The sequence below is a fragment of the Pseudoxanthomonas sp. CCNWLW251 genome (assembly GCF_037402255.1).
In the GTDB taxonomy this organism is placed as follows: domain Bacteria; phylum Pseudomonadota; class Gammaproteobacteria; order Xanthomonadales; family Xanthomonadaceae; genus Pseudoxanthomonas_A.
Genome location: NZ_JBBEGA010000002.1, coordinates 562,185 through 615,989 on the forward strand (window position 1 = coordinate 562,185; position 53,805 = coordinate 615,989).

At 66.6% G+C, this 53,805-nt stretch carries 60 protein-coding genes (2 of these 60 running past the window's edge); 29 read left to right on the plus strand and 31 right to left on the minus strand.

What is annotated here, in order from left to right; translation table 11 throughout:
• Positions 1–1,399, minus strand: the 5' portion of a protein-coding gene (locus tag WBN46_RS09625; RefSeq protein WP_337731303.1) for a hypothetical protein. 284 nt of this gene lie to the left of the window's left edge; 1,399 of the gene's 1,683 nt are visible here — the first part of the coding sequence; it begins with the start codon at positions 1,397–1,399; its stop codon lies beyond the left edge, outside the window.
• 77 nt (positions 1,400–1,476) lie between these two features.
• On the opposite strand from WBN46_RS09625, the gene hemA reads away from it, so the two are divergent.
• From hemA to WBN46_RS09665, 8 genes are all read left to right on the plus strand, one after another.
• Positions 1,477–2,769: a glutamyl-tRNA reductase gene (gene hemA / locus WBN46_RS09630; RefSeq protein ID WP_337731304.1), complete on the plus strand. Its 1,293-nt coding sequence runs from the start codon at positions 1,477–1,479 to the stop codon at positions 2,767–2,769.
• Positions 2,741–3,826 (plus strand): peptide chain release factor 1, encoded by a 1,086-nt coding sequence (gene prfA / locus WBN46_RS09635; RefSeq protein ID WP_337731305.1) that lies wholly within the window; start codon positions 2,741–2,743, stop codon positions 3,824–3,826. Before hemA ends, prfA begins: the two co-directional genes overlap by 29 nt.
• Positions 3,823–4,269 (plus strand): GNAT family N-acetyltransferase, encoded by a 447-nt coding sequence (locus tag WBN46_RS09640; RefSeq protein WP_337731306.1) that lies wholly within the window; start codon positions 3,823–3,825, stop codon positions 4,267–4,269. Before prfA ends, WBN46_RS09640 begins: the two co-directional genes overlap by 4 nt.
• A gap of 206 nt (positions 4,270–4,475) precedes the next feature.
• Complete coding sequence (locus WBN46_RS09645; protein WP_337731307.1) at positions 4,476–6,200, plus strand: tetratricopeptide repeat protein; 1,725 nt, start codon at positions 4,476–4,478, stop codon at positions 6,198–6,200.
• A 25-nt stretch (positions 6,201–6,225) separates the two neighbouring features.
• Complete coding sequence (gene moaB / locus WBN46_RS09650) at positions 6,226–6,744, plus strand: molybdenum cofactor biosynthesis protein B (RefSeq protein ID WP_337731308.1); 519 nt, start codon at positions 6,226–6,228, stop codon at positions 6,742–6,744.
• A 16-nt stretch (positions 6,745–6,760) separates the two neighbouring features.
• Entirely contained in the window at positions 6,761–7,096 is a 336-nt protein-coding gene (locus WBN46_RS09655; RefSeq protein ID WP_142125884.1) for a helix-turn-helix domain-containing protein, read from the plus strand.
• Between the two features lie 28 nt (positions 7,097–7,124).
• The gene (gene ppk2 / locus WBN46_RS09660; protein WP_337731309.1) at positions 7,125–7,904 is read left to right on the plus strand and encodes a polyphosphate kinase 2; all 780 of its coding nucleotides are present in this window, start codon (positions 7,125–7,127) and stop codon (positions 7,902–7,904) included.
• Between the two features lie 3 nt (positions 7,905–7,907).
• Positions 7,908–8,312, plus strand: coding sequence for a hypothetical protein (locus tag WBN46_RS09665; protein ID WP_337731310.1), 405 nt, complete (start codon positions 7,908–7,910; stop codon positions 8,310–8,312).
• 219 nt (positions 8,313–8,531) lie between these two features.
• Here WBN46_RS09665 and WBN46_RS09670 read toward each other — a convergent pair whose 3' ends face one another.
• Genes WBN46_RS09670 through WBN46_RS09680 form a run of 3 tightly spaced genes read right to left on the minus strand, consistent with a single transcriptional unit; the run spans position 8,532 to position 10,644 of the window.
• Entirely contained in the window at positions 8,532–8,798 is a 267-nt protein-coding gene (locus tag WBN46_RS09670; RefSeq protein ID WP_337731311.1) for an acylphosphatase, read from the minus strand.
• Positions 8,798–9,370: a TlpA disulfide reductase family protein gene (locus tag WBN46_RS09675; RefSeq protein WP_337731312.1), complete on the minus strand. Its 573-nt coding sequence runs from the start codon at positions 9,368–9,370 to the stop codon at positions 8,798–8,800. The genes WBN46_RS09670 and WBN46_RS09675 overlap by 1 nt, the downstream gene beginning before the upstream one ends.
• The gene (locus WBN46_RS09680) at positions 9,367–10,644 is read right to left on the minus strand and encodes a YihY family inner membrane protein (protein WP_337731313.1); all 1,278 of its coding nucleotides are present in this window, start codon (positions 10,642–10,644) and stop codon (positions 9,367–9,369) included. The genes WBN46_RS09675 and WBN46_RS09680 overlap by 4 nt, the downstream gene beginning before the upstream one ends.
• A 77-nt stretch (positions 10,645–10,721) precedes the next feature.
• On the opposite strand from WBN46_RS09680, the gene wrbA reads away from it, so the two are divergent.
• The 4 genes from wrbA to WBN46_RS09700 are packed head-to-tail and all read left to right on the plus strand — an operon-like array spanning position 10,722 to position 12,860.
• Entirely contained in the window at positions 10,722–11,318 is a 597-nt protein-coding gene (wrbA, locus tag WBN46_RS09685) for an NAD(P)H:quinone oxidoreductase (protein ID WP_337731909.1), read from the plus strand.
• The gene (locus WBN46_RS09690; protein WP_337731314.1) at positions 11,318–11,650 is read left to right on the plus strand and encodes a DUF2069 domain-containing protein; all 333 of its coding nucleotides are present in this window, start codon (positions 11,318–11,320) and stop codon (positions 11,648–11,650) included. The genes wrbA and WBN46_RS09690 overlap by 1 nt, the downstream gene beginning before the upstream one ends.
• Complete coding sequence (locus tag WBN46_RS09695) at positions 11,650–12,354, plus strand: hypothetical protein (RefSeq protein ID WP_337731315.1); 705 nt, start codon at positions 11,650–11,652, stop codon at positions 12,352–12,354. The genes WBN46_RS09690 and WBN46_RS09695 overlap by 1 nt, the downstream gene beginning before the upstream one ends.
• A gap of 20 nt (positions 12,355–12,374) precedes the next feature.
• Positions 12,375–12,860 (plus strand): asparaginase domain-containing protein, encoded by a 486-nt coding sequence (locus WBN46_RS09700; protein ID WP_192201835.1) that lies wholly within the window; start codon positions 12,375–12,377, stop codon positions 12,858–12,860.
• Positions 12,861–13,001: 141 nt separating this feature from the next.
• On the opposite strand, the gene WBN46_RS09705 is transcribed toward WBN46_RS09700, so the two are convergent.
• Positions 13,002–13,346 carry a GNAT family N-acetyltransferase gene (locus WBN46_RS09705; protein WP_337731316.1) on the minus strand — a complete coding sequence of 115 codons (345 nt, stop codon included), beginning with the start codon at positions 13,344–13,346 and terminating at the stop codon, positions 13,002–13,004.
• 427 nt (positions 13,347–13,773) lie between these two features.
• On the opposite strand from WBN46_RS09705, the gene WBN46_RS09710 reads away from it, so the two are divergent.
• Positions 13,774–14,040: a hypothetical protein gene (locus WBN46_RS09710; RefSeq protein ID WP_337731317.1), complete on the plus strand. Its 267-nt coding sequence runs from the start codon at positions 13,774–13,776 to the stop codon at positions 14,038–14,040.
• A 241-nt stretch (positions 14,041–14,281) separates the two neighbouring features.
• On the opposite strand, the gene WBN46_RS09715 is transcribed toward WBN46_RS09710, so the two are convergent.
• The 5 genes from WBN46_RS09715 to WBN46_RS09735 all read right to left on the minus strand — a co-directional run bounded on the left by WBN46_RS09715 (position 14,282) and on the right by WBN46_RS09735 (position 16,925).
• On the minus strand, positions 14,282–15,109 hold the full coding sequence (locus tag WBN46_RS09715) for a hypothetical protein (RefSeq protein ID WP_337731318.1): 828 nt from the start codon (positions 15,107–15,109) through the stop codon (positions 14,282–14,284).
• Positions 15,110–15,491: 382 nt separating this feature from the next.
• A complete protein-coding gene (locus WBN46_RS09720) occupies positions 15,492–15,674 on the minus strand; it encodes a hypothetical protein (RefSeq protein WP_337731319.1) in 183 nt (60 codons plus the stop codon).
• Positions 15,668–15,901, minus strand: a complete 234-nt coding sequence (locus tag WBN46_RS09725; RefSeq protein WP_337731320.1) for a hypothetical protein — start codon at positions 15,899–15,901, stop codon at positions 15,668–15,670. Before WBN46_RS09725 ends, WBN46_RS09720 begins: the two co-directional genes overlap by 7 nt.
• 95 nt (positions 15,902–15,996) lie before the next feature.
• Entirely contained in the window at positions 15,997–16,218 is a 222-nt protein-coding gene (locus WBN46_RS09730) for a DUF4287 domain-containing protein (protein WP_337731321.1), read from the minus strand.
• 272 nt (positions 16,219–16,490) lie between these two features.
• On the minus strand, positions 16,491–16,925 hold the full coding sequence (locus tag WBN46_RS09735) for a hypothetical protein (protein WP_337731322.1): 435 nt from the start codon (positions 16,923–16,925) through the stop codon (positions 16,491–16,493).
• A gap of 110 nt (positions 16,926–17,035) precedes the next feature.
• Between WBN46_RS09735 and legP the strand changes: the two genes are divergently transcribed.
• Both legP and WBN46_RS09745 read left to right on the plus strand, forming a co-directional pair.
• The gene (gene legP, locus WBN46_RS09740) at positions 17,036–18,340 is read left to right on the plus strand and encodes a Dot/Icm T4SS effector Zinc-dependent metalloprotease LegP (RefSeq protein WP_337731323.1); all 1,305 of its coding nucleotides are present in this window, start codon (positions 17,036–17,038) and stop codon (positions 18,338–18,340) included.
• An 11-nt stretch (positions 18,341–18,351) separates the two neighbouring features.
• Positions 18,352–19,371: an MvdC/MvdD family ATP grasp protein gene (locus WBN46_RS09745; protein ID WP_337731324.1), complete on the plus strand. Its 1,020-nt coding sequence runs from the start codon at positions 18,352–18,354 to the stop codon at positions 19,369–19,371.
• Here the strand turns inward: WBN46_RS09745 and WBN46_RS09750 are convergent.
• The 8 genes from WBN46_RS09750 to sufT all read right to left on the minus strand — a co-directional run bounded on the left by WBN46_RS09750 (position 19,298) and on the right by sufT (position 27,850).
• Entirely contained in the window at positions 19,298–19,624 is a 327-nt protein-coding gene (locus WBN46_RS09750; RefSeq protein ID WP_337731325.1) for a hypothetical protein, read from the minus strand. The genes WBN46_RS09745 and WBN46_RS09750 overlap by 74 nt on opposite strands.
• Before the next feature lie 115 nt (positions 19,625–19,739).
• The gene (locus WBN46_RS09755; protein ID WP_337731326.1) at positions 19,740–20,303 is read right to left on the minus strand and encodes a hypothetical protein; all 564 of its coding nucleotides are present in this window, start codon (positions 20,301–20,303) and stop codon (positions 19,740–19,742) included.
• Between the two features lie 51 nt (positions 20,304–20,354).
• On the minus strand, positions 20,355–21,791 hold the full coding sequence (locus tag WBN46_RS09760) for a peptidoglycan-binding domain-containing protein (RefSeq protein ID WP_337731327.1): 1,437 nt from the start codon (positions 21,789–21,791) through the stop codon (positions 20,355–20,357).
• Positions 21,788–22,648 (minus strand): hypothetical protein, encoded by an 861-nt coding sequence (locus tag WBN46_RS09765; protein ID WP_337731328.1) that lies wholly within the window; start codon positions 22,646–22,648, stop codon positions 21,788–21,790. Before WBN46_RS09765 ends, WBN46_RS09760 begins: the two co-directional genes overlap by 4 nt.
• On the minus strand, positions 22,645–23,514 hold the full coding sequence (locus tag WBN46_RS09770; RefSeq protein WP_337731329.1) for a hypothetical protein: 870 nt from the start codon (positions 23,512–23,514) through the stop codon (positions 22,645–22,647). The genes WBN46_RS09765 and WBN46_RS09770 overlap by 4 nt, the downstream gene beginning before the upstream one ends.
• Positions 23,515–23,978: 464 nt before the next feature.
• Positions 23,979–25,769 carry a S8 family serine peptidase gene (locus WBN46_RS09775; RefSeq protein WP_337731330.1) on the minus strand — a complete coding sequence of 597 codons (1,791 nt, stop codon included), beginning with the start codon at positions 25,767–25,769 and terminating at the stop codon, positions 23,979–23,981.
• 374 nt (positions 25,770–26,143) lie between these two features.
• Positions 26,144–27,241: a branched-chain amino acid aminotransferase gene (locus tag WBN46_RS09780; RefSeq protein WP_337731910.1), complete on the minus strand. Its 1,098-nt coding sequence runs from the start codon at positions 27,239–27,241 to the stop codon at positions 26,144–26,146.
• 57 nt (positions 27,242–27,298) lie between these two features.
• Entirely contained in the window at positions 27,299–27,850 is a 552-nt protein-coding gene (gene sufT / locus WBN46_RS09785) for a putative Fe-S cluster assembly protein SufT (RefSeq protein ID WP_192202406.1), read from the minus strand.
• 110 nt (positions 27,851–27,960) lie between these two features.
• On the opposite strand from sufT, the gene WBN46_RS09790 reads away from it, so the two are divergent.
• Complete coding sequence (locus WBN46_RS09790; protein ID WP_337731331.1) at positions 27,961–28,371, plus strand: hypothetical protein; 411 nt, start codon at positions 27,961–27,963, stop codon at positions 28,369–28,371.
• Positions 28,372–28,381: 10 nt separating this feature from the next.
• Here WBN46_RS09790 and WBN46_RS09795 read toward each other — a convergent pair whose 3' ends face one another.
• Positions 28,382–30,565 (minus strand): alkaline phosphatase D family protein, encoded by a 2,184-nt coding sequence (locus WBN46_RS09795; RefSeq protein WP_337731332.1) that lies wholly within the window; start codon positions 30,563–30,565, stop codon positions 28,382–28,384.
• A 208-nt stretch (positions 30,566–30,773) separates the two neighbouring features.
• On the opposite strand from WBN46_RS09795, the gene WBN46_RS09800 reads away from it, so the two are divergent.
• Positions 30,774–33,149 carry a TonB-dependent receptor gene (locus tag WBN46_RS09800; protein ID WP_337731333.1) on the plus strand — a complete coding sequence of 792 codons (2,376 nt, stop codon included), beginning with the start codon at positions 30,774–30,776 and terminating at the stop codon, positions 33,147–33,149.
• A 75-nt stretch (positions 33,150–33,224) separates the two neighbouring features.
• On the opposite strand, the gene WBN46_RS09805 is transcribed toward WBN46_RS09800, so the two are convergent.
• Positions 33,225–34,613 (minus strand): NAD(P)(+) transhydrogenase (Re/Si-specific) subunit beta, encoded by a 1,389-nt coding sequence (locus WBN46_RS09805; RefSeq protein WP_337731334.1) that lies wholly within the window; start codon positions 34,611–34,613, stop codon positions 33,225–33,227.
• Positions 34,610–34,909 (minus strand): NAD(P) transhydrogenase subunit alpha, encoded by a 300-nt coding sequence (locus WBN46_RS09810; RefSeq protein ID WP_142125856.1) that lies wholly within the window; start codon positions 34,907–34,909, stop codon positions 34,610–34,612. The genes WBN46_RS09805 and WBN46_RS09810 overlap by 4 nt, the downstream gene beginning before the upstream one ends.
• A gap of 165 nt (positions 34,910–35,074) precedes the next feature.
• Here WBN46_RS09810 and WBN46_RS09815 point away from each other — a divergent pair, with 165 nt between their 5' ends.
• Genes WBN46_RS09815 through WBN46_RS09830 form a run of 4 tightly spaced genes read left to right on the plus strand, consistent with a single transcriptional unit; the run spans position 35,075 to position 36,847 of the window.
• Positions 35,075–35,410: a hypothetical protein gene (locus tag WBN46_RS09815; protein ID WP_337731335.1), complete on the plus strand. Its 336-nt coding sequence runs from the start codon at positions 35,075–35,077 to the stop codon at positions 35,408–35,410.
• 23 nt (positions 35,411–35,433) lie between these two features.
• Positions 35,434–36,003 carry an RNA polymerase sigma factor gene (locus WBN46_RS09820; RefSeq protein ID WP_192201868.1) on the plus strand — a complete coding sequence of 190 codons (570 nt, stop codon included), beginning with the start codon at positions 35,434–35,436 and terminating at the stop codon, positions 36,001–36,003.
• Positions 36,000–36,407 carry a hypothetical protein gene (locus WBN46_RS09825; RefSeq protein ID WP_337731336.1) on the plus strand — a complete coding sequence of 136 codons (408 nt, stop codon included), beginning with the start codon at positions 36,000–36,002 and terminating at the stop codon, positions 36,405–36,407. The genes WBN46_RS09820 and WBN46_RS09825 overlap by 4 nt, the downstream gene beginning before the upstream one ends.
• Positions 36,404–36,847, plus strand: coding sequence for a DUF3106 domain-containing protein (locus WBN46_RS09830; protein WP_337731337.1), 444 nt, complete (start codon positions 36,404–36,406; stop codon positions 36,845–36,847). The genes WBN46_RS09825 and WBN46_RS09830 overlap by 4 nt, the downstream gene beginning before the upstream one ends.
• Before the next feature lie 9 nt (positions 36,848–36,856).
• Here WBN46_RS09830 and WBN46_RS09835 read toward each other — a convergent pair whose 3' ends face one another.
• Positions 36,857–37,963 (minus strand): NAD(P) transhydrogenase subunit alpha, encoded by a 1,107-nt coding sequence (locus WBN46_RS09835; protein ID WP_337731338.1) that lies wholly within the window; start codon positions 37,961–37,963, stop codon positions 36,857–36,859.
• 92 nt (positions 37,964–38,055) lie between these two features.
• Positions 38,056–40,368, minus strand: coding sequence for a DUF1631 domain-containing protein (locus tag WBN46_RS09840; RefSeq protein WP_337731339.1), 2,313 nt, complete (start codon positions 40,366–40,368; stop codon positions 38,056–38,058).
• Between the two features lie 154 nt (positions 40,369–40,522).
• Between WBN46_RS09840 and WBN46_RS09845 the strand changes: the two genes are divergently transcribed.
• Genes WBN46_RS09845 through WBN46_RS09855 form a run of 3 tightly spaced genes read left to right on the plus strand, consistent with a single transcriptional unit; the run spans position 40,523 to position 42,623 of the window.
• Positions 40,523–41,104, plus strand: a complete 582-nt coding sequence (locus WBN46_RS09845; protein WP_337731340.1) for a nitroreductase — start codon at positions 40,523–40,525, stop codon at positions 41,102–41,104.
• A 10-nt stretch (positions 41,105–41,114) separates the two neighbouring features.
• Positions 41,115–42,005, plus strand: coding sequence for a 5'-3' exonuclease H3TH domain-containing protein (locus WBN46_RS09850; protein WP_337731341.1), 891 nt, complete (start codon positions 41,115–41,117; stop codon positions 42,003–42,005).
• Between the two features lie 51 nt (positions 42,006–42,056).
• The gene (locus tag WBN46_RS09855) at positions 42,057–42,623 is read left to right on the plus strand and encodes an NUDIX hydrolase (RefSeq protein WP_337731342.1); all 567 of its coding nucleotides are present in this window, start codon (positions 42,057–42,059) and stop codon (positions 42,621–42,623) included.
• Between the two features lie 6 nt (positions 42,624–42,629).
• Here the strand turns inward: WBN46_RS09855 and WBN46_RS09860 are convergent, their stop codons facing one another.
• The 4 genes from WBN46_RS09860 to prmC all read right to left on the minus strand — a co-directional run bounded on the left by WBN46_RS09860 (position 42,630) and on the right by prmC (position 45,969).
• Positions 42,630–43,028, minus strand: coding sequence for a DUF4019 domain-containing protein (locus tag WBN46_RS09860; protein WP_337731343.1), 399 nt, complete (start codon positions 43,026–43,028; stop codon positions 42,630–42,632).
• Between the two features lie 158 nt (positions 43,029–43,186).
• Positions 43,187–44,080 carry a dienelactone hydrolase family protein gene (locus WBN46_RS09865; protein ID WP_337731344.1) on the minus strand — a complete coding sequence of 298 codons (894 nt, stop codon included), beginning with the start codon at positions 44,078–44,080 and terminating at the stop codon, positions 43,187–43,189.
• Between the two features lie 43 nt (positions 44,081–44,123).
• Positions 44,124–45,065 (minus strand): prolyl aminopeptidase, encoded by a 942-nt coding sequence (gene pip / locus WBN46_RS09870; RefSeq protein ID WP_337731345.1) that lies wholly within the window; start codon positions 45,063–45,065, stop codon positions 44,124–44,126.
• A gap of 31 nt (positions 45,066–45,096) precedes the next feature.
• Positions 45,097–45,969, minus strand: a complete 873-nt coding sequence (gene prmC, locus WBN46_RS09875; RefSeq protein ID WP_337731346.1) for a peptide chain release factor N(5)-glutamine methyltransferase — start codon at positions 45,967–45,969, stop codon at positions 45,097–45,099.
• Between the two features lie 396 nt (positions 45,970–46,365).
• Here prmC and ahpC point away from each other — a divergent pair, with 396 nt between their 5' ends.
• From ahpC to WBN46_RS09900, 5 genes are all read left to right on the plus strand, one after another.
• Complete coding sequence (ahpC, locus tag WBN46_RS09880) at positions 46,366–46,929, plus strand: alkyl hydroperoxide reductase subunit C (RefSeq protein ID WP_337731347.1); 564 nt, start codon at positions 46,366–46,368, stop codon at positions 46,927–46,929.
• Positions 46,930–47,153: 224 nt separating this feature from the next.
• The gene (gene ahpF, locus WBN46_RS09885; protein ID WP_337731348.1) at positions 47,154–48,740 is read left to right on the plus strand and encodes an alkyl hydroperoxide reductase subunit F; all 1,587 of its coding nucleotides are present in this window, start codon (positions 47,154–47,156) and stop codon (positions 48,738–48,740) included.
• A 61-nt stretch (positions 48,741–48,801) separates the two neighbouring features.
• Positions 48,802–49,764, plus strand: coding sequence for a DNA-binding transcriptional regulator OxyR (oxyR, locus tag WBN46_RS09890; protein ID WP_337731349.1), 963 nt, complete (start codon positions 48,802–48,804; stop codon positions 49,762–49,764).
• A gap of 122 nt (positions 49,765–49,886) precedes the next feature.
• Entirely contained in the window at positions 49,887–50,327 is a 441-nt protein-coding gene (gene rnk / locus WBN46_RS09895; protein ID WP_192201909.1) for a nucleoside diphosphate kinase regulator, read from the plus strand.
• Positions 50,328–50,440: 113 nt separating this feature from the next.
• On the plus strand, positions 50,441–51,406 hold the full coding sequence (locus WBN46_RS09900) for a transaldolase (protein ID WP_337731350.1): 966 nt from the start codon (positions 50,441–50,443) through the stop codon (positions 51,404–51,406).
• A gap of 208 nt (positions 51,407–51,614) precedes the next feature.
• Here the strand turns inward: WBN46_RS09900 and WBN46_RS09905 are convergent, their stop codons facing one another.
• The 4 genes from WBN46_RS09905 to WBN46_RS09920 all read right to left on the minus strand — a co-directional run.
• A complete protein-coding gene (locus WBN46_RS09905; protein WP_337731351.1) occupies positions 51,615–52,289 on the minus strand; it encodes a hypothetical protein in 675 nt (224 codons plus the stop codon).
• Positions 52,290–52,385: 96 nt separating this feature from the next.
• On the minus strand, positions 52,386–53,036 hold the full coding sequence (gene msrA / locus WBN46_RS09910; RefSeq protein ID WP_337731352.1) for a peptide-methionine (S)-S-oxide reductase MsrA: 651 nt from the start codon (positions 53,034–53,036) through the stop codon (positions 52,386–52,388).
• A 32-nt stretch (positions 53,037–53,068) separates the two neighbouring features.
• A complete protein-coding gene (locus WBN46_RS09915) occupies positions 53,069–53,338 on the minus strand; it encodes a DUF2007 domain-containing protein (RefSeq protein ID WP_337731353.1) in 270 nt (89 codons plus the stop codon).
• 38 nt (positions 53,339–53,376) lie between these two features.
• On the minus strand, positions 53,377–53,805 hold the 3' portion of the coding sequence (locus WBN46_RS09920) for a glutathione S-transferase family protein (protein ID WP_337731354.1). Its footprint extends 240 nt past the window's final position; 429 of the gene's 669 nt are visible here — the last part of the coding sequence; the start codon falls outside the window, past its right edge — the gene reads right to left on this strand; the stop codon is at positions 53,377–53,379.

Here is a 53,805-nt window from a genome sequence, read left to right on the forward strand (position 1 = left end):
CCTCCTGGTAGCGCGTGGTGCGGTCGGCCAGGGTGTAGCCCAGCGCGTTGAGCGCGGCCACATTGTCCGGCTCGATCACCAGGATGCGGCGGAAGTCGGCCTCGGCGTGGTCGATGCGATCGCGCCGCTCCCAGGCCAGCCCGCGCGAATACAGCAGCGCAAGGTCATCGGGATACGCCGCCAGACCGCGGGCGAAGACCTCCATCTGGCCTTCGTCCTGCTTGTCTTTCTGGCGCAATTCGGCCTCCATGAGATAGGCATCGCGGCGAGTGCCGTCTTCGACGCTGGCATCGCCCTGCAGCTTGCGGGCCTCCGCGAAGGCTTCATCCTTGCGCTCGAGTTCGAACAGGGTATTGATGGCGCGCAGGCGCGCCTCGGCGCGCTGCTCGCCCGCGGGCACGCTGCGGTACCACTCCAGAGCTTCATCCTGACGCTTGAGGAACTCCGCCATCTGCCCCAGCAGCAACCGGCGATCCGGACTGTACTGGGTCGGTTGCCCCGCACCCGACGCCGCCTGCTTCAGTTCCTCATACAGCTCGCCCAGAGACGCCGTATCGTCCGCCTTGGCCAGCAACTGCGCCCGCAAGCCATAGGTCAGCGTGTCCTGCGGGCCCTGGCCCAGCGCGCGCGAGGCCGCCGCCGGGTCGCCCAACCTGTCGTATTCCTCGGCCAGCTTCAGTCGCAGCGCCGCGTCGCTTGAAGCCTTCGGAAGCAGACCGTCCAGCACCGCGCGGGCCTCCTGCTTGCGATCCGCCTGCAGCAACTGGCTGGCCTGCAGCAGGGCAACCAGCGGCTCGCCGGAGAAGCGCTTGACCACATCGCCGACCATCCGTTCGGCCAGCACGGGCTCGTCCATCTGCTGGGCCAGCCCGGTAAACGCCAGCCAAGCCTGCAACGTGTCGGGCATGGCGCCATCGTCGAGCAGATCGCGCAGCAGCCGCGCCGGCAGTTCAGGATCCTTCCCGCCACTGGCCAGTGCCGTGAGCGCGTAACGCCAACCCAGTTCGTCGGGCTCCTTCATCAGCCCGGCCAATTCGCGACGTGCAACCCGCCTCTGCCCCTGGCGCAGTGCCAGCGTGGCCTCCGCACCGCGCAGCGCGAGCGTGCGGGGCGAACGCGCGCGCCACAGCTTGATCGCTTCGGCCGCACGGGCATCGTCCTTGGCCAGCAGCGCAATGCGGGTGGCGCGTTCGGCAAGCCCGGCGTCGTCCTGCTCCCGCGCGGCGTCCAGATACCAGCGCGCGGCGTCCGGCAACTGGCCCGCCTGCAGGGCGAATTCGCCCGCCATCACCGTGGTCAGCGCGTCGTCCTGCCGATGGCCGGGCGGGATCGACGATGCGGCCACCGCGGAGGGTATGGCGGCCGCCATCGCCAGCGCGGCAAACAAGGTGCGAATCATTTCGGGCATGAACGTCACGTCGGCCGTAAAATGGCGGCCCTGATATGAGCCAGCAGCTTACTGCAAGCGCCTGAACGATGACGTTGTGGGTCCTCGGATTGAACCACCAGACCGCGCCGGTCGACCTGCGCGAACGGGTGGCGTTCGACGCCGGCACGGTGCCGCACGCGTTGTCGTCGCTGCGTGCGCTGCCCGACGTGGTCGAAGCCGCCCTGCTGTCGACCTGCAACCGCACCGAGCTGTACGCGGTGGCGGAAGACGGCGACGTGCTGGCGAGCTGGCTGGCCACCCATGCCGAAGGACTCGAGGGTTACCTCTACCGCCACCGGGACGCGGATGCCGTCCGCCATCTGTTCCGGGTCGCGACGGGCCTGGATTCGATGGTGCTGGGCGAGCCGCAGATCCTCGGCCAGGTGAAGGATGCCTGGGCCACAGCGCGCGAACATGGTGCGCTGGGCAATCGCCTGGACCGCCTGTTCCAGCAGACCTTCGCCGTGGCAAAGCGGGCACGCACCGACACCCGCGTGGGGGCCAATCCGGTATCCGTCGCCTCCACGGCAGTACGTCTGGCACAGAACTCCTTCGCGCGCCTCAGCGAATCCACCGTGCTGCTGGTCGGTGCCGGTGAAACCATCGAACTGGCCGCCAAGCACCTCAGCGAAGGTCGCGTGCGCCGCCTGCTGGTCGCCAACCGCACCTTGGCGCACGCGCAGGAACTGGCGACCCGCCACGGTGGCTATGCGCTGCCGTTGGCCGAACTGGAGCGGCACCTGGCCGAAGCCGATGTGGTGTTTTCCGCCACCGCCGCACGCGAACCCGTCGTATTGCATGCCCAGGTCGCGGCCGCGCTGGCCAAGCGCAAGCACAAGCCGATGCTGCTGTTCGACCTGGCCGTGCCACGCGACATCGAAGCATCGGTAGCCGAGCTGCGCGACGCCTATCTGTACACCGTCGACGACCTCGAGCGCGCGGTCGAGGACAACCGCCGCAGCCGGCGTGAAGCCGCCGACGCCGCCGAAGCCATCATCGACGTGCAGGTCGGCCGCTTCATGGAAAGCCTGCTGGCCGGTTCCCGGCAGGAACCGCTCAAGCGCCTGCGCGCGCTGGGCGAGTCCACCCGCGAGGACGTGCTGGCGAAGGCACGCCAGCAACTGGCCAACGGCCGCGACGCCGACCAGGTGCTCGAATTCCTCGCCCACACGCTGACCAACCGCCTGCTGCACCCGCCGACCGCGGCGTTGCGCGACGCGGCCATGAGCGGCGACGCCGAACTGGCGCGCGCCGCCGATCGCCTGTTCCCCGCGCAACCGCCCTACTCCCACCTGAAGAAAGACAAAGACGATGACGCCGACGCTGCGCCGCAAGCTTGAAGCGTTGGCTGAGCGCCGCGAAGAACTCGAACGCCTGCTCGCCGATCCGGACGTGATCGGCGACGGAGACCGCTTCCGCAATTTCTCGCGCGAATTCGCCCAACTGGAACCCGTGGCCAGTGCGATGGCGGAAGAAAAGCGTGCGCAGTCCGACCTGGCCGCCGCGCAGGCGATGCGCGACGATCCGGAACTGGCGGAACTGGCCGACGAGGAAATCACCGCCGCACAGACGCGCCTGGCGCAACTGGACGAAGCCCTGATGCTGCTGCTCGTCCCGAAGGACAACCGCGACGAGGGCAACCTCTTTCTCGAGGTACGCGCCGGCACCGGTGGCGACGAGGCCGCGATCTTCGCCGGCGACCTGTTCCGCATGTACGCCCGCTACGCCGAGCGCCAGGGCTGGAAGGTGGAAATCGAGTCCGACAGCCCCGGCGAGCACGGCGGCTACAAGGAAGTGGTGGCGCGCGTGGTGGGTCGCGGCGCCTATTCCAGGCTCAAGTTCGAATCCGGGACCCATCGCGTGCAACGCGTGCCGGAAACCGAATCACAGGGCCGCATCCACACGTCCGCCGCAACGGTGGCGATCATCCCGGACGTGGACGAGGTGGACGAGATCGTCATCAATCCGGCCGACCTGAAGGTGGACACCTTCCGTTCGTCCGGCGCGGGCGGCCAGCACGTCAACAAGACCGAGTCGGCGATCCGCATCACCCATGTCCCCAGCGGCGTGGTGGTGGAATGCCAGACCGAGCGCAGCCAGCATGCCAACCGCGACAAGGCCATGAAGCGGCTGAAGGCGCAGTTGCTGGATGCGGAACGCAGCAAGCAGCAGGCGGCGCAGGCCGAATCGCGCAAGCTGCAGGTCGGCAGCGGCGACCGCAGCCAGCGCATCCGTACCTACAACTTCCCGCAGGGCCGCATCACCGACCACCGCGTCGAAGGCCTGACGCTCTATGACCTGCCCAACATCCTGCAAGGCAACCTGGACGAACTGGTCGACCGCCTCGGCCGCGAGCACCTGGCCGACGAACTGGCGCGACTGACGGAGGCAGCATGACGACGGTGGTCCGCCGGACGGGACTGACGCACCTGGACGTCGTCGCCCGCCTGTTCGACCAGTACCGCGGCTTCTACGGCCAGCCCTCGGACCCGGCATTGGCACGGGATTTCATCCGCGAGCGGATGGAGCGCGACGAGTCCGTCATCCTGCTCGCCTGGGTAGACGACGCGGCCGTCGGCTTCACCCAGTTGTATCCGGCCTTTTCTTCCGTCAGCGCGTCGCGGGTATGGATTCTCAACGACCTGCTCGTACTGCCGGAAGCGCGTCGCATGGGCGTCGCGCGCGCATTGCTGTCGTCCGCAGCCGAGTTCGCGCGCGCCGACGGGGCATTGCGGCTGGAACTGGAAACCGACCACGACAACGCGAGCGCACAGGCGTTGTACCGGGCCATGGGCTGGGTGCCCTACGACGGCACGCTGCGTTTCCGCCTGCCGCTCTAGCCTGCGCAACGTGGAAGCCGGCTTCCCCGATGCGGAAGCGACACACGTCGCGACATGGGTGCCCCTTCGCGACGGGCGTCACTCCCACATGCATCGCACGTGGCGCAAGGCTTGTCGCGCGCTGTCGATGATCGCTAGGCTGCCGCCCATGATCGTCGCCACGCGTCCCGCCAGCGCCACCTGCACCCTCGAGCCAGGCGGTCGCGGTGACCGTTGACGGTCCACGCGACGAGCGCGCGCGATTGCGGCTGCATGTACGGCAGGCGCCGCAGGACTTCATCGCCTGGGTCATGCTTTCGGATGCGGAGCTCGACCACGGTGATGCCGAGGCGGGACGGCGCGCCGCCGAGCACGCGCTGGACCTGCGCCCCCGCCATCCCGAAGCCCTCGCGCGACTCGGCCGCAGCCACTGGCTGTCGGGTCGGCACGCGCAGGCGGCACAGGCATTGAGCGAGGCCGCCGCGCAGGCGCCCCAGCACCCGGGCATCGCGTTGTGGCTCGGCCACGCCCTCGAGGATGCCGGTGAAGCCGAGGCCGCCGCGCAAGCCTACGAGCATGCCTACCGGCTGTTGCCGGGCGAGCCCATGTTCGCCGCCCACCTGTTGAACTGGCGCCGCAAGCTCTGCGACTGGCGTGACCTCGACGCGCTGTCGGCGCAGGTGCGGGGCGCGGTGCGCGAGGGTCGCGGCGTGGTGGAGCCGTTCGCCTTCCTCAGCGAAGACGCCAGCGCGCAGGAGCAACTGGCCTGCGCTCGGCAGCGCGCGCAGGCGCTGGCGTCGGTCGTCCGTCCGCTTCCGCCCGCACCGCACGCGCCGGCAGACGCGCCGCTGCGCCTGGGCTTCCTCTCCAACGGTTTCGGCGCGCATCCCACCGGCCTGCTGACGGTGGCGTTCTTCGAAGCCCTGCAGGCGCATGCAGCGGTATCCACGTACCTGTTCGCCCTCACGCCCGACGATGGCAGCCCCATCCGCCAACGGCTGGCGACGGCCACGCACTTGCACGATGTCGCGGGCCTCCCGCACGCACGTGTCGCGCAGGCCATCCGCGACCAGCGCATCGACGTGCTCTACGACCTGCGCGGCTGGGGTGGCGGCGGCACGCCGGAAGTGCTGGCCATGCGGCCCGCATCCGTGCAGGTCAATTGGCTGGCCTATCCCGGCACCTCCGGTGCGCCGTGGATCGACTACGTGCTGGCGGATCGCTTCGCCTTGCCCGGGACGTTGGTGCCGGCGTACAGCGAAGCCGTCGCCTACCTGCCCGGCGCCTTCCAACCGTCCGACACGCGTCGCACGATCGACACGCCGCCCCTGCGCGAGGCCTGTGGCCTCCCCGGTACCGGCGTGGTCTACGCCTGCTTCAACAACAGCTACAAGGTGAACCCACGCAGCCTGGCCAGGATGCTCGACATACTGGCGAACGTCGACGGCAGCGTGCTGTGGCTGCTGTCCGGCCCCGGCCGGGCCGACGACCGCCTGCGCGCGGCGGCGCAGGCGCGCGGCGTGGATCCGGCGCGCCTGGTGTTCATGCGCAAGCTGCCGCATGCGGAGTACCTGGCGCGCTACCGGCATGCGGACCTGTTCCTCGACACGCATCCCTACAACGCGCATACCACCGCGTCCGACGCGCTGTGGTCAGGCTGCCCGGTGCTGACCTGCCCGGGCGCGACGTTTGCCTCCCGCGTCGCAGGCAGCCTCAATCATCATCTCGGCCTGGACGAGATGAACATGACCGACGACAAGGCCTTCGTCGCGACCGGGATCCGGCTGGGACGCGATGCCGCGGCACGCGCGGCCCTGCGCGAGCGCCTGCGGGCCGCGATCGCGCACGCACCGCTGTTCGACATGCCGCGGTTCGCGGAAGGCTTCGCCGACGTCGCCTGGCGCATGGCTGACCGGCACCGCAAGGGGCTGCCGCCCGCACCACTCGACTGACCCGCGATTGCGCTACCCTTCGGGCATGAGCCATGCCGACGCCTTGATCCCGTTGCACCTGTGCGTGTTGACCGTCTCCGACAGCCGCACACTCGCCGAGGATCGCTCCGGCGACTACCTCGCCGATGCGCTCGCGCAGGAAGGACACCACCTGCATGACCGCGCGCTGCTGCCTGACGACCGTTACCGCCTGCGTGCGCAGGTCTCGCAGTGGATCGCCGATCCCGCAGTAGATGGCATCCTGGTGACCGGCGGCACCGGCTTCACGGGTCGCGACTCCACGCCCGAGGCGCTGCTGCCGCTGCTTGACAAGGAAATGCCGGGCTTCGGCGAACTGTTCCGGCACGTCAGCATCGAGGAGATCGGCACCTCGTCGCTGCAATCGCGCGCGTTCGCCGGGCTGGCGAACCAGACCTTCCTGTTCTGCCTGCCGGGCTCCACCTCGGCCTGCCGCACGGCGTGGGAGAAGATCATCCGCGCCCAACTCGACGCACGCACACGGCCCTGCAACCTGGCCACGCTGCGTCCCCGCCTGAAGGAATGAGCAAGGAGAGCCCGCCATGTCGCTCGATGCCACCCTCCGCCTGCTGACCAAGGCCAGCGGCCTGACCGCCGCCGATCTCGCCGCCGCCATTCCGCGTGCCGGCGTGACTACGGTGAAATCCTGGCTGGCCGGCGAGAAGCTGCCCGGCGGCGACCAGCTCGCCGCCCTGGCGCGTGCCTTCGGCGTCCCCGCAGGCGCGCTGCTGTCGGAACTGGCGACGACGCTGGATCCCGCGCGCACACGGGGCGAGCACGACCTGCTGGCCGCCTACCGCGCCCTCAACACGCGCCAGCAAGGCGCCCTGTTGGAAGTCGCGCGCGGCATGGCAGGCCATGCCCGCCGCAAACGCTGAATCCCCCCGCCACCGCACAGGACCCGCGATGAAGACCCTCAAACGCAAGGATTACGAAGCCCGGCTCACGCCATTGCAGCTCGAGCTGGCGGCGATGGCACGCTGGGCGTCGCACTGCGGCGCCCGCATCGTGGTGGTGATGGAAGGCCGCGATACCGCCGGCAAGGGCGGCGCCATCGGTGCGATCACCGAGCACCTCAACCCGCGCCAATGCCGCGTGGTGGCACTGCCGAAACCGAGCGAACGCGAAGCCACGCAATGGTACTTCCAGCGCTACATCACGCACCTGCCGGCCGCCGGCGAGATCGTGCTGTTCGATCGCAGCTGGTACAACCGCGCCGGCGTGGAGAAGGTGATGGGCTACTGCACGGACGAACAACATGCGCGATTCCTCGCGCAGGCGCCGGTGTTCGAGAAGGGCATCACCGACGACGGCATCCTGCTGTTCAAGTACTGGCTGTGCGTGGACCAGGCGCAGCAGGAAGAGCGCTTCGCCGAACGCGCCGACGAGCCGCTGAAGAGCTGGAAGCTGTCGCCGATCGACCTGAAGGCGCGCGAGAAGTACACCGACTACACCGCCGCGCGCGAAACGATGCTCAAGGCGACGCACACGAAGCATGCGCCGTGGACACTGGTCGACTTCAACGACCAGCGCACCGGGCGGCTCACGCTGATCCGCGACCTGCTGGATCGCCTGCCCGACACGCAGGTGCCAGTGGAGCCGCTGGGTCTGCCGCCGCTGAAAGGCAAGCTGCACAAGGAACGCTACACCGTGCTGAAACCGATCAAGCCGCAGCGCGGCGGCTGATGCATGCGGGCACTCCTGATGGCCGCCCTGTGGCTGGCGTCGTCGCATGCGATGGCGCAGCAGGCTGCCACGACGGACGACACCTCCGCGACCACGCTCGAAACCCTGACCGTCAGGCCGGATCCGGAAGAAGTGGTGGATCTCTACCGCTTCGAGAATCCCGTCGACGTCGCACCCACGGTGTTCAGCCGCCGCTGGAAGGAACCGGCCAGCCTCGAGCAGCTCGGCAAGAACGGCGGCATCGTGCCCGTGCTGGTCGGGTTGGCCGCACAGCAGGTCCAGAAGGGCGCGCGCAAAATCCCCGGCTGGAAGGAACCGGAGCAACCGGCGACCGCGCGGCCACCGCCACTGGACGAACAGCAGGCCGCGCGTGCCCTGCGCCTGCACAACGCGGGCGACCAGCCCTAGGCAATCGCTGATTCAGTGACCTCATTCTTGGTGAGCCTGTCGTAGACCCCGCTCGCAGCGAGCCTGTCCTAGACCCCGTCCGTGGTGGGCTTGTCGTGGACCCTGCTCATGGTGAGCCCGTCATAGATCCCGTTCGTGGTGAGCCTGTCGAACCACGAATGGCATCCAAAGGGCACGCCTGCCTGCTGACTTCGTTCCGCCCGCCCCGGTTCGGTCCGGTCAGCCCGTGACGAAGCCGTCGTTCACCGATCCGGTCCACGCATCGCGCACGACCGATTCAACGCGCGCGGCGGATGGCCCCTGGTGAAGCCACGCCTCCAGCGCATCGAGTGCCGTCGCATCGCCCTGGGCGATCACTTCCACGCGGCCATCGGGAAGGTTGGTGGCGCGGCCGGCCAGTCCCAGATCGAGCGCGCGCTCCCGGGTCGATGCACGGAAGAACACCCCCTGCACCTTGCCGCTGACCAGAAAGCGGGCGGTCGCCATCACGCCTTCGCTGCGGGACCGCCGGCCGCGGCGATGGCAGCCTCGATTTCCTTGCCGGTGACCGGACCCAGGAACTGCTTGGCGACCTTGCCGTCCGGCGCAATCAGGTAGGTCAGCGGCAGGCCGCGGGGCGTGGCGAAATCCGCCGGCGGGTTGTACACGTCGAGGATGGCGATGGGATACACCACCGGCCGTTCAACGAGGAACGCCTTCAGCTCGTCGGCTTCGATCTCTTCGTACGCCAGCCCGATCACCTCGATGTGGTCGTTGTCCTTGTCCAGCGCCGACAGGTCGGGCATTTCCTTCAGGCAGGGCGCGCACCACGTCGCCCAGAAGTTCACCACCACCCACTTGCCGCGGTGCGAGGCCAGGGCGTAGTCGGCGCCATCAAGCGTCTTCACCTGCAACACCGGGATGTCGACGGTGCGGTCTGCAGGCTTTTCCGCGGCCGGATCGACATCCTGCACGTGCGCCTCGATCGCCGGTTCCGCCGCTTGGGGGGGCGCCGAGCCGGCATTGCACGCCGCCAATGACAGCACGATGGCCAGCGACAGGGAGGAAACAGACTTCATGCAGGCTCCTGGTGGGATTCGGTGAACAGGTCGCTGACGCGCTTCTTGAGCAGTTCACGCAGCGGTACGCGCAGGTCATCCAACGCCATGCGGGCGGCGCGGCCGAGCGCATCGTCATGGAACGGCAGGTGCGCCTCGGCCACCGGCACGCGCAACTGGCAGGCTTCGTACAGATCGCACAGGGTCAGGTCGTCCAGGTCGCGTGCCAGCAACCACTCGCCTTCCTCGTCGCGGCGCAGCAGATTGATCTCGGACAGCTGCCCCAGCATCTGCTGGATCAGCGAATCGGTCAGCATCGGCTCCATCGCCAGGATCTGGTCGCTGTGCAGTCCCCGCCCCTTCCCGCGGGCCTGGGCGAAGCGCCCCAGCATGCGCAACAGGCCGTAGAGTTCGTAGCCCAGCGGCAACCGCAACGCGGCGGGCTGGTAGCGGAACGCGGCCATGCCCGATGCCAGCGAAGCGCCCAGCAGCACGGCGATCCAGCACAGGTAGATCCACAGCAGCAGGATCGGCGCTGCCGCGACCGCGCCGTAGATCTTCTGGTAGGTGTTGAAGCTGCCCAGGTAGGCGCCCAACCCCCACTTCGCCAGTTCCAGCAACACGGTCGCCAACAAGGCACCCGCCATCGCATAGCGCCACTTGATGGTCCGGTGCGGCACCACGCGGTAGATCACCACGATCGCCGCCAGTTCGATCAATACCGGCGCCACGCTGAGCGACAGCGTCTGCAACCAACGCCCGCCACTGGTCGCGAACACCGGCAATGCGTAGAAGCGCGCGGACAACGCCAGCGATGCGGCGGCCATCAGTGCACCCAGCGTCAGCACGGTCCAGTACACCAGGAAGCGCGACAGCTTCGGCCGCGCGCTGCGCACACGCCAGATGCGGTTGAACGTGGCCTCGATGCTGTTGAGCGTGATCAGCAGCGACGCCACCAGGGCGATCACGCCCACCGCGGTCAGCTTGCCGGTGTTGGCGAGGAAGCCGTCCAGCTTCTCCTTCAGGCTGACCGCCGCGCCCGGCAGGAAGTTGGCGAAGATGTAGTCGCGCAGCTGCGCGCTCCACTCCTGGAACACCGGGAACGCCGACAGCACGCCGAACACCACCATGGCCAGCGGCACCAGCGCGAACAAGGTGGTGTAGGCCAGCGAACCGGCGGCCTGGAACAGGCGGTCATCGAGGAAGCGCTTGGCCAGGAAACGGAAGAACGTGCCCATGCGTGCGCGGTCGCGCATGCGCTCTGTCCAGCGGTTCAACGAGTCCAATGGCTCCATGGGCGGAAGGGTAACCGATGCGTCATGGACGCGACATCACCGATACTAGGCACTTTCCCGGTGACGAAGACGGTCCGATGCCCGAGATCCTGGTGCTCTACTACAGCCGCGGCGGGTCCGTGGCGCGGCTGGCGCGGCAGATCGCGCGCGGCGTTGGCGAAGTGGACGGCATGTCCGCGCGCCTGCGCACCGTGCCGCCCGTGGCCGCCGTGACGCAGCAGGCCGCACCGCCGGTACCCGAGGAAGGCGCGCCCTACGTGGACCGGCAGGACCTGGCCGAATGCGCGGGCCTGGTGCTGGGCAGCCCCACCCGCTTCGGCAACATGGCCGCGCCGGTGAAGCACTTCATCGACGGTCTGGGTGCGGAGTGGGCCAGCGGCACGCTGGTGGGCAAGCCCGCGGGCGTGTTCACCTCCACCGCCACCCAGCACGGTGGACAGGAGTCGACCCTGCTGTCGATGCAGGTGCCCCTGTTGCATCACGGATGCGTGATCGTGGGCATTCCGTTCACCGAACCGCAGCTCAGCAGCACGCGCACGGGGGGCACGCCCTACGGCGCAAGCCACGTAGCCGGTGGCGATGACGATCCGCATCCCAGCGAAGAGGAGGCGGCGCTCGCACGTGCATTGGGGCGCCGCGTGGCCGACATCGCCCGTCGCCTGGAGACGCGCTGATGGACCGTTCGCGCCTGCTGCTGGCCGCGTTGCTGCAATTGCTGGCCGTCCTCTACGCGGTGTGGTTCTACGGCGACCGCCAGTACACGCTGGCACTGCTGGTGTTCGCCCTGCCGCCGATCCTGCTGATGATCGGCGTGATGGCGCGTCGGCGCGCGGCCGCGTTCTGGGCGGGCGTCTTCGCGCTGTTCTGGTTCTCGCACGCGGTGATGGTGGCGTGGGCCGATCCGGTGAAGGCGAAGTTCGCCTGGGTCGGCATCGTGCTGTCCATCGGCATCGTGCTGGCCACCAGCTGGCCCGCCTTCGCCAAGCGGTTCGGCAGGAAGGCGTGATGCGTTTCGTTGCTACGCTGCTGCTGTGCCTGCTGGCGCCCAGTGCATGGGCGCAGGACGCCCTCTGCGAGCCGGGCGATCCGGCACGCGTGGAGAACCGCGACGGCAGTACGTTGTCGCTGCGCGCCGAGTGTTCCACTCCCGCCACGCGCCGCTACGTCGCCGAGCTGACGTGTGCCGACGGCCTCGTGTGCGACCGCCTGCAGGTCGAGCAGGACGTCACCGAGACGCCCATGGGCCATGCCGGCCTGGTGGACCTGGACGGGGACGGGATGCACGAGGTGGAAGTCCGCGGCATGTGCGGCGCCGGGCCGAACTGCGAGGGCGACGTGTACCGGATCGATCCGGCCACGCGGACGCTGCGCCACTTCTTCAGCGGCGGCTATTACGAGTTGCAGGTCATCGATGGCTGGCTGGTGGAATCCGGGCGCAGCAGTTGCTGCAGCTGGGAATTCCACCTGTGGCGCCTGGAGACACCACGCGCCGGACCGCTCGACTACGACAGCATGGACCTGATGGTGCAGGTGGATGCCGGTGGCGACGACGACGGCAACGTCACCAGCGTGCAATGCACGTTCACCCGGCAAAGCGGCGATAATCGCGTGGTCGTCGCGCCGCCGTCGCCCGCGCTGGAAGCGATCTGCCGGCATTACGGCGAGCCGTACGACCTGACATCCCCGGATACAACGCCAGGCGCGCCGTGAGCGCCGGCAGGAGCATAGAGATGGACGAGCTGCTGATCGTCACCACCGGTGGCACGATCGACAAGATCTACTTCGACGACAAGTCCGATTACCAGATCGGCGATCCGCAGATCGGCATGATCCTGCGCGAGCTGGGGGTCACGTTCCGTTTCACGGTCATTCCGATCCTGCGCAAGGATTCGCTGCACATCACCGACGAGGACCGCGAGCTGATCCGCGCGACCATCGCCGCGCAGCCGACCAAGCATGTGCTGGTGACCCACGGCACCGACAGCATGGTGCAGACGGGCCATGTGCTGGCCTCCATCCCGGACAAGACCATCGTGATGACCGGCGCCCTCAGCCCGGCCCGCTTCCGCGGCTCGGACGCGGAGTTCAACATCGGCTGCGCGATCGGTGCGGTGCAGTCGCTGCCGGCGGGCGTGTATATCGCGATGAACGGGCGGATCTGGGATCCGGCGAAGGTCAGGAAGAATGTGGCGGCGAATCGGTTCGAGGCGGTTTGACGCCGTCAGGCCGGTGGATGCTTCGGTAACAACAAGGCCCGCTGATGCGGGCCTTGTGCTTTCACGGGAGAGGGCATTGTTCTGCGACTCTTACGACCCGATCGGAAAACCCACTCCGACCCCTGTTTCGAAGGGTCAGGCCTACGGCGGAGAGATGACAAAGGCGCAGAGGCTGGCCGACAGCGGGACGGCCTTTGCGCCCGTGGCCTCATAGAGCGCGATAGCCCTGTGGTTACTGGAACGCACATTGTTGATCACAAGCTCACGGCACCCCTTGTCACGCGCCTTCTGTCGCAGCTGCTCGATCACCGTACTTCCATAGCCACGTGAGCGCTGCCGTGAATCGATCTCGATCTTCTCCAGCACAAAGCTCTCTCCGGGCTCGAACCAGCCATGAGCACGACCTACCCGGCGACCATCGAGCCATGGCTCAATGACATAGTGCCGCCGCTGCTCGCTCTCTTCGAAGCGCCAGTCTGTTTTCATTTGGAGATCGTTTGCTTTCAATGGTTCTCTACTTGTCTGCTATGGCCGGACACCTGAGTCAAGCCGGGCCGCTCCGCGGCCAGGGCAAAGGGGGAACAGGGGTCCGGAAACGGCGGCTAGAGTACCTTCTCCGAGCGGATCCGCGCGACCAGCGCGGCGCAACGGACGCAGGTCACAGGTTGGGGTGAGCGCAGCGAAGCCCAACACCGTCACCCTACATCTGCACGGAAGTGTCCACGGGGCAAGCCAATCTGCGCATGCCGACAGTTCAAGCCCACTTCATCTTCCCCGCGTGTTGGGGTTCGCTAGTTCACCCCAACCTATGAACTGCCTAATAACCGGGGATCGTGCGGATGTACTCGCCATCCAGGGAATAGATGTGAAATTCATGCCCTCCCGGCGCAAATGTGCACTGAGGAGGACGCCCATGCAGTCGAGCGAACATGACCATCACGGTGATTTCGTTGTCTCGATTGATGCGGGAGGAGAACCCGCATTGTGTTCCGGAGCCACTGCAGCGACTCTGAAAGCCTCGCTCTGTCGCCGCCAGCGCTTTCTGCTCACCTGGCGAAAGATCTCCGCGCGACTCTCCGGCAGGAAAGCAAACGGGCACGGATTCCGGCGGAGCCTTGCCGCAACCGCCCAACGCTACGATCAGGAAACTGCCTGTAAGGATTCTCTTCATCTGGCATGAAGCCTATTGGAGCGATCCGCGAAGCGGGACCGCAGGTTATGGAGCGCGCAGCGAGTGGTCAAAGGCTGGGGGATGCATAGGTCATAGATTGGGGCGCGCGCAGCGAAGCCCAACAGCGTTACCGCCACCGTCATCTGCACGCAAGCGTCCACGGAGTAAGCCAACCTGCGCAAATCGAAAGTTCAAGTACCAGTCATCTTCCTCGCATGTTGGCGTTCGCAAGCTCGCCCCAACTATGCTCTCAGGGATTCGTTGATATGCGCAATGAAGGGATGTAAACATCTTCGACACCCTCAAGGAACTTCGCCAAGCGGCCAACCGGGGCAACGAACTTCGTTCTATCGATGAACAGGCGCCGAAGATGTTTCTTCCCCTCAAGAAATCGCCAATCTTGAATGGGCGCACACGAATCGATGATCAGCTCTTCCACATCATCGGGAACCGTTTGGTAGTCGAAGGAATCTTTTCCCACGAAGGAAACATCCAGCTTCTTCACCGAGCCGAGCCTTGGAAGCGCAGTCAAACTCCTCGCACGACTTATGCTCAGAACATCAAGGGATGGCACCCCGCCCCCTATGTCCATGCGACTGTCCGCATACCCAATCAACCTGAACACCTTGAGCTGAGCAGGAAAACCAAACCCCGCATCACCCAGATTTTTTCTGACACCCCAGAAGCTGACTTCTCGCAGAGAAGGCAAGCACATCAATCCGCCCGGATGGCTCTTCCACTGATACCCGAGAGAAGACAGCCTTTCAAACGATCGGAGATCCAGATCGATCTTGACATCCGATACTCCCAGCACTCGGGCATTCCTCAAGACCGTGACATCCACACCCTTGAACGATGTGTCAACATTCGAAAAGAAGAATCTGTCTAGCGATCTGACGCGATCAACAAATCCCCAGTCCACGACATCCTTTCCACCCACAAAGACGCCGTCACATAGTCCTGCGTCGCGAAGAGAGAGCGCCACTTCAGCGGCCTCATCCTCTCTACCGGGAAGAATCTGGACCAAGCGCTCGTCATGGCAGCGAAAATCATCGACCCTAAGAATTGCTGAACTCATTCGCGCTCCTTGACGTCCTTTCCATGAAGTTGATCTGATTGTGCCCGCATCTCGATAAGTTGCGCTCCGCCCAGCAGCCTCAGCCTTCCCCGCACTAAAATCGCCTTCCGGCGTTGCAGCCAATCTTTCGGCATCTCATGCCGACCTGAGGCGGTGGTGGATCGGACTGTACGGCCAATCCACTGCACGTGCCACGTAACTGTGCCTGTCCGGTTGATACGAACGCAGCCCATAGGTTGAGGTCAGCGCAGCGAGCCCCAACAGCTTCAGCCCTCCCCCGCAGGGAAATCGTCCTCGGACGCCCCGGCTTATCCGCCAGCATCTCGCCCCGCTGGATACACCGACGGATCGAGCTGTAAGGCCAGTCCCCAGCACGGGCCGCTTAGCCATGCTTCACCGGATTGATGTGCACGTAATCCACATACCGGCACAGATCGTCTTCGTCGGTGATCAAATGTTCCCAGAAGCGACGTTGCCAGATGCCATGCCCGCCCTTGCGGCGCCGCGTGGCGCGTATCCGCTCGCCCTTGGGTATCGCCTGCGAGAATCCCGCCTTGATCAGCATCCAGCGCGTGGCGCAGTCGCCGTCTCCTTCGGGGAGTGTTCAGACCGCGTGCAGATGGTCCGGCAGAACAACCCACGCCACATATCGAACGGATGCCGCTGCTCGACCAGGTGGACCGCAGCGCGCAGATCATCGATGCGATCCACCAACAGCGTGCCCGAGCGCTCAGCCAGGTTGACCGTGAAGAAGTAGGTGCTGCCTTCCTGGCAGATGCGCCGATAGTCCATGGCCCAGCATCGTTCCCGCATATTGGGGTTCGCACGCTCACCCCAACCTATGCCGCTGCCGCGAATGTCACGGCACGCGGGGCGAGCGTCGCTTCCTAATCCCCGCGCTTTGCCTTGTAATACGCCACCAGCGCATTCGCATTCGCATGCCCGTGGCCCATCTTGTGCTCCGTCTTCAACAGAGCCACCTGCTCCATGTGCTTGCGGTCGCTGACGGCGTCCAGGACCTTGAACCAGTGCTCCACCGGCTTGCCGTACTGCTTCTCTATCGAGGGGAAGTAGGAAGCCGGGCCTTTCACCTTCTCGTTCGTCGTCATGCATCGCTCCTCAATGGAATGAGGCAGTGGCCGCTACGCTGGCTGCCCTGAGCTGCCCCTGCCTATCCGACGAAGGAGTAGGCAGCGGATCGACACCGCCGGCTCCGCTCGGGCTGCCGGCAAGGAGGATCTCCCTGGTCGCGAACCTTCAAGGTGAGCTGACAGGGAAATTTGCCTTGGCATCGAGATGCTTTCACGTGAGCCGACGAGGAAATTCTCCTGCCGTCGACGCATTCCGGTCCGGGCACGAGGCTCTTCGCCTTGGCGTTGAATCATCGAGGTGCGGAAGCGAGGTTCAAAGACTCGGCGGCGAGGAAGATTTCCTGCGGCGACCGGAAGCGTGACAGGAAAACGTACTCTGCCCCCACTTTCCTGAGTCCTGTTTCCGCGGCATCCGGGATCCGGTCGAGGTTTTCAAGCACGCGGCGGCGAACTGTTTCCAAGCTGCCTGGCGCAGCGCGTTCATCCACCGCGCCCACTGCATGCGCGCGTGCGCCTGCGCATGATGTGGCGCTGCGTGCGCGCATCCATGTAAATGAATGTAGCTGATTCTCCTTGATGCGCTGACGAGCGGTATGCGACCGCTGGCCCTTGCCCACGGACCTGCGCGTTGTTCCCGTTGAAGCAGGGCGGTACACGATCGCCAGCACGTGATCCGGACGCGACACGTAGGCGCATGACCGGAGCGCGCCGCGCAATACACGCATCGCGCGCGCTCCTCCCTGCTGCAGCTGCGGCGCAGTCCTCCTCCGGACGCACGCGCCGTCACGCTCGCCCATCCACGGCGAAGGCAGTTCACCCGATAGGAGATCTGGACATGGCAACCAAGAAGACCCCGGCATCGCGCAGCGCAGGCCGCGGATCCAATGATGGCGGCAACGGCAGGACGGGCGAGTTCAGGGGCGCAGGACCCGTACGCACCGCACTGATCCGTGGCGACACCTTCGGCGTCAGGCCGGTGCAGTACGTGGAGGTGGACGGCATGGCGATGTTCGAGGGCGACATCGTCCTGGGCACCGTGGAAGAAGTCGAACGCATGTCGGACATGTTGCGCGAGGAAAGCGCGGCGGGCGTCGTGCACGCGGTGATGATTTCCGGCGCGCAGTTCCAGTGGCCGAACTGCCGGGTGCCCTTCACCATCGACCCGGCGCTGCCCAACCAGCAGCGGGTCACCGATGCCATCGCCCACTGGGAAGCCAACACCCGCTTCCGCTTCGTCGCCAGGACCACCGAAGCCGACTTCGTGACCTTCCGCACGGGCTCGGGATGTTCCGCGCAGGTCGGACGGCGCGGTGGCCAGCAGTTCGTCAACCTCGCGGCGGGTTGCACGCTGGGCAACACCATCCACGAGATCGGCCACGTGGTGGGGCTGTGGCACGAACAGAGTCGCGAGGATCGCGACATGTTCGTCCGCATCAACTGGGACAGGATCCAGCCGGGTTTCGAGCACAACTTCAACCAGCACATCACCGATGGCGATGACATCGGGCCGTACGACTACGGCTCGATCATGCATTACCCGTTGAATGCGTTCTCCACCGACGGCAGCAACACCATCACGCCCATCGGCACGGTGCCGCCGGGCACGACGATCGGCCAGCGCAACGGACTGTCGGCAGGCGACATCGCGGCGGTCAACTCGCGCTGCCCGGCCGTCACCATCAAGGAGCAGATCAAGGACAACATCGCCGATACCCGCAAGGAGCAGATCTTCGATACGCGCAAGGAGCAGATCAAGGATGTGCGGCTCGATACGCGCAAGGAACTGATCACGGACACGCTGAAGGAGCAGATCCGCGACACGATCAAGGAAGGCATCTTCGATCCCGGCCCCACCCTGGCCGAAAACGTACTCACGCCCGGCCTGCCGCAGATCTCGGTCAATCCGCAGCTCAATCCTTCGCTCGGGGGCGCGGCGCCGTTCGCCGTGGTCACGCCGCATCAGGACGGTACCGCCACTGGCGCGGCGGGCACGGCCGCAGAGCTGGACGGTCATCTCCAGCAACTGGCCGACGAACTGGGCCGGCTGGATGCCGCGCGCGGCTCCCTGCAGGCGCAGTACGACCAGACACGCGCACTCCTGGAGCAGTTGCTGCGCCAGGAAGACGGCGCGGCAGGCTGAAGGAGACCTCCATGATCGTGGTGATCTCCCACCCGGACGACGCGCATGCCATGCGCGTGGTCCGTTGCCTGGAAGAGCGCGGAGAACCCGTGCTGTTGCTGGACCTGGCCCAGCTCCCCCGTCGCGCGACGCTGACGGTGGACTATCGGCACGGGCCGCGCCCGCGTATCCGCTATCGCACCGACGATGGCCAGGTGCACCGGCTGGACCAGGCCAGCGCCGTGTGGTGGCGCCGGCCACAGGCGCCGGACCTGTCGGACGTGAGCGATCCGCAGACCCACCTGTTCACGGCCAATGAGTGGAACGAGGGGCTCAACGGCCTCTGGCAGCTGATGCTGGACGCGCGCTGGATGAACGACCCCAATCGCGACGATGCCGCCTCGCGCAAGGCACGCCAGTTGCGCGTGGCGGCCGAAGTGGGCTTGCGCACGCCCCGCACGCTGATCACCTCCGATCCCGACGAGGCGCGCAGCTTCATCAGCGAACTCGCGCCGCTGGACGTCATCTACAAGACGTTCTCGTGCACCCATGCGATCTGGCGCGAAACCCGCCTGCTGCAGCCTGCGGACCATGCGCAGCTGGATACGGTCCGCGTGGCCCCGGTGATCTTCCAGGAGTACGTCCGTGCCCAGGCCGACCTGCGCGTCACGGCGGTGGATGGCGCCCTCTTCGCTGCGTCCATCGCATGGACACCACGCGCCGGCTCCATCGATTTCCGCCGCAATGTGGGGGAGGCGACAATCACGGCCGAGATCCTGCCCGCCGACGTGCAGGCGCGCCTGCTGGCACTGATGGAACGGCTGGGGCTGACGTATGGTGCGATCGACCTGCGGCGTACGCCGGAGGGCGAGTACTACTTCTTCGAAGTGAACACGGCGGGCGAATTTCTTTTCATCGAGGATCGTACGGGCCTTCCCATCGCCTCGGCCATCGCCGACTGGCTCGCCGGACGTCCGACTATCCGATCCGACGCAGTTCCACGCGCATCCGCCCGGACGTTCGCGATGTCAGCGGATACGATTGCGTCGTGATGTAGTCGCCGGCCGACACCCTGCCATCACCATCCGCGTCGAGATGGATCCAGACGATGGCGTCGGCCGGCAACGTGTCCAGTCGCAGCTCCACGGGGAACAGCGAGGCGTGCAGCGGCACCTGGGTTTCCAGGCGATGCAGTACGCGCGCGGGCGCATCGGCCCAGGACGCATCGCGCACCTCGATGCGCAACGCCCCGCCCTGCGGCAGCTCGGCCCCGTCCATGCTTGCGATGTCCAGCCAGATGCTCATGGGGCCGAGTATAAGGAAATGCCGGCAGTCCGCGCCGGCATCGCTTGCCATCCGTCGGGCGGCGGCGGCACGTCCAATCCGACGATGGTGGACGGTGCATCGCCGGATTCCCTGCCTAGGGCTGCGACCTGAGCTTCGCCGCCCGGTACTGCCCCTTGTCGCCGGCACGCGGCCCGGCCGGATTGGCGTTGGTGCAGACCACACCCCCGCAGATCACCGCATCCGAGGCATAGAAGGCCTGCACGACCGGCACGGCGTCTTCATAGCGCTGGAGTTCCTCTTTCGTGGCGGACAGTTCGCGGCGGTAGTAGCCCAGCACCGTCCAGGCCACCAACAGCACCAGCAAGAGGGTGGTGCCGAGGGCGGCAAGCCACAGCCACACCGTTCTGCCCACGCTGCGCAGCTGCGCGGACGTGGCGGATACGGCATGGCCGTACTCGGCGGCAACGGGAGAAACCGCTTCACGGGCATCCCGCGCAATTCGCATGCCCGCGCCCTCGACGACAGCGGCGACATCGCGATGGAACTGGCCTGCTTCCTGCCGCAGCAACTGCACGTGTTCATTGATCGTCGCGCTCATGCGCGCCTCACGCTGGACCATTTCGGCACGCAGCAGCATCAGCGCCTTGATGGCATCCGATGGTGTGGCGGCAACCGGCACCGTATTGACGTCGTCCATGACACCTCCTTCTTCTCGACTTCCGTGTGGATGGGCTCTTCAGATGCTCAGCTAGCGCGCCATCTGCCGGTCCTGGGCCTGGGCCTGCTCGGCGGCCTGGTGCTGGGAAAGCCATTGGACTCCCTGTGCTTCCATGTGCCGGCCTTCTGCGGAGCGTGCGAACGCGGTTGCCGCTCGATCAGCGGCCGCACTATCGCCGGACAGGATGGCCGCGAGGTAGTTGTCCACCATCAATTCGTTGAATGGCCCGGGCAGGTCGCGATGCGTGCCCTGACGCTGATCTACTTCCCGGTCTCGCGGTTGCTGCGGTTGTCGGGCGTCCTGTAGCTCTCTGCGACGCACCACTTCGGTCGCTTCCTGCAGCCCTTGTTCCACCGCCCGGGAATTGATCGCGTCGCGGGTACGTTCATCGGCCAATCCGTTCGCGGGAGCAATGCCCGCGCCGTCCTGGAATCGGCGAACGACCTCCAAGGTGGCGTTGTCGTAGCTGCGACTGATGGCCAACGGCCGCCCATTGCTTCCGCGAAAGCCGAGCCCCTGCAACTGCTCCTGCAACTCGGCGACCGCATCGCCGCGCTCACCGGGGCCGAGAACTCCATCGTTCAACGGCCCGTGTAAATCCATGATGGTCTTGAGCCGGAAGTCTGGATTGGCCCGCAAGACATCGCCTCGGATCCGGTCGAACAATGCCTGATCCACCGTTCCGGTCGGCGGGTCGATTCCCGCCGTGCGCTGGTAGGTGCTCACGGCCTGTTCGGTCGAACGCCCGAAGTCGCCGTCTGGAGACAATCTCTGGCCCGCTGCATTCGTAATGTTCAAAGCGGCAAGGTACTGCTGCAGTTCGAACGCGCGCGCGTTGGCGTCACCACGCTGGAGCGGCGTATCGGCCTGGCGCGCTTCCGGCACCGGCGTCAAATCGACGCCATGACGTTGGACTGAGGTGACCAGATCGTCTACACCCGGCTCCCAGTTCCGTGCGAGTGCGGCGACATCAGCGGCCCGGTCGGTGCCGTTCACGATCCTTCGGGCGTTTAGATAGTCGACATTGTCGGCAGTGATGTAGTCGTCCAGTCCGCGCCCTGTGAACAGGCCGTCACGCATGCCGACAACGAGGACCCGGGAAGCAATTTCCGGTTCCGCTGCGAGGACGGGTTCACGCGCCAGCCCGTCGCCTCGCCCAAGCGATCCACCGACGTGTTGGTAGTTCCGCCAATGGGTGAGGTGTGCGTAACCGCGGCCGAAATATTCCTCGCCGCCCCTGTAGCCGTCTTGCTCATTGCCCTCATAGCCCTTTCGCGCCGCCTGCTTGCGACCGTGCGCCTCTTCGGGGCTGATGAAGTTCTGGCTTTCGTGCTCTGCGGTCGCCAATACGTAGGCGATCTGACGTTCATCCGTGACTCCCTCTTCCATACACGTCCGCACGATCAGACGCACTGCCTGGTCGCGGGTGATCGGGGAAACTGCACTGCGTCCGTATCCATCACTCATCGCCTTGGTTCTCCTTCCAGCTTCATCCATGAATCATCGAAGATCTCTTCACCCTCCAGGGCATGCTCTCCGCAGGTGGTGTAGTCCCTGCTCGCCAGCAACTCCGCAGTGCTGCCACGAATGCCGATCACCTTTTCGCCGCGATCGCATGGCCCGCTGCGATACCAGGCAAACAGGCGGCCATCGACGATGCGCGACAGGGAATGCCACTCCATCAGCTTCGCCAACTCCTTGTTCTCCACGAGGCGACGGGGCCTCGCGTCATACAGAAAGTAGGTGTAGGACGGATCGCCATAGGTGCCGTCGGAACCACTCCAGACGACCAGATCTTCGTATCCGTCGTCATTGATGTCGGACAGCATGACGCCGTGCCAACCCTCGGCGAACCCTTTGTCCAGGGATCCGCGATAGCCGGTCTCGTCAGGACTGTCGGGTGGGGGTGCCCTTGGAAGCCAGACTTCCGGCAGAAGCAGCGTCTGACGACGTAACGTGGGAGTCGAAACAGTCAGACGGACGTTGCTGCATATCAGCTTGCTGATCATCCGGCTGGAACAGCCATCCGACTCCAGGGTGATCAGCGCATCACCAAGGCGCATCTCCATGAACCCGTTGTCGTCGGGCATGTCCTCAGCGTGAATTTTCTCCACGGCAGATCGCTGGATGCTGTCGGATCGCGGCTTCAACCCGCTCTGACAACCCGGAAGTACGGTGAGGAGGAGTACGCTCAGTAAGATCTCTCCCCAGTACTTGTGGTGCTGCAGCTGGTCGTCGCGCTCTTTCGGAAATGGCTCGACTAGTTGGCACGCTGACGCGTGCATGTCGATATCCGTAACATCGCTCAGCTGGGGTTTGGTCATCGCGTCATCCTTCTTGGCTGGCGACTGCTGTCCTTGTCGACGAACGGGTCTTGGTGCTCGACTCGAGCTCGGTCGTTCTCACGACATCTCACATCCGGCCGCAGCAGATCGCAGTTGGGCAGGGGCCATAGCACTCGGGGGGCCCGCTGCCGGAGCTCGAAGCTCTTCCCATTCCAGACCACAAAACCAAGATGCAATCCATTCCCCAGTCGCTTGGTCTCTGGCACCCAGTCAGGCATCGGGACCGGATCATCGTCATGGGCGTCCGCCCGACTGGTAGGCGATGCATCCTTGAGAGGAATCGTCCACCGCATGACCGGCGCATGATCCAGTTTCGTGGTCTCCAGATAGGGCATGAAGGGCGCGGTCAGTGCCTGCTCGGCCTGCGTCATCGCAGGCTTTGGGAGGTACTCCCTGGTAACGTCGCGCAAACTCCCCTTGGGCGACCACTTGTAGAGTCGCGGCTCGGCATGCGCCGACTTGCAGGCTTCCGTCTCCACCCGATACTCGCCTTCCCGTGCTATCAAGGGATCGTTATCGATGCACTTGAAAGGGCCGATCACCAGATAGACGGTGTCGGACGACTGCGTCCCCTCGAACGAGCGCACCTGGATGCCTTCCAGAATATCGATACTTGCCATGAAGTCTGGCCGTTTCCCGCGCCCTGGCAGCGCCAGATAGGGCTGGGGTCGACGCGCCTGATCGGCTCGGACGTCAGTCGGCAGGAAGATGTGCTCTGTTGGGATGGCGACGAGCACTTCAGCGAGATGCCGGGGCAGCAAACCGAAGCATGCTCTGTTGAGCCCGCCATATCGTGTTCTTCCGCTATCGTCGCTGGGGTCTTCCGGGCACCACTCCGCACCCATGCCTTTCTCCACCGCATATGGAATCCAGGGATCGGGAGTAGCGGGAGGCGCACTCGGGAGCATCGAGCCAAGCGACATGGCTCCTGGGGAGAGCGTACCCGACTGATGGGATGCGTTGCGGTAACCAGACCCGCAAGCACTCACGGCCACCGCCATTGTGAGACTGACGAAAAGCGTCCTATGCATCTACAACCTCCTGTTGATTAACGCTGGCGCGCCGTCGCCGGTCCTTCAAGTCCGTGAGAGCGAGTCCGCGCTGACTGCCATATCTACATCAGTCGCTCATCGAAAGAATGTACCTCATCCTAGCTGACGCCAAACGTCGATGCGACTTGGCAGGAGTTGCAGAGAATGTGATTGGGGTGAGGTCTCCACCTCCGCTATGGAAGGTGACATAAAAAAAGAACCCCGGCCAAAGCCGGGGTTCTTCCTGCACCTCCCTGTGCTCCCCTCGGGGGCAATCCTCAGAAGGTGATGCTCCAGCTGTTGATGTAACCCGTGTCCACGCTCGCGCGATCACGCGCACGCAGGCTCCAGTTGCCGTTGAGCGCTTCGCTAGACAGGTTCACCGTGTACGTGGTGACGATGTTGTCGGCGCTGCCACCGCTGCGGTTGTGCACGTTGTAGACCGACCCGTCCGGCGCGATCAGGTCGACGATCAGGTCGCCCTTGTACGTGTGCACGATGTTTACCGCGACCTGGGCATTGCTGGGTGCGTTGCCGGTGCGGCCCGATACCGCAATGCTGCTGCTGACGCCGGTGGTGTTGTTGTCCGGGATGTTGTAATCGGTGGTGTTGGTATAGGTCTGCGTGCCGCCGCCCGGCGGCGTGCCGCCCTGCGCCGCCACCACCGCGCCATCGGCGTTGGCGATGCCCGCACCGCAACCGCCCGAGCATGTGCCCGGCAGTGCGCGCGCCGTGCTCTTCAACATGCTTTCCACCTGCGCCGGCGTGAGCGGTGAAGGCGCGGCGGCCTGCATCAGCGCCACTACGCCCGCCACGTGCGGCGCGGCCATCGACGTGCCGTTGTACGAGGCGTAGCTGGCACTGCCGGCGGTGGTGGTGCCGGTGTTGAGCGTGGACAGGATGCTCTGCCCGGGCGCGGAGATGTCGATGCCGGTGCCGTAGTTGGAGAAGCTGGCACGCGATCCGGCCGACGTCGTCGCCGCCACGGCGACCACGTTCGGGCAGTTCGCCGGCACGGCACTGGACACGTTGGTGTTGCTGTTGCCCGCCGCCACCACCACCGTGGTGCCACGGCCGACGGCGCCGTTGATGGCGTTCTGGTACGTGGCCGAACAGGTACCGCCGCCACCCAGGGACATGTTGATCACTTCAGCGGGATTGGCGTTGGCGGGAATGCCGCTGACCGTGCCGCCCGAGGCCCAGGTGATGGCGTCGGCGATGTCGGAGGTCAGGCCACCGCAGCGGCCCAGCACGCGCACCGGCACCACCTTGGCACCGAACGCGGTGCCGGCCACGCCGGTGGCGTTGTTCGTCACCGCCGCCACCGTGCCGGCCACGTGGGTGCCGTGCCAGCTGGAGTTGGTGACCGGCGAGCCGGCATAGCACTCGCCTGCGACGGGATTCCAGTCGCCTTCGTCGTTCGGGTTGGAATCGCGGCCGTTGCCATCGCGCGACACGAAGGTGTCGCTGATGAAGTCGTAGCCCGGCAGGATGTTCGCATTGAGGTCGGCGTGGTTGGTGATGCCGGTGTCGATGACCGCGACCACCACGCCCGCGCCGGTGGACTTGTCCCACGCCGGCTGCACGTTGATGCCCGACGCGGTGGTGCCGAAGCCCCACTGCTCGGAGAAGCGCGTGTCGTTCGGTGTCAGCAATGCGTACATGCGCTGGTCGACTTCGACGTATTCCACGTTCGGATCGGCCGCCAGCTGGCGCATCAGCGATTCGGCCTCCACCCGGTCCAGCTTGCGGTCGGCGCGCACGACGTCCGCACCACCCGCTGCCAGGCGGCGCAACTTCTGCAGGCCCAGCGCACGGCCACCGCGCTTGGCCACGCCGGTGCTGGCGGCCGTGCTCAGCGAGCGCTGCAACTGCGATGCATCACCGCTTTCGGCGCTGCCATCGCGGTATTTCACGATGAAACGATCGTAGCCGCCGGGTTCTTCCACTTGCAGACCGCTCATGTCCACACGACCCGCCATCGCAGGCAACGCATACAACGAGGCGATCACGGCCGACGACAGGCACAGGAGGCGGAGGCACGAACCACGCTTTGCAATTGCAGACATCAGACTCTCCCTCAAAGGTTGAAAGCCGCGAATGCGGCAAAAGCCCGGTCGGGGGCGCATGGCTGGCACGGGAGGGGGTGGACGGGCGGTTGCGTTCGACCGGGTACACGACCACGCAGTGCGTGGCGCATCCAGAAACTAGCGGAGCGCGACCCGATGAATCAGCGATGAAAGACACACTTCGCGACAGCATGTTGCAAACGTAATCGTTGGGCTACACGCATGTAGCGAAGTCACCGGTGGACAGCGACGCGTAGATTCATTTACGTAGTGGAGGCGTGATGGCGCGCGAATTTTTTATTCGCAGGAGCGCGGTCTCCCTACGCAAAAAAGCCCGCTTTTCAGCGGGCTTTTCATCGACCGGGCGGCGAGGATCAGTCGCGCAGCTTGACCAGCCAGCCATGGCGATCCGGAAGGCGCCCGTACTGGATGTCGGTCAGTTCCTTGCGGATGCCCATCGTCACTTCACCTGCTGGCGCACCGATGTCGCCCACGGCGAAATCCTTGCCCTTCAACTGGCCGATCGGCGTGATGACGGCGGCGGTGCCGCAGGCGAACACTTCACTGATGTCGCCCGATGCCACGCCCTGCTTCCATTCATCGATGGAGACCTTGCGCTCTTCCACCGCATGGCCGCGGTCGCGCGCGATCTGCAGGATGCTGGAGCGGGTGATGCCCTCCAGGATGCTGCCGGAGAGTTCCGGGGTGACGATGCGGCCATCCTTGTACACCAGGAACACGTTCATGCCGCCGAGTTCTTCCAGATACTTGCCCTCGACCGGATCGAGGAACAGCACCTGCGAGCAGCCCTGCGCCTGGGCTTCCTGCTGCGGCAGCAGCGACGCGGCATAGTTGCCACCGCACTTCGCGGCGCCGGTGCCGCCCTTGGCGGCGCGCGCATAGTCCTCGGAAAGCCAGATGGACACGGGTGCCACGCCCTTGGCGAAGTACGCGCCGGCCGGGCTGGCAATGACGTAGTAGCCGGCTTCCTGCGCCGCGCGCACGCCAAGGAAAGCTTCGGTGGCGATCATGAAGGGACGGAAGTACAGGCTCGTCTCCGGTGCCGACGGTACCCACGCGTGATCGACCGCGACCAGCTGGCGCAGCGACTCCACGAACTCGGACACCGGCAACTGGGGCAATGCCAGGCGCGCCGCCGAACGCTGCAGGCGCGCGCCATTGGCGTCGGGGCGGAAGGTCCAGATGGAGCCATCGGCATGCCGGTAGGCCTTGATGCCTTCGAAGATCTCCTGCCCGTAATGCAGCACCGAGGCGGCCGGGTCCAACGACAGCGGACCGTAGGCGCGCACTTCGGCGTCATGCCAGCCATGCGCCTTGTCCCACGTGATGGCGACCATGTGGTCGGTGAAATGCAGGCCGAATCCCGGGTTGGCGAGGATGGCGTCGCGCTCGACGGACGACTTGGCGTTCGCGGCGGCGTTCACGCGGTAGGTCAACGGGGTGGCGTTCATGACGTTCATCTCTTCCTTCCTGACGGTTCTGCGTAACGGGTGGGAGTCGCGCGGGACTCAGAGCATGCCGGTCTCGAGCTTGGCGGCATCGGACATCATGTGGCGGCCCCACGGCGGGTCGAAGACCAGTTCGACATCGGCGTCGGCGACGGTGGGGATCATCTCCAGCTTGCTGCGCACGTCATCCACCAGGATCTCGCCCATGCCGCAGCCGGGGGCGGTCAGCGTCATCTTGACCTCCACGTCGCGCTGGCCGTCGTCGCGCTTGCTGAGGTTGGCTTCGTACACCAGACCCAGGTCGACGATATTGAACGGGATCTCGGGGTCGAAGCAGGTGCGCAGCTGGTTCCACACCAGCGCCTCGACCTCTTCGTCGCTGGCGTTGTCGGGCAACGACAGCGGCTCGGTGGGCTCCTTGCCGATGGCATCCGCATCCTTGCCGGCAATGCGGAACAGGTTGCCTTCCACGAAAACGGTATAGCTGCCGCCCAGCGCCTGGGTGATGTAGCCGTAGCTGCCGGCCGGCAGGGTGACGAGCTCCCCTTGCGGCACCAGGACGGCGGCGCAATCGCGGGAGAATTGGACGGGTTCGCTGCTGCGGGAGTACATGCCGGACCAGATGGGGGCGCGCGTGGGGCGCTGCAAGGCGTCCTATTGTAGCCCCCGCACCCCTGCGGCTGCGTCCAGGCCGTATCCTTGGCGGCCATTCCGGAGTCTCCATGCCCCCTGCCCCGCGCCGCATCCCCCGTTGGTTGCTCCCCGTGCTCGTCGTGGCCAGTGCCTGCGTGCTGGTGATCTGGGTGGCGCTGGCGCTCTACCTGCAGCGCCAGACAGGCTGGATGGCCCTGCTGGTCGCCCTGGACGTGGTGCTGGTGCTGCGCCTGGGCGGGATGGCCGCCGGCACGCGCCGCGCAGTGCTGGCCGCAGTGGTCACGGTGATCATCTCGGCGCTGGCGCTGTGGGCCCTGCCCGCGACCCAGCTCGGCTTCGCGTTCGGGCTGACCCCGTGGGAATCCGCACTCCGGCTGGGTGCGCACCACGGCTGGACACTGATCTCCCTCACCACGACGCCGCTGGACGTGGTGGCGCTGGTGGCGGCGCCTCTGCTGGCGGCGTGGTGGACGCGCTGACGCCGCGGCGTCAGGTCCGCTTCTTCAGAACCCGCTCACCGGTAGCCCCGGTCACCAGGTCGAACCGCTCGCGCACGAGTGCGGCATCGATCTGCGCCGTGTCGTCGTAAAGCCGCTGGCTGCACAGGTCCGACGGCAGCAGCAGGAACTGCACCTCGCAGTCGCCCCCGGCATCGCGCTGGAACAGACCGACGCCGTGGCGGCGCGTCTGCGCATGCCGGATGCGCGGCTCGCCCGCCGCCAGCAGGGCATCCAGGCCGGCGACGAGCCGTTCACCCGCAGATGCAGTGGCGGGATCCGCCTTCGCCGCATCCGCCATGATGGCCGAGAGCGTGGATGACGAGATCGCGGGCGCGGTGAATTCCACCGTGCTTGCCGAATGCTGCGTGGCGAAACTGGCATGGATGTCGCCCGACAGCACCACCGCGCCGGCCGTGCGGTCCAGCGCCGCGACCAGCGCATCGCGCTGCAATCCGAAGCCGTCCCACTGGTCGACGTTGAGGTAGAACTTCCGGCGCAGCAGTGGCGGCGCATCGAGCACGGGATTGGACAGGTCGAGCACCATCGGCGTCATCGACACCGAGCTGGCCACGAAGAATGAGCGCGTCGGCGCGTCGGCCAGTTGCGCGGCCAGCCACGCCTGCTGCGCATCGCCCAGCGCGGACGGCAACGACCCGTCTGCCCGACGCAACGCCAGCAGCAGGTCGTAGCTGTCCTTCACCACCATGTAGCGGCTGCCCAGGTGGCTGAAGAGCGCGCTTTTGCCGAAGGCCAGCCACGGCAAGCCACGCAGATACTCGTCATGGGCGTCCGGCGGAAGATCGACTTCCATGAAGCCTGGCACTGCCGCGTTGTAACGCGTCAGCACATCGCGGATCACGTAGACCGCCATCGGCTGCGTGGACAAGGCGGTGGCGCGTGCCGTGGCGTCCCGCTTGTCCACGCCCGCGTCGATGTACGCCTTCGCCAGCGCACGCCGCAGCGGTCTGCGCAGGGGCTCCCAGTGCTCGTCGCCGAGATCGAGGTAAGGCATCAGTGCCGTCGACAAGGCCGACCAGTCCATGCCGAGAGCGGGCGCCACCCGGCGCAGCGCAGCTTCGTCGTAGGCCAGCGCGCCGGGGAACGCATCCTCCGGAATCGGATGGTCCGGACGGTGGCTGCGGTAGTCCAGCAGCAACAGGCTGACGTCGCGCCCATAGTCCAGTCGGCGCCACAGCTGCCCATTCGGGTGCAGGCGGTCGTCGTCCACGGTGTGTGCACCGGTGGCCTCCACCTCGCCGACGGCCACATCGACCGGCATGTACTCGAAGTAGGCGCGCTCAGCGTTGCGGCGACGACGCACATCACCTTCCTCGCGGCGTCCGTCTTCGTACGTGGCATGGTCCTGCCAGCAGTCGTCGCTGAATTCGTGGTCGTCCCAGATGGCGACCAGCGGCGCGCGCTCCAGCAAGGCCTGCAGCGCGGTGTCCGTGCGGTATTCGCGATGCAGCTGGCGATAGTTGTCCAGGCTGGAGGCGGCGAGATAGCCACTGTCCGCAGCCCCGACGCGCAACGCGCCGGCCATGTCGTCGAACACGATGCCGCGTGCGCCGTCGGCGCGCTGGAAACTCGTGTCGCCCACCGATTCGTAGATGAAGTCGCCCAGGTGCAGCACGAAGTCGAGGTCCTCCCGCAGCAACGGCACCAGACTGTTGTACCAGCGACCGCCGTAGTCCTGGCAGCTCATGAAGGCGAAACGCAGCCGCGGCGTAGGCTCATCTGCCGCGGGCGCGGTGCGCGTCCGTCCGACCGGTGACGAGACCCACGCGCCTTCGCGCTGCCGCAGGAAACGGTAGTGGTAACGGTGTCCGGGCAGCAGGCCGTCAACGCGCACGCGCAGGCAGTGATCGTGGCTGGCGCGTGCCGTCAGTTCGCGCTCGACACGCAACTGCGAGAATGCCGCATCGTCGGCGACCTGCAGGCGCACGACGACATCGCGCCCGTCGACGTCGGGTGCGCGCGTCCACAGCAGTACGCGGTCGGGACGCGGATCGCCGGAAGCGACGGACTGCGGGAAGTCCGCGCGCGACATGCTCGGCACCTGCGCATGCGCAGGAAACCAGCGGCTGGCGAACGGCAGCGTCGCCGCAGCAAACGACAGCTTGAGGAAGGCACGGCGCGACGTGCGCGCAGACGACGGATCGGATACGGCCAAGGCAGCACTCCACAGAAGAGGCGGGAGCAACGCCATCCACAGGCCGCGGCTCGCAACGCGAAGCCGCGGAGGATCGCCGCCGCACATTGCGGTGATGTGGCAACGGCACCGTCATGGCGCAGCAACATGAACGGGTCAGCCTGTGTCGCCATACCGCTGCGCACGCAAGGCGCGGCGTGCCGCCCCTTCCCTCACGCCACGGTCCACCATGACGCCGACTCCCCGCCCCGCGCATCGCCCCGTCCGTCACGCCCTCGCTTCCGCGCTGGGCGTGGCGCTCGCGCTCTCCGCCACCCAGGCGCTCGCACAGCAGTCGCCGGACGCCGATGTCGGCAGTCCCACGCAGTTGGACACCGTCGTCGTCACCGCGCAGAAGCGCGAGCAGCAGGTGTCGGAAGTGCCGATCGCGATCACCGCGTACTCCGGCGATTTCCTCGACCGCCAGGGCATGACCACGCTGGGGGATCTGGCGGGTTTCGTGCCCGGCCTGCAGGTGCAGGAACAGAGCCCGAACAACCCCGGCTACGTGATCCGCGGCATCACCTCCGACAGCGGCGAAGCCAACGTGCAGCCGCGCATCTCGGTGTTCCAGGACGGCGTGTCGATCAGCCGTTCGCGCGGCGCGTCGGCGGCGCTGTTCGACATGGAACGCGTCGAAGTATTGCGCGGACCGCAGGGCACGCTGTTCGGCCGCGCCGCGCAGGTCGGTGCGATGCACTACATCCAGAACAAGGCCAAGGACGACACCAGCGGTGCGTTCGAACTGGGCGCCGGCAGCGACAGCCAGCGGCTGGCCAGTGGCTACTTCAACGCGCAGATCGCACCGGAAGCACTCGCGGCGCGCGTGGCCGTCTTCCATGAAGAACGCGACGGCAGCATCGAGAACGCGGCCGGCGGCACACTCAACGGCAAGGACACCACCGCATTGCGCGCCAGCCTGGGTGCGCTGCTCGGCGAAGCCAGCCGGATCGACCTGATCGCCAACTACCAGAAGGACACGCCGCCAGGCACGGCCTTCATCAGCGGCACCATTCCGAACCGCCAGGGCAGCACCAGTCCATACGCGGATGCCGAACTCAACCGCGGCGATGAGCTTGGCCTGGACCGCACCGTGCGCAGCCTGACCGCGCTGGGCTCGTTCTGGCTGGGCGGCAACTGGACGCTGGATACCATCGGTGGCTGGCGCAGCTTCGATTCGCACGAGGAATTCGACGCCGACGGCTCGCGCCTGAAGGCGATGGAGTTCGCCGAAATTGCCGAGGGCGACCAGTTCAGCCAGGAAGTCCGCTTCAACTTCGACAACGACACCTTTGCCGGCTTCTTCGGCGCCAGCTACTTCGTCGAGGACGGCTCGCAGTACGTGCCGTTCGCCACCGACGAGCGCAGCTTGCTGGCGCTGCTGTCGCAGGATCCGTCGTTCCGGCAGCAGATCGGCGCGCTGCTCGGCGGCATTCCGTTCCCGGCGATCCCGCTGTTCGGTCCCGACGGCAATCCGCTGACCGCCTACACCCTGCCCGGCGGACTGCACACCCTGCTGAACCCGGATCACCGTGAGGCGTTCGCCAACTACGGCAGCACCACGTCATGGGACGTGTTTCTGGATGGCACCTGGCGCGCCACGTCCTCGCTTGAACTGAGCGCCGGCCTGCGCGCTACGTGGGAAAAGCAGACCGCGGGCTACCAGGGCTTCGCCGGCAACGCACCGACGCTGTTCAACGGCCTGGGTGCGGGCGCACCTGCCCCGCTGATGGGCAACAACATCCTCAACAGCGCCACCGCAGGCAAGCTGGAACGCAGCGAGAACTTCGATTCGGTGGTCGGCCGCGTCGCCGCCCGCTACGTGTTCTCGCCGACGCTGAGCGGTTTCGCCACGGTGTCGCGTGGTCGCCGGCCCAACGTCATCGACATCACGCCGCAGGGCAGCCAGGTCCTGCCGGCCGAGATCGTCAACAGCTACGAGATCGGCCTCAAGGGCGGTACGGCCGGCGGTCGCCTGGCCTATGACGTGTCCGCCTACTGGTACGACTACAGCGACTTCCAGACGCAGATCCCAAACCCCAGCGGCGGCACGCCGTTCCTGATCCCCACCAACGGTGGCAACGCCACGGCCAAGGGCGTGGAAGCCTCGATCACCGGCGAAGTGGTCGACGGCCTGGTGCTGTTCGCCAACTATGCGTGGACGCATGCGCGCTTCGACGATCGCGACGACGACGGCAACGCACAGCGCTACGCCGGCCACCGCTTCCGCCTGACACCGGACCACGCCGCCGCGATCGGCATGGACTGGCGCGTGCCGATGGGCAGCGCCAGCTTCTACCTGCGCCCGTCGTACAGCTGGAAGTCGAAGGTCTACTTCGAAGACGAGAACACCCCCGGCCTGGAACAGGACGCCTACGGCCTGCTCAACCTGCGCATGGGTGTGACGCTGGCCGATGGCCGCTGGGACCTGGGTGTGTGGGGCAGCAACCTGACCGGCAAGGACTACCTGATCGACGCAGGCAACACGGGGCGCCAGTTCGGTACGCCGACCTTCGTGGCCGGCCAGCCGCGTGCGTACGGCATCACCGCCAAGGTCCGGTTCTGATACGAAGCACTCCGCTCCATGAAAAAGCCGGGCAATGCCCGGCTTTTTCTTCGCCCCGCATGAGAACCGGTGCGGTCAGTGGCCGCCGTCGAGCGCCTTCAGTTCGCTGACCAGCGCATTGGCCATCTCGGAACCGTCGCCGTACAGCATGCGGGTGTTGTCGGCGTAGAACAGCGCGTTCTCGATGCCGGCGAAGCCGGTGCCCTTGCCGCGCTTGATGACGATGGTGTTCTTCGAGTTCACCACGTCGAGGATCGGCATGCCGTAGATCGGTGATGCCGGGTCGGTCTTCGCGACCGGGTTGACCACGTCATTGGCACCGATCACCAGCGAGACGTCGGTATTGGCGAACTCGGGATTGATGTCGTCCATGTCGGCGATCAGGTCGTAGGGCACGCCGGCTTCGGCCAGCAGCACGTTCATGTGCCCGGGCATGCGGCCGGCGACGGGGTGGATGGCGAACTTCACCTTCACCCCGCGATCCATCAGCTTCTGGCTGAGCTCCCATATCTTGTGCTGCGCCTGCGCCACCGCCAGGCCGTAGCCCGGCACGATCACCACGCGTTCGGCATAAGCCATCATCGCGGCCACGTCCGCAGCCTCGATGGGCTTCATGGAGCCGCCGATTTCCTGCATCGCCGCACTGCCGCCGCCGAAGTTGGAGAACAGCACGTTGCTGATCTTCCGGTTCATCGCCTTGGCCATCAGTCGCGTCAGCAGCATGCCGGCCGCGCCGACCATGGTGCCGGCGATGATCAGCGCCTCGTTGCCCAGCACGTAACCTTCGAATGCCACCGCCAGGCCGGTGAAGGCGTTGTACAGCGAAATCACCACCGGCATGTCGGCGCCGCCGATCGGCAGCGTCATCAGCACGCCCAGGGCCAGCGACAGCGCGAAGAACGCGACGATCCACGGCATCGCCAGCGTGGTCAGTGCCATCACGCCGCAGACCACGGCAGCCAGTGCGACCAATGCGTTGAACCATTGCTGGCCGGGGAACGTGTAGCGCTTGTCCATGCGCCCGTCGAGCTTGGCCCAGGCGATGACCGAGCCGGTCAGCGAGACAGCGCCGATCAGCGCGCCGATGACGGCGAGCGAGAGCGTGAACGTGGACGGTGCCGGTTCGCCGGACGAATAGCGCACCAGTTCCACCGCGCCGATCGCTGCGGCCGAACCGCCGCCCATGCCGTTGAACAACGCAACCATCTGCGGCATGTCGGTGATCGCCACCTTCTTGCCCCACACCCAGTTCAACCCAACGCCGATGACGATGGCGGCGATCATCAGGCCGATGTTGTGAAGGCCAGGCAGGAAGAACGTGGCAACCGTCGCGATCAGCATGCCCATGCCGGCCCACTGGATGCCGCTGCGTGCGGTCTTCGGGCTGGCCATGCGCTGGAGGCCCAGCAGGAACAGCGTGGCAGCGACGAAATAGCTCAGCTTCACCAGGGTGAGCGCGCTCATTTGGCGTCTCCCGGCTTCTTGCTGCTCTTGAACATGTCCAGCATGCGCTCGGTGACCACGTAGCCGCCGGCGGCATTGCCGGCGCCGAGCAGCACGGCGATGAAACCGATGGCCTTCTCCAGCGTGGTATCGGCGTGGCCCAGCACCACCATCGCACCGATCAGCACGATGCCGTGGATGAAGTTGGAGCCGGACATCAGCGGCGTGTGCAGGATCACCGGCACCCGCGAAATGATCACGTGCCCGGCGATGGCCGCCAGCATGAAGATGTACAGCGCCACGAACCCGTCGCTCATCCGCTCCCCCATCCTGTCCACGTTGTCGACACCGTTGCGCGGCGCGCAGGGTGTGTCCGCATCATAACCGCACCTGAACCCGGCGGGTGCCACTGTCCGGCCTGTCAACCGCACCCCGCGCAGCGCGTTCCCATGCCTGCACCACCCACCCCCGAGGACCCGACCATGAAACGCATGTCACTGCTGGCACTGACCGTACTGCTGCTGGGCACCACCGGCGTCGCCTCCGCGCGCGATGCAGGAGACCGCATCGACCACCGGCTGGATCGCAAGGGCGACCGCGCGGAGCACCGCATGGATGCGCGTGGCGACCGCATCGAACGGCGCTTCGACCGCAGCGCGCAGTGGGCCGACACCCATGGCCATCCCCGCGCCGCGAAGCACCTGGAGCGCCGTGGCGACCGTATCGACCTCCGCCTGGACCGCAAGGGCGAGCGCGCCGAAGCGCATTGGGACCGTCGCGGCGACCGCATCGACCGCCGCCTGGATCGTCGCGGCTGATTCACGCCACTGGCCGCTAAGCTATGTTGGTGAGCACTGCCCCCAGTCCGTCGCCGGAAACGTCGCCGTCCAGCCCGCTGGCGGCGACGCTCGATCTGTTCCTGGCTGACATCGGGCCGCGCGCGTTCCGCTTTGCCGAAGCCGGCCTGCGCCATCGCGAGGACGCACTGGACGCCGTGCAGGACGCCATGATGAAGATGCTGGTGTACGCCGACCGCCCTGCTGCGGAATGGACGCCCTTGTTCTGGAGCATCCTGCGCCGGCGCATCGTCGACCTGCAGCGCCGCGCCGGTTTCCGGCTGCGCTGGCTGCTGCCGACCGGCGACCGCGGCGAAGAAGGCCCGGTGGACTGGGCGCCCGACCACGGCGCCGGCCCCTCGCAGGCGCACGACCAGCGCGAAGCCTACGCGCGCCTCGTGCATGCCTTGCGCGCATTGCCTGCCCGGCAGCGCGAAGCGTTCACCCTGCGCGTGCTGGAAGAACTGGACGTGGCCGACACGGCGCGCGCGATGGGCTGCTCGGAGGGCTCGGTGAAGACGCACCTGTCCCGTGCGCGCGATGCCCTGCAACGGCAACTGGAGGAATTCCGATGAACCCCACCCACGATAATGACCACGGCTTCGACCAGGAAGCCCGTCGTTTGCACCGGGCCGCCCTAGCACAGGTGTCGCCACAGACGCTGATGCAACTGCGCAACGCCCGCCACGAGAGCCGGCGCAACGCCCCGGCGTCCGGCAGCCCGCGTACGTGGCGCTGGCTCACGGCGACAGCGTTCTCCGCCGTGCTCGCGGTGGGGCTGGGACTGCAATGGCTGCCGCGTACGCCGGATGCCTCCGCACCCACGGCGGCTACCGCCATATCTGCGGTTGCTCCGGCGGAGAACGACGCCACCGCCGATGAGCTCGGCGTGCCGAGCGCGCTCGATGAAGATCCCGACCTGTATCTGTGGCTGGCCTCCGCCGATGCCCAACCCCTCGCCATGGAGTCGACCCCATGATGGTCCGTACCCCCCGTCTTTTCTTCCTCGGCCTGCTGCTCGCCAGCGGCCATGCATGGGCGCAGTCCGCACCCGCGCCGCTGCCTGCGTGGGAAAAGCTCACGCCCGAGCAGCGCGAGGCGCTCATCGCACCCGTGCGCGACCGCTGGAACCGCGAGCCGGACGAGCGCGGCCGCATGATGGAGCGTGCACAGCGCTGGCAGGCGCTGACGCCCGAGCAACGTGCGCAGGCACGGCACGGCATGAAGCGCTTCGAAGGCATGAGCCCCGACCAGCGCCGACAGGCACGCGCGCTCTACGGCCGCATGAAGACGCTCACCCCCGAACAGCGCGCCGATCTGCGCGAGCAATGGAAGAAGATGACGCCCGAACAACGCGAGGTCTGGATGCGCGACAACGCGCCGCCGCCGCGTGACCGCGACCGGCGACCAGACCGCTGAGATCCGCCGTCAGGGGACGGCGGGCGTCGCCGGCGGCCGCTCCGGCCACACCGTCTTCGCCAACAGTTCGTCGTCCCAATCGAACTGCAGCGCGCCTTCCCTGACGAACAGCGACACGAAATTGAGCACGTTGCGGGCATACATCTCGCTGGCGTGGACCGCGCCCAGGCTGGCGAGATTGAGGGGTCCGGCCACGGTCACGCCCTGGTGCTCATAGGTCTCGCCCGGCCGGGTGAGTTCGCAGTTGCCGCCGGTTTCAGCGGCCAGGTCGACGATGACGCTGCCAGGCTTCATGCCCGCCACCATCGCCGCACTGATGATCTTCGGTGCGGGCCGCCCCGGCACCGCCGCGGTGCATACCACCACGTCGATGCCCTTCAGGTGATCCGCCAGCCGCTGCTGCTGCAGCGCGCGCTCTTCGTCCGTCAGCTGGCGCGCATACCCGCCATCGCCTGCCGCGCTGACACCCAGGTCCAGGAACTTCCCGCCCAGCGATTCGATCTGCTCGCGCGTCTCCGGACGCACGTCGAAGCCCTCCACCTGCGCGCCCAGGCGCTTGGCCGTGGCAACGCCCTGCAGGCCCGCCACGCCGGCGCCCACGATCAACACCTTCGATGGCCGGATGGTGCCGGCGGCCGTGGTCAGCATGGGGAAGAAGCGCGGCGCCAGCTGCGCGGCGATCAGCACGGCCTTGTAACCGGCCATGCCCGCCTGCGAACTCAGCACATCCATCGCCTGCGCACGCGTGGTGCGCGGCAGCCGCTCGAGCGGGAACGCCTGGATGCCGCGTGCGCGAAGGGCTTCGTCGCGCGCGGGATCGGCCGAGGGTTGCAGCACGCCCACCAGCGTGGCGCCCGTCTTGAAATGGCGGATGGCGTCGGGCGCCGGCGGCTGCACGCATAGCAGCAGGTCGGCCCCCTCCCGGCCTTCGCCATCGACGAGCTCCGCCCCCGCATCGGCATACGCCTGATCGACGAAACCGGCCGCCTGGCCCGCGCCGCGCTCCACGGTCACCCGTGCGCCCGCGGCCAGCATTTTGCGGACCGTTTCCGGCGTCGCGGCCACCCGGCGCTCACCGGTCGCGGTTTCCTTCAGTACCCGAACTTCGACCGCCATGCGCCCCTCGTCGTTAGGTCATCCGTGTCGCGATGCTAACAGAGCGCGGCATCCCCGCGCGGAAGCGGAGGACCGACGGTCCCGGCGTGTGCTCAGACCGCCGCGGCGGGTGACGGTGCGGGTTCGAGGCGCTCGATCACGCCCTGCATGGCACTGTCGAAGGCGTCCTCGCTCTGGTGCGTACGCAGGCGGCCCAGGCGCACCATCGCGGCCAGTTCTTCCGGCGAAGCGACGCAGAAGCGTACGCCGCGGCGATTGACGAACAGCAGACGTGAGGAGATCGGGCTGACCCACGACAGCTTGCCCGCCTGCACCTTGTTGTCCTTGTCGATGAAATCGAGCCAGGTGCCGATCGCAAGATTGCGGAAGTGGTCGGCATCGCTGTGGTCGAACTCGAGCGTATCCGCACCGGCGACCAGCTGGATCGGCGTGGCTTCCTCGTCGATGACCGGTTTCGGCAGCACCACCTGCGGCAGTTCCGGCAGCGCTTTTTCCAGGTCCGGCCGCGCGGCGGCCACCGCCTGCAGCGTGTCGTGCAGGGCATCCACCGCGCCGCCGGCGGCATCCTGGTTCATGCCGACGCTGGCGAAGACCTTCAGCAGCGCCGGTCGCCACGCCTGCAACCAGGGCTTGCCGACGACATGGCGCTGCGCTTCGGTGAGCTCTTCCAGCACGCCGTCCGCCAGGGTGAGCGACTCGCGCAGGCCGTCGCCGTCCTCGCCTTCGCGCAGTACCGTCATGGTGACGTGGTGCGCCCACGGCTGGCGCAGGAAATCCTCGATGGCCTGCGGCACCCGGCGATCCGCGAGGCGTTCGTCCAGTTCGGCGTTCATGCGCGCACGCGCGGCTTCAAGGCGTTCCTGTCCGCGCTGGATCTCGGCGGCGCGGCGTTCGGCGATTTCGATGCGGCGGCGATGCTGCTCCAGGAACGCACGGAATTCTTCTTCCAGCGTCAGGAAGATCGCGAGGTTCTCGTTGAACTCGGCGACCAGGCGGTCGACCACCTCTTCCACCTTGGTCAGCAAGGTGCGCTCGGCGGCGCTCTCGCCGTTGTTGCCCTCGCAGGCCTCCGCCAGCACGTTGAGCAGGCGGCGCGCCGGGTGCGTCTTCTGCACGAACATGCGCCGGTCCAGCAGCGCGACCTTGACGAACGGCACCACGAGGCGGCCGATCAGTTCGCGCGGACGGCCTTCCAGGTCGCGCTCGTCCAGCATCACGTCGAACAGCATGCCGACCAGGTCGATCGCATCCTCGTCGACGGGCGCCAGGCGCGCGGTGGACGGGTCCACGCCCAGTTGCATGGCGCTGCTGAGTACTTCGTTCTTCAACCGCTGCGCCAGCGATTCCCCGTTGTCGCCGATCGCCGCACGCAGCGTGGCGCTGGGCGTGGCCTGCAACAGGGACAGCACCGACAGCATTTCACGCTGCGACAGGTCACGCTGGCGCTGGTCGGCCGCGCGCGCTTCCGCCGCATCGCCCGCATCGCGACCACGGCGCGACTCCTGCAACAGGTGGTGCAGGGCTTCAAGCAGGACGCCTTGCGCACCGGGCGCGGCGCCGTAGCCCGGAGGCACGTCGCCGAAGCCGCCCATCATCGGGGCGGCGCGCGTGGCTTCGAGGCCACGGCTCACGCCCGCCATCCGATTGAGGAAACGCGCCGCCCACGCGGGTGCGCCGGGCTCTTCGCCACCGTCAGCCTCGTTTTCCATGTCCGGCGGCGCGCCGGCCTCGGGCTTCGGCGCGCGGCGCGATGGCAGTTCCGGCATCACGCCGACCTGCATGAGGCGCTGGTCCAGCGACGCATAGATGCGCGCGATCGCGGGCACCAGGTCCCGTTCGCACAGCTTGATCACCACCAGCCGGACCTCGGGTGCGAGGTCGCACGCCGAGAACGCCTGGTGGACGGCCACGCCGATGTGCTCGGGGCCGATGGGGTTGAGCTCCACGTCCAGCACGACATCGCCGGCGATCCAGCCCAGGCGGCGGTCCAGCCGGGCGAGGACAGGCTTGCAGTCGCGCTGGATGACGCTGGCCAGGTTGCGCACCGCCAGCCGGGACTCCAGCTCCTGGTCCGTTATCAGGGTCAGTCCGTCTTCCGACCCCTGCGCGAACGCCCGCTCCATGGACAGCGGCTGCCCTTCCTGCAGCGCGCTCCAGGCCCGTTGCAGATGGGCGCGGAAGCGCACGATGATGTCTTCGCGGCGGCGGCGCAGTTCGCGCATCGCGTCGAGGAAGGCCATCTGCGAGGGACCGGCCCGCTCGGCGCGGTCGAACAGCGCATCGTCGAAACGACCCAGCGCCACCGCGAAGGCGTCCACCAGCGGCGGGATCGCGGCGTCACGCGCCTGATCCAGCAGGCGCGTGTCCCGACCGGGCCGATCGGCGATATTGAGGACGTTCGACATGCGCAAGGTTCCCCGCCTTGGCAGGCGAAAGGAGTTCGGGGGATGCGGACCGGGGATCCGCCATGACATCGTAGGAAATCCGGCGGACCGGCAACCGTGATGGGCTCGGCATTTTAGTGCCATGCAACAAGATGTGGCACGGTAAACTTGACGCATGTCGCTTACCGATCCCCTGCACGCCCTCGACGCACGCCGTTCCGTGCCCTCCAAACAACTCGGCGAACCCGGCCCTGACGACGCCACGCTGCTGCGGATGCTCGCTTCCGCTGTCCGCGTACCGGATCACGGCAAGCTGGTGCCGTTCCGCTTCATCCGCATCCAGGGCGACGCCAGGCATGCGCTGGGCGAGTATCTGGCGGCACGCACCTTGCATCTCGATCCCGCTGCGGCGGATGCCGTGATCGCCAAGGACCGTGCGCGCTTCTCGCATGCGCCGGTCATCATCACCGTGGTCGCGCGCCTCACCTCGGGCCACAAGGTGCCGGAACAGGAGCAGCTGCTCACGGCCGGCAGCGTCTGTTTCGCCCTGCTGCAATCCGCGCAGGCACTCGGCTTCGGCGCGCAATGGCTGACCGGTTGGATGGCGTACGACGATGCCGTGGCGGAAACGCTCGGCCTGGCTGCGAACGAGAAGATCGCCGGCTTCATTCACATCGGCACACCGCTGCTGGACGCACCCGAACGCGAACGTCCGGATCCTGCGGCTCTGCTGAGCGACTGGACGCCCCATGCCTGAGCAGGCCGTCATGCGCCCGCTCCATCTGGTCGACGCCAGCCTGTACGTGTTCCGCGCCTGGCACTCGATGCCGGACGAATTCCAGGATGCCGATGGCTGGCCCACCAACGCGGTGCACGGCTTCGCGCGCTTCCTGCTGGAGCTGCTCGAGAAGGAACGCCCCGCGCACATCGCGATCGCCTTCGACGAGGCGCTGGACAGTTGCTTCCGCAATCGCCTTTATCCGGCCTACAAGGCCAATCGCGACCCCGCACCGGAGGAACTCCGGCGCCAGTTCACGCACTGCAAGGCGCTCTGCGCTGCACTCGGACTGAGCGTGCTCGCGCACGGCGAATACGAGGCGGACGACCTGATCGGCAGCGCATTGCATGCCGCAAGGCCGCAAGGGTTCCGCGGCATCATCGTGTCCGCGGACAAGGATCTGTCGCAACTCCTGCAGGAACACGACGAGCAATGGGATTTCGCCCGCGGCCAGCGCTGGGGCATGCATGGCGTGAAGGCCCGGCACGGCGTGGAAGCGCGGCAGATCGCCGACTACCTCGCGCTGACGGGCGATGCCGTCGACAACATTCCCGGTGTCACCGGGATCGGGGCGAAGTCCGCCGCCGTGCTGCTGGCGCACTTCGGCGATCTGGACACCCTGCTCGCGCGCATGGATGAAGTCGCGTTCCTGCGCCTGCGCGGCGCCGCGACGCTCGCCGTGCGCCTGCGCGAACAGCGCGAACATGCCCTGTTGTGGCGCCAGCTCACGACGATCGCCCTGGACGCGCCGCTCGGCGAGGTGGAGTCCGGTCACGCACGAGGCCACGCCGATGGCGACATGCTGGCGGGCCTCTCGGATGCGTTGCGCTTCGGCCCGATGACGCGGCGGCGGCTGCGGGCGGCAGCGGGGCTGGAATAGCCGCGCGATCGGCCGCTGTAAATCGTCACGCGCACCCGATAGCATCGCCCCATGAATGATCGTGATGACGCCAAGCGCCAACAGCCCGCCCACGTCGTGTGGCAAGGCAAGTACCAGCGGATGATGGTGCGCGGCACGTGGGAATACGTGGAACGCGCGCATGCCGGTGGGCTGGCGGCCATCATCATCGCGGTGACGCCGGACGACGACGTGCTGTTCGTGGAGCAGTTCCGCGTGCCGTTGCAGGCACGGACCATCGAGATGCCCGCGGGCCTGGTCGGCGACATCCATGCCGGCGAGTCGATCGAGGTGTCCGCCATCCGGGAACTGGAGGAAGAAACCGGCTGGACGGCGGAGCAGGCCGAGGTGTTGATGATCGGTCCGACATCCTCCGGCAGCAGCAGCGAGAAGATCGCCTTCGTCCAGGCGACCGGGCTGCGCAGGATCGGCGAAGGCGGCGGTGATGGTGACGAGGACATCACCGTGCACGCCGTCCCGCGCACGCGCGCCGCTGCGTGGCTGGTGCAGAAGATGCGGGAGGGGTACGAACTGGATGCCAAGCTCTGGGCGGGACTTTGGATGATCGACCACACCCTGGACGGCACGCCGCGCGGCTGACGCGCCTCAGTCGGCCTTGACCGCGTAGCCCGCCAGGCGCCAGACGCCTTCGTCCTCGCGCCGCAGCGTCACCGTTTCGCGATGCGGCGCGCCGGTTTCGCCGAACATCACCGAAAACTCCAGCACGGCATACGTGCCCGGCTGCCATCGCGGCCGCTGACTCGGCTGGTCGACGCGCACGGCCGCCCAGCGACGGCTTCGCCCCCGACCCAGCGCACCGTGCCGCTGCGCCATCAGCGCGACGAACGCCTCACGTCCCATCGCACGACGGATCGATGCGGAGGCAGCATCCCACAAGACGTCGTGCTGGCCCTGTTCGATCGCCTTGATGAACCGCATGGCCGCCATCCCGAGCCGAGGGATGTCGACATCCTCCAGCCCGATCCTCGCCTCGCCCGCCTGCATTGCCGCGTGTGCCGTCATTGCTCGATACGCCCCAAATCACGTGGCCTACGCCGCCACGCTTCAAGGAAGGCGCGGCACCCACACGACTGGATCGCACCGCTGTACGCGCACCGGACACGCCCGGCACCTCACGGGTGGCGCAGGGAGCCGTACGTCGATCAGGCGAGCTGCAGGCGGAAGAACGCGAGCGTGCGTTGCCAGGAGAGGTCAGCGGCCGCCGGGTCGTAACGGGGCGTGGTGTCGTTGTGGAATCCGTGGTTGACGCCCGGGTAGACATGCGCCTCATAGGACACACCGGCTGCCTTGAGCGCCTGTTCGTAGGCGGGCCACCCCGCGTTGACACGCGTGTCCAGCTCGGCGAACTGCAGCAGCAGGGGCGCCTTGATGCGCGCCGCCTCTTCCGCTGTGGGCTGGCCTCCGTAGTACGGCACGCCCGCGTCAACCAGCTCGGGCAGCCGCGCCGCCAACAGGTTGGTGACCAGGCCACCGAAGCAGAACCCGACCACGCCCAGTCTGCCGTTGGTGCGCGGGAGCCCATGCGCGAAGTGCGCTGCGGCTTCCATATCCGCCATTACCCTGGCGCGGTCCAGCGTGGCCTGCATCTCGCGTCCGGTGTCGTCATTGCCGGGATAACCGCCAAGCGGATACAGCGCGTCGGGGGCGAAGGCGATGAAGCCGGCCACCGCCAGGCGGCGTGCGACGTCTTCGATGTAGGGATTCAAGCCGCGGTTCTCGTGCACCACCAACACCACCGGGTGGCGACCCGCAGTCCGTGGCATGGCCAGCAAGCCACGCCCCTCACCGTGACCCGCGGGCGCAGGGAACGTGCGATAGACCGTGGTGATGCGTGGGTCATCCGTTGCCACCTGCGCCGCCAACGCGTACTGCGGCATCAACGCCGCGAGCAGTCCCGCAGCGGTGGTGCCGGCCACGGCGAACTGCGCGGCACCGGAGAGGAAACCGCGCCGGTCTATGCGGCCGTGCGCGTAGTCGTCGTAGAGATCCAGCACGCGCTGGTCGAACCCGGAAGCCTGCTTGCGCTGATCGTCCATTTCCTTCCCCTCAAGCTGCGGCAACGAGGTCGACGTGCCGACCTCAGGCGAACTCGTCCGTTGCGCGCACCAGCGCGTCGACGTTTTCCGCCTCGAAAGCCGAATGACCGGATGCCGGTGTGATCTCGAGCTTCGCTTTCGGCCAGGCCTTGTGCAGTTCCCAGGCGTTGGCGACCGGACAGACCACGTCGTAGCGGCCGTGCACGATCACGCCGGGGATGTCGGCGATGCGCGACGCATCACGCAGCAACTGGTCTTCGACCTCGAAGAAACCACCGTTGACGAAGTAGTGGTTTTCGATGCGCGCGAACGCCAGCGCGAATTCGGCGTCTTCGTGCCCGCTGACGAAATCCTCGTCCACGTGCAGGAAGCTGGTGGCGCCTTCCCACACGCTCCACGCACGCGCCGCCGCCAATCGGATATCCACGTTGTCCGAGGTCAGGCGACGGTGGAAAGCGGAGATCAGGTCATGCCGTTCGACAAGCGGGATGGCGGCGAGGTAGTGCTCCCACGCATCCGGGAACAGGCGGCTGGCGCCCTCCTGGTAGAACCATTCCAGTTCCCAGCGGCGCAGCATGAAGATGCCGCGCAGCACCAGTGCGGTGACGCGCTGCGGGTGCGTCTCCGCATAGGCCAGCGCCAGCGTGGAGCCCCAGCTGCCGCCGAACACCTGCCAGCGGTCGATACCCAGTGTCTCGCGCAGCTTTTCGATGTCGGCCACCAGGTCCCAGGTGGTGTTGTCCACCAGGTCCGCATGCGGCGTGGAACGGCCGGAGCCACGCTGGTCGAACAGCACGATGCGGTACTTGGCCGGATCGTGGAAGCGGCGCATCTTCGGGCTGCAGCCTGCGCCCGGCCCGCCATGCAGCAGGACGACCGGTTTGCCGTCCGGGTTGCCGCACTGTTCGTAGTACAGCGTGTGGCGGTCGTCGACCTTCAGCGTGCCGGTGTCGAAGGGCTCGATCTCGGGGTACAGCGTGCGCATGGGCGGCGTTTCCTGGGCGAAAGCCGATAGTCTAGCGGCTCGCGTCCTGCGCTTCCGTTACGCGTCCGAGGGTGATCCGATCGCGGTGCTCCAGGTCGGTTTCGGTTGCCACGTCGATGAATCCGCGCGCCATCAGCAGCGCGCGTACCGGCGCACCCTGATCCCAGCCGTGCTCGAGCAACAACCATCCGCCCGGCACCAGATGATCCGGCGCCGCCAGGACGATCGCGCGTACCGCATCCAGTCCGTCCCTGCCGGACGACAGTGCCGACGGCGGCTCGAAGCGCAGATCACCCTGCGCGAGGTGGGGATCGTCTTCGGCGATGTAAGGCGGATTGCTGGCGATCAGATCGAATCGCTCGCCGGCCAGCGGCGCCAGCCAGCTGCCGTGGCGGAAGGCGACGTTGGCGATGCCGTTGGCCTGCGCGTTCGCTCCCGCGACATCAAGCGCCTCCGCGCTGATGTCCGTCGCCACCACCTGCGCGAGCGGCCGCTCGCTGGCGATCGCAAGCGCAATGGCCCCGCTGCCGGTGCCGAGGTCCGCGACGCGCAGCGCGTGATCCGGGGGCAGGCGCGCCAGCGCCAGTTCGACCAGCCGCTCGGTTTCCGGTCGCGGAATCAGCGTCGCTGGCGACACCTGCAGATCCAGCGTCCAGAAACCACGCTGGCCAAGGAGATAGGCAAGCGGCTCGCCGACCATGCGACGCGCCAGCAAGTCTTCGAAGGCCGCTGCCGACTCGGCGGGCAACGCGTCGTCGCCATGCGCGAACAGCCAGGCGCGGTCGCGGCCGAGCACGTGCAGCAGCAGGTGCTCGGCCTCGTGGCGCGCATCCGGGCCGGGCAGGCGTCCCGCAGCGACGCGCAGGGCCTGGTCGAGTCGTGAAAGGGGTGGTTCGGCGGGCATGGCTGCGCATGGTACCGGGGCGGCACGGGCCTGACGCAGCCCCGTCACCGCGGCGCACCATCATGGTGCTCAATGGCGTATGGACGTCAGTCCCCCGCTTTCGAGTGTTTCACCCAAGGTCGAAGGCGCTGCGGCCCGCGTCCGGCGACGCGGGACAGGGGGCCACGTCGTTGCCGCCAGCCAACCGCCTTTCCTGCAAGCTCTTGAAAAACATGATGTTGAGAGCCATTTCGGATACAGAGGCTGTGCAAACGCGGGTCTCGCGCTGCACGATGATGCTCTTTGATAGTTAGAAACTATCCATTCAATCTTATTAATCGATTTGAGGAATCAATAGTCCCTGCCTACCATGGCGCCATCGCTTCACCACACCCACTCCACTCACGAGGATCTCCGATGTCCCTGATCAACACCCCGGTCCAGCCGTTCAAGACCACCGCGTTCCACAACGGCGAGTTCGTCGAAGTCACCGACGGCACCCTGAAGGGCAAGTGGTCGGTCCTGATCTTCATGCCGGCCGCCTTCACCTTCAATTGCCCGACCGAAGTGGAAGACGCCGCGACCAATTACGCCGAGTTCCAGAAGGCCGGCGCCGAGGTCTACATCGTCACCACCGACACGCATTTCTCGCACAAGGTGTGGCACGAAACCTCCCCGGCGGTGGGCAAGGCCCAGTTCCCGCTGGTCGGCGACCCGACCCACCAGCTGACCCGCGCCTTCGGCGTGCACATCGAAGAAGAAGGCCTGGCCCTGCGCGGCACCTTCGTCATCAACCCGGAAGGCGTCATCAAGACCGCCGAGATCCACAGCAACGAGATCGCCCGCGACGTGTCGGAAACCCTGCGCAAGCTGAAGGCCGCGCAGTTCACCGCCGCCAACCCCGGCCAGGTCTGCCCGGCCAAGTGGAAGGAAGGCGCGCAGACGATCGCCCCGTCGCTGGACCTGGTCGGCAAGATCTGAGGCTCCAAGCACGCGTCATCGGCGCATCCGCCACGCGGCTGCGCCTGTTCCACCGCATCACACCACCTCCGGGCCGCGCGCCCGGAGGTCGGCCTCTTCGGACGTTTGCAGCAGCGGCATGTGCCGCTCCCGGTTCCCTCCCTGCCGGACTCTCTCCCGGCGCATGCCGCTTCTGCAAACGCCTGACCTCCCGCTTCCCAAATTCCTCCACGGAGACGTTCGCCATGCTGGACGCCAATCTGAAGACGCAGCTCAAGGCCTACATGGAAAAGGCCGTACGCCCGATCCACATCACCGCCCACCTGGATGACGGCGACGGTTCGGCCGAACTGAAGGCGCTGCTGGGCGATCTGCAGGAGGTGTCGGACAAGATCACCGTCACCGAACAACGGGGCGGCGAACGCACGCCATCGTTCTCGCTGACCTCGCCGGGCCATGACATCCACCTGAGCTTCGCCGGCCTGCCGATGGGCCACGAGTTCACCTCGCTGGTGCTGGCGCTGCTGCAGGTCGGTGGCCATCCGTCGAAGCTGGCGCAGGACGTGGTCGAACAGATCCGCACGCTGGACGGTGAATACCGCTTCGAAACCTACTTCTCGCTGTCGTGCCAGAACTGCCCGGATGTCGTGCAGGCGCTGAACCTGATGGCGGTGCTGAACCCGAAGATCCAGCACGTCGCCATCGACGGTGCACTGTTCCAGCAGGAAGTCGAAGAGCGCCAGGTGATGTCGGTACCGACCATCTTCCTCAACGGCGAAGTCTTCGGCGCCGGGCGCATGGGCGTGGAAGAGGTCGTCGCCAAGCTCGACACCAATGCCGGCAAGCGCGAGGCCGAGAAGATCAAGGCCAAGGCGCCGTACGACGTGCTGGTGGTCGGCGGCGGTCCCGCCGGCGCCGCCGCGGCCATCTACGCCGCACGCAAGGGCATCCGCACCGGTGTAGCGGCCGAACGTTTCGGCGGCCAGGTGCTGGACACGATGGCCATCGAGAACTTCATCTCCGTGCCGTACACGGAAGGCCCGAAGCTCGCCGCCGCGCTGGAACAGCACGTGCGCGACTACCAGGTCGACGTGATGAACCTGCAGCGCGCGGAAAAGCTCGTCCCCGCCGGCCCGGACGGCCTGGTGGAAGTGCAGCTCGCCAACGGGGCGTCGCTGAAGTCCAAGACGGTGATCCTGTCCACCGGCGCCCGCTGGCGGCAGATGAACGTGCCCGGCGAGAACGAGTACCGCAACAAGGGCGTGGCCTACTGCCCGCACTGCGACGGCCCGCTGTTCAAGGGCAAGCGCGTGGCGGTGATCGGCGGCGGCAATTCTGGCGTCGAGGCGGCGATCGACCTTGCCGGCATCGTGGCGCATGTCACCCTGATCGAGTTCGACGGCCAGCTGCGCGCCGACGACGTGCTGCAGCGCAAGCTGCGCAGCCTGCCGAACGTGCGCGTGGTGACCAGCGCGCAGACCACCGAGGTACTGGGCGACGGCAGCAAGGTCACCGGGTTGGTCTACAAGGACCGTACCGGCGGCGACACGCACCGCGTCGAACTGGAGGGCATCTTCGTGCAGATCGGCCTGCTGCCGAACACGGAATGGCTGAAGGGCGCGGTGGACCTGAGTCCGCGCGGCGAAATCATCGTCGACGACCGCGGCCAGACCAGCCTGCCGGGCGTGTTCGCCGCAGGCGACGCGACCACCGTGCCGTACAAGCAGATCGTCATCGCCATGGGCGAAGGATCCAAGGCCGCCCTGAGCGCGTTCGATCACCTGATCCGCTCGTCTGCGCCGGTCGAACCCGTCGACGCCGTCGCGGCGTAAGCCACCTGCGTCGGGTGCCGTTTTCCCGATAGAGTGGCACCCACCGGCTCGGAGGGAGCCCATGAACCTGCGCGATCTGAAGTACCTGGTGTCGCTGGCCGACCACAAGCATTTCGGTCGCGCGGCTGCGGCCTGCTACGTCAGCCAGCCCACGCTCTCCACGCAGATCAAGAAGCTGGAAGACGAGCTGGGCGTGCCGCTGGTGGAGCGCGCGCCCCGCAAGGTGATGCTGACGCCCGCCGGTCGCGATGCCGCCGATCGCGCACGCCGCATCGTCGCCGAAGTCGAGCAGATGAAGGAAGCCGCGCGCCGCAGCCAGGATCCCGAAGCCGGCACCGTGCGGCTGGGGTTGTTCCCCACCCTGGGGCCCTACCTGCTGCCGCACGTGGTGCCGCGGCTGCGTGCGCGGTTTCCGCATCTGGAACTGCTGCTGGTCGAGGAAAAAAGCGACGTGCTGCTGTCGCGCCTGCGCGAAGGCAAGCTCGACGCCGGCCTGCTGGCGTTGCCGGTGGCGGACGACCAGTTGCACACCGAGTTCCTGTTCGAAGAGCCCTTCCTGCTTGCGGTGCCGGAATCGCACCCGCTGGCGAAACGCGAGTCGTTGACGCTGGCCGAACTCTCGCAGCATCAGCTGCTGCTGCTTGAGGACGGACACTGCCTGCGCGAGCAGGCGCTGGACGTATGCCGCCTCTCGGGCGCCAACGAGAAATCGGAATTCCGCGCCACCAGCCTGGAGACGCTGCGGCAGATGGTCGCCGCCGACGTCGGCATCACCCTGCTGCCGACCCTGGCGGTAAAGCCGCCGGTAGCACGTTACGAAAACATCCACCTGCTGGGCTTCAGCGATTCGCATCCCAGCCGTCAGATCGCCATGGTGTGGCGCAGGAGCTCGGCCATGAACGATTTCCTGATGGAACTGGCCGGTGTGTTCCGCGACCTGCCGCCCGGTCTTTTCGAACTGGACGCGTCCTTCGTCAGCCCGCAGGCCGCGAGCGGCCGCAACACACCATCCCGCTCGCCGTAGTTGGCTTGAACCCTCGTCGCTTCCGGGCTACGGTAGGCGCGCAAAACAGGACTCCGATGGGCGGCGCGGCAACGCGTCGCCCGTTTCCTTTTGCGCGACCCCAAAATCCAGAGAGAACCGTGATGAACAACACCCGCACCAGCGGCCTGCCGCCTTCGCTGCCCCCGCTCGTCGTCTCCAGCCGCGACATGTCCCGCCTGGAGGCCTTGCTGGACACCCCCGTGCTGCGGCGGCACCCGGCCGCGCTCGCCCTGATGGACGAACTGAACCGCGCCGACGTGCGCGCACCGGACCGGATGCCGGACAACGTGGTGACGATGCACTCGCGCGTGGAGTGCGAAGACGAACTCACCGGCGAGCACCACCGCCTGACGCTGGTGTACCCGCACGAAGCAAACGTCGAGACCGGACGGGTTTCCGTGCTTGCCCCCGTAGGCAGCGCCCTGCTGGGAATGTCGATCGGGCAGACCATCGACTGGCATGCGCCGGGCAACCGGCCGCTCAGGTTGCGCGTAACCGCGATCAGCTACCAGCCCGAAGCCAACGGCGACCACCATCGCTGAGCCTGCAACGCCGGCTATCGCATCAATCCACGAAAAGTACGCTCCCGCAGCCGGCCCGTCCCTGCGGGACAAGGCATACTTGTGGCCCGATTTCCCCCACTCCATCGACGCCCATGACCGACACCGCCCCCTCCAAGCTGCAGCAACTGCGCGACCTCTCCGTGGTCGTCGCGGATACCGGCGACTACGACGCCATCAAGCGCCTCAAGCCCGTGGACTGCACGACCAACCCGACCCTGGTGAAGAAGGCGCTGGACCTGCCGGTGTACGCCGACCTGATCGAAGAGCAGCTCGCCTGGGCGCGCACGCAGGGCGGCGGCGAGGCGCTGGTGGATGAGGTCGTGGACCGCCTGACCGTCGGCGTTGGCGCGAAGCTGGCCGGCCTGATCCCCGGCCGCGTTTCCACCGAGGTGGATGCCGACCAGGCCTACGACACTGCGGCTACCGTGGCCAAGGCCCGCAAGTTCGTGCAGATGTACGCCGACCAGGGCATCGGCCGCGACCGCATCCTGATCAAGGTCGCCTCCACCTGGGAAGGCGTGGAAGCTGCACGCGTGCTGCAGGCCGAAGGCATCGACTGCAACCTCACCCTGATCTTCAATCCGACCCAGGCCATCGCATGTGCCGAGGCCGGCGCCTTCCTGATCTCGCCCTTCGTGGGCCGCATCCTGGACTGGTACGTGGCCAACGGACAGGCACCGGCGAACATCGACGAGGACCCGGGCGTGGTGTTCGTGCGCGGGGTGTATGCCGAGTTCAAGCGGCGGGGATCGGCGACGGTGGTGATGGGCGCTTCGTTCCGCTCGACCGCGCAGATCGAAGCGCTGGCCGGTTGCGACCGGCTGACCATTTCGCCGGACCTGCTGGAGAAGCTGGACCAGGAAACGGGCGACCTGCCACGCAGGCTGTCGCCCGGTACCGCCACGCCGACGGCAGCCGCGCCGGTGACGGCCGCGAGCTTCGCAGCCGCCATCGAGGCCGACCCGATGGCGAAGGAAAAGCTGGCTAGCGGCATCGACGCATTCGCCAAGGACCTGGCCGCGCTGCGCACGACCATCCGCGAGAAGCTGGTGGCCTGAGGCTCGGCACCGACAGCATGGTGCTTATGCATGTGAAGCAAGAAGATTAGAGCGCACGCATAAAACTAAGATTTGCGAGACCCGTGAATGGACCGTGGCTGCCTTCTTAGCTGCCACGGTCGCCACGAAACGGGCAGCGACAGGGCTTTGCGATGTGTGATCAATGCCTGTTCGATTCCGCTATCTGAGATGCGTCAAGCAGTCGAAGTCAGCCATTCGCCACACGTGAAGCAGTAAGCCCCTTAGGAAGGGGTCTTCGATGTTCTGACGACGTATCTGCTTGCGGAAGACCTAGCATCCCATCGACCAACGGATACCTCTTATCTAATTCGTGAACAAGCCGGTGTGCAGATTCCGCACACGCGCTTAACCACATTAGAAATGGGGTTACGAAGAAACCGACCGCAAGCCACGACAGCGCTACAACCAGTGAGGGCGTGCCAGCCAGCTCCACCAGCAACTGCAGACCCACCCAAGGCGCCAGCGCAGCCAAGAAGAAACAGACCGACCATGCCCGATAGTTCCGCAGCCAGGACGTCGGCAGAGGCACGAACGCCTTGTTCTTGTAATCGACGGCCAATATGCCTGCCGCGTTCTTACAATCCGCCAACATCCTGAGAGGATTGTTGCGCTCCATCGATATGTAAATCCATCGATCATCGATGATCGCCCCAAATGCATCTCTTACTGCCACCTGCAGTGCTATCGGTCCGGCCTTCCGCCACTTACCTGTCCGGGATAGATCGTAGAGCCTCTGAGTCTTCTGCTTGGAAAGCCTTAGATTCCCTTGCCTGAATCGATGCCAGAGCAGGGCGACCGAAGCAAGCGCAGCGATCGTGGCTAACCAAGGGTTACCGGACAGAAGACTGCTCAAGGAAGACATGCAACCACTCCTGTGTGTGCGAGTCTCAACCCTGTCAGACATTGATCTCGCAGCTTGAGACAGGCTACCCGAGCCCCTCTCAAAGCTAGAAGGGGATCACATGTTCAGCCCGATCGGGCAACTCACGCCCGTGCCGCCCAGGCCGCAATAGCCGTTCGGATTCTTCGCCAGGTACTGCTGGTGATAGTCCTCGGCGTAGTAGAACGGCGGTGCCGGATACACGATCTCGGTGGTGATGTCGCCGTAGCCTGACGCGCGCAGCTGTCCCTGATAGGCCTGCAGGCTGGCTTCGGCGACCGCCTGCTGCTCCGGCGTGTGGCAATGGATGCCCGACCGGTACTGGGTACCCACATCATTGCCCTGGCGCATGCCCTGGGTGGGGTCATGGCTCTCCCAGAACACCTGCAACAGCTGTTCGAACGACACCTGTGCGGGGTCGTAGACCACGCGCACGACTTCGTTATGGCCGGTCTGGCCGGAACAGACTTCCTCGTAGGTCGCGTTCGGCGTGCCGCCGCCGGCATAGCCCACCGACGTGCTGTACACGCCCGGCAGGTTCCAGAACTTGCGCTCGGCACCCCAGAAGCAGCCCAGGCCGAACTCCACCTGCTGCAATCCCTCGAATGCGTCGCGCAGCGGATGGCCGTTGACGAAATGCACGTTGTGCAACGGCAGCGGCGTCTCGCGTCCCGGCAGCATGTCTTCCGTGCGCGGCATGCGCTGCTTGTAGGCTCCGATACCCAGCATGGCGAACCTCTTGATCGTGGGGGAAGGACGGATCAGGCGGGCAGGATGCCGACGCCCTCATCGTCGCCTTCCAAGATGGGGCCGTCGTCGCGCGATTCCAGTCCAAGCGCTTTCACGATGTCCTCTGCTTCAGGAAACGCCGGGTCCGGAACGCAGACACGCAGCACGCCGAAAAGAGGCAGTTCACCCATCCCGCCCAACAGCGATTCGCCGAACACGAACGCGGGAATCTCCGCCTCCTCCAGCGCGTGCTTGACCAGATGGGCGTCGAACAGGTTGTCGGCCAGGTAGACCACGCGCATGGATGTGTCCTCCGGGACCAGCCTACACCGGGCGTCCGCTACAGCGGGGAGCGCAGTGCCTCGGTGGCCGCGACCGATTCAGTTTCCTCCGCCGCCGCTGCGCGCCATTCCCGCATCGCCGGCAGCGCGAACAGCGCATCCATGTAGCGGCGCGCGATGGCATCGACCGGCACGCCGTAGCCATCGAAGCGGACTGCCACCGGCGCGTACATCGCATCGACGATGCCGAAGTCGCCGCACAGGAAGTCCCCGCCATTGCCTTGCGCATCACGAAGCTGGCGCCACAGTCCCTGCACGCGGTCGATGTCGCGCTGGGCGGCGGCATCCCAGCGGTAGGCGTCCGGAGTCCGCCGGCTGTTCATCGGCAGCTGCGTGCGCAGTGCGACGAAGCCGGCGTGCATCTCCGCCGCCGCAGCGCGCGCCATGGCGCGGGCGGCCAGGTCCTTCGGCCACCCCCGGCCGTCCAG

What these genes read in the sequence shown, in the direction of transcription:
- WBN46_RS09705 (WP_337731316.1), bottom strand. Translation starts at nt 13,346, where the DNA reads ATGAAAACAGACTGGCGCTTCGAAGAGAGCGAGCAGCGGCGGCACTAT.
- WBN46_RS09760 (WP_337731327.1), bottom strand. Translation starts at nt 21,791, where the DNA reads ATGAGTGATGGATACGGACGCAGTGCAGTTTCCCCGATCACCCGCGAC.
- WBN46_RS09815 (WP_337731335.1), top strand. Translation starts at nt 35,075, where the DNA reads ATGAAACGCATGTCACTGCTGGCACTGACCGTACTGCTGCTGGGCACC.
- WBN46_RS09840 (WP_337731339.1), bottom strand. Translation starts at nt 40,368, where the DNA reads ATGTCGAACGTCCTCAATATCGCCGATCGGCCCGGTCGGGACACGCGC.
- WBN46_RS09835 (WP_337731338.1), bottom strand. Translation starts at nt 37,963, where the DNA reads ATGGCGGTCGAAGTTCGGGTACTGAAGGAAACCGCGACCGGTGAGCGC.
- ppk2 (WP_337731309.1), top strand. Translation starts at nt 7,125, where the DNA reads ATGAAGACCCTCAAACGCAAGGATTACGAAGCCCGGCTCACGCCATTG.
- WBN46_RS09680 (WP_337731313.1), bottom strand. Translation starts at nt 10,644, where the DNA reads ATGGAGCCATTGGACTCGTTGAACCGCTGGACAGAGCGCATGCGCGAC.
- WBN46_RS09800 (WP_337731333.1), top strand. Translation starts at nt 30,774, where the DNA reads ATGACGCCGACTCCCCGCCCCGCGCATCGCCCCGTCCGTCACGCCCTC.
- WBN46_RS09825 (WP_337731336.1), top strand. Translation starts at nt 36,000, where the DNA reads ATGAACCCCACCCACGATAATGACCACGGCTTCGACCAGGAAGCCCGT.
- WBN46_RS09775 (WP_337731330.1), bottom strand. Translation starts at nt 25,769, where the DNA reads ATGTCTGCAATTGCAAAGCGTGGTTCGTGCCTCCGCCTCCTGTGCCTG.
- WBN46_RS09690 (WP_337731314.1), top strand. Translation starts at nt 11,318, where the DNA reads ATGGACCGTTCGCGCCTGCTGCTGGCCGCGTTGCTGCAATTGCTGGCC.
- WBN46_RS09850 (WP_337731341.1), top strand. Translation starts at nt 41,115, where the DNA reads ATGCGCCCGCTCCATCTGGTCGACGCCAGCCTGTACGTGTTCCGCGCC.
- pip (WP_337731345.1), bottom strand. Translation starts at nt 45,065, where the DNA reads ATGCGCACGCTGTACCCCGAGATCGAGCCCTTCGACACCGGCACGCTG.
- WBN46_RS09665 (WP_337731310.1), top strand. Translation starts at nt 7,908, where the DNA reads ATGCGGGCACTCCTGATGGCCGCCCTGTGGCTGGCGTCGTCGCATGCG.
- WBN46_RS09810 (WP_142125856.1), bottom strand. Translation starts at nt 34,909, where the DNA reads ATGAGCGACGGGTTCGTGGCGCTGTACATCTTCATGCTGGCGGCCATC.
- WBN46_RS09855 (WP_337731342.1), top strand. Translation starts at nt 42,057, where the DNA reads ATGAATGATCGTGATGACGCCAAGCGCCAACAGCCCGCCCACGTCGTG.
- WBN46_RS09675 (WP_337731312.1), bottom strand. Translation starts at nt 9,370, where the DNA reads ATGAAGTCTGTTTCCTCCCTGTCGCTGGCCATCGTGCTGTCATTGGCG.
- WBN46_RS09805 (WP_337731334.1), bottom strand. Translation starts at nt 34,613, where the DNA reads ATGAGCGCGCTCACCCTGGTGAAGCTGAGCTATTTCGTCGCTGCCACG.
- WBN46_RS09865 (WP_337731344.1), bottom strand. Translation starts at nt 44,080, where the DNA reads ATGGACGATCAGCGCAAGCAGGCTTCCGGGTTCGACCAGCGCGTGCTG.
- ahpF (WP_337731348.1), top strand. Translation starts at nt 47,154, where the DNA reads ATGCTGGACGCCAATCTGAAGACGCAGCTCAAGGCCTACATGGAAAAG.
- WBN46_RS09700 (WP_192201835.1), top strand. Translation starts at nt 12,375, where the DNA reads ATGGACGAGCTGCTGATCGTCACCACCGGTGGCACGATCGACAAGATC.
- WBN46_RS09790 (WP_337731331.1), top strand. Translation starts at nt 27,961, where the DNA reads ATGCCCCCTGCCCCGCGCCGCATCCCCCGTTGGTTGCTCCCCGTGCTC.
- rnk (WP_192201909.1), top strand. Translation starts at nt 49,887, where the DNA reads ATGAACAACACCCGCACCAGCGGCCTGCCGCCTTCGCTGCCCCCGCTC.
- WBN46_RS09745 (WP_337731324.1), top strand. Translation starts at nt 18,352, where the DNA reads ATGATCGTGGTGATCTCCCACCCGGACGACGCGCATGCCATGCGCGTG.
- WBN46_RS09670 (WP_337731311.1), bottom strand. Translation starts at nt 8,798, where the DNA reads ATGGCGACCGCCCGCTTTCTGGTCAGCGGCAAGGTGCAGGGGGTGTTC.
- hemA (WP_337731304.1), top strand. Translation starts at nt 1,477, where the DNA reads ATGACGTTGTGGGTCCTCGGATTGAACCACCAGACCGCGCCGGTCGAC.
- WBN46_RS09720 (WP_337731319.1), bottom strand. Translation starts at nt 15,674, where the DNA reads ATGCTGATCAAGGCGGGATTCTCGCAGGCGATACCCAAGGGCGAGCGG.
- WBN46_RS09710 (WP_337731317.1), top strand. Translation starts at nt 13,774, where the DNA reads ATGCAGTCGAGCGAACATGACCATCACGGTGATTTCGTTGTCTCGATT.
- WBN46_RS09640 (WP_337731306.1), top strand. Translation starts at nt 3,823, where the DNA reads ATGACGACGGTGGTCCGCCGGACGGGACTGACGCACCTGGACGTCGTC.
- WBN46_RS09845 (WP_337731340.1), top strand. Translation starts at nt 40,523, where the DNA reads ATGTCGCTTACCGATCCCCTGCACGCCCTCGACGCACGCCGTTCCGTG.
- sufT (WP_192202406.1), bottom strand. Translation starts at nt 27,850, where the DNA reads ATGTACTCCCGCAGCAGCGAACCCGTCCAATTCTCCCGCGATTGCGCC.
- WBN46_RS09750 (WP_337731325.1), bottom strand. Translation starts at nt 19,624, where the DNA reads ATGAGCATCTGGCTGGACATCGCAAGCATGGACGGGGCCGAGCTGCCG.
- WBN46_RS09765 (WP_337731328.1), bottom strand. Translation starts at nt 22,648, where the DNA reads ATGACCAAACCCCAGCTGAGCGATGTTACGGATATCGACATGCACGCG.
- legP (WP_337731323.1), top strand. Translation starts at nt 17,036, where the DNA reads ATGGCAACCAAGAAGACCCCGGCATCGCGCAGCGCAGGCCGCGGATCC.
- WBN46_RS09905 (WP_337731351.1), bottom strand. Translation starts at nt 52,289, where the DNA reads ATGTCTTCCTTGAGCAGTCTTCTGTCCGGTAACCCTTGGTTAGCCACG.
- prmC (WP_337731346.1), bottom strand. Translation starts at nt 45,969, where the DNA reads ATGCCCGCCGAACCACCCCTTTCACGACTCGACCAGGCCCTGCGCGTC.
- ahpC (WP_337731347.1), top strand. Translation starts at nt 46,366, where the DNA reads ATGTCCCTGATCAACACCCCGGTCCAGCCGTTCAAGACCACCGCGTTC.
- WBN46_RS09655 (WP_142125884.1), top strand. Translation starts at nt 6,761, where the DNA reads ATGTCGCTCGATGCCACCCTCCGCCTGCTGACCAAGGCCAGCGGCCTG.
- WBN46_RS09820 (WP_192201868.1), top strand. Translation starts at nt 35,434, where the DNA reads ATGTTGGTGAGCACTGCCCCCAGTCCGTCGCCGGAAACGTCGCCGTCC.
- prfA (WP_337731305.1), top strand. Translation starts at nt 2,741, where the DNA reads ATGACGCCGACGCTGCGCCGCAAGCTTGAAGCGTTGGCTGAGCGCCGC.
- WBN46_RS09915 (WP_337731353.1), bottom strand. Translation starts at nt 53,338, where the DNA reads ATGCGCGTGGTCTACCTGGCCGACAACCTGTTCGACGCCCATCTGGTC.
- WBN46_RS09780 (WP_337731910.1), bottom strand. Translation starts at nt 27,241, where the DNA reads ATGAACGCCACCCCGTTGACCTACCGCGTGAACGCCGCCGCGAACGCC.
- WBN46_RS09770 (WP_337731329.1), bottom strand. Translation starts at nt 23,514, where the DNA reads ATGGGTGCGGAGTGGTGCCCGGAAGACCCCAGCGACGATAGCGGAAGA.
- WBN46_RS09715 (WP_337731318.1), bottom strand. Translation starts at nt 15,109, where the DNA reads ATGAGTTCAGCAATTCTTAGGGTCGATGATTTTCGCTGCCATGACGAG.
- WBN46_RS09695 (WP_337731315.1), top strand. Translation starts at nt 11,650, where the DNA reads ATGCGTTTCGTTGCTACGCTGCTGCTGTGCCTGCTGGCGCCCAGTGCA.
- WBN46_RS09730 (WP_337731321.1), bottom strand. Translation starts at nt 16,218, where the DNA reads ATGACGACGAACGAGAAGGTGAAAGGCCCGGCTTCCTACTTCCCCTCG.
- oxyR (WP_337731349.1), top strand. Translation starts at nt 48,802, where the DNA reads ATGAACCTGCGCGATCTGAAGTACCTGGTGTCGCTGGCCGACCACAAG.
- WBN46_RS09860 (WP_337731343.1), bottom strand. Translation starts at nt 43,028, where the DNA reads ATGCAGGCGGGCGAGGCGAGGATCGGGCTGGAGGATGTCGACATCCCT.
- WBN46_RS09900 (WP_337731350.1), top strand. Translation starts at nt 50,441, where the DNA reads ATGACCGACACCGCCCCCTCCAAGCTGCAGCAACTGCGCGACCTCTCC.
- moaB (WP_337731308.1), top strand. Translation starts at nt 6,226, where the DNA reads ATGAGCCATGCCGACGCCTTGATCCCGTTGCACCTGTGCGTGTTGACC.
- WBN46_RS09735 (WP_337731322.1), bottom strand. Translation starts at nt 16,925, where the DNA reads ATGCGTGTATTGCGCGGCGCGCTCCGGTCATGCGCCTACGTGTCGCGT.
- wrbA (WP_337731909.1), top strand. Translation starts at nt 10,722, where the DNA reads ATGCCCGAGATCCTGGTGCTCTACTACAGCCGCGGCGGGTCCGTGGCG.
- msrA (WP_337731352.1), bottom strand. Translation starts at nt 53,036, where the DNA reads ATGCTGGGTATCGGAGCCTACAAGCAGCGCATGCCGCGCACGGAAGAC.
- WBN46_RS09755 (WP_337731326.1), bottom strand. Translation starts at nt 20,303, where the DNA reads ATGGACGACGTCAATACGGTGCCGGTTGCCGCCACACCATCGGATGCC.
- WBN46_RS09830 (WP_337731337.1), top strand. Translation starts at nt 36,404, where the DNA reads ATGATGGTCCGTACCCCCCGTCTTTTCTTCCTCGGCCTGCTGCTCGCC.
- WBN46_RS09725 (WP_337731320.1), bottom strand. Translation starts at nt 15,901, where the DNA reads ATGGACTATCGGCGCATCTGCCAGGAAGGCAGCACCTACTTCTTCACG.